A 57,671-nucleotide genomic window follows, 5' to 3' on the forward strand; every position below is an offset into this window, starting at 1 on the left:
GCCCGCCCCGTGCGGGCTTTTTGCGTTCCAAAGTGAGTCAAGGCAGGCATCCAGGATGCGGTAATCCGGATCTTTCACTCGCTGCCTCCCTGAAGTAAGGCAAGGTTTCCCAGCGGCTGCGATCGCCGACGATATAGAGGGGAGGGAGGTTCAGTCGAAGAAGCCCGCATCCTCTTCGCTAAGATATCTCCTGGCCGCTTCGGCGTCGATATCAAGGCCAAGCCCCGGCGCTTCCAGTAGGTCCACCATGCTGTCCTTAACGATCTGCGGCGGCAAGCCGATTACCAGATCCTGCCACCAGGGATCGGAGGCGGTCGGATATTCGAAGGCGATGTAATTTGCCGGCAAGGTGGCGCAGACATTGATCAACGCGCCGAGGCCAAGCAGGCCGTTAGCGATGCCGTGCGGTGCCATCAGGATCGAGTGCATGTAGGCGTGCTCGGCGACCCATTTGAGCTCGGCAATGCCGCCAACATCGGCTGGATCGGGGCCGATGACGCGTACCGCCTGCGTCTCAATCAGTTCCTTGAAATTGTGCCGCAGGTAGATCTGCTCACCAGTGTGGATTGGCGTCGAGGTGGAGGTTGTCAGTTCCCGATAGGCCTGCGGATTGACCCACGGCACGTAGTCGCCAGTGAGCATGTCCTCGAGCCACATCAAATTGTACTTCTCGACCGCGCGAGCGAACTTGATCGCATCGGGCAGCATCCAGCCGGGGCCGCAGTCGAGCGCCAGGCTGACTTTGTCGCCCAGCACTTCCTTCATCGCGATCACGCAGTCGAGCATGTGATTGAAACCGCGCTCGCTGATCACGCCCTGATCCATGGCACCGTGATAGCCGCCCTTCTTCTGCGTCACGCCGTAGTGGAAGCCCTCGACAGTGTCCTTCATGTTGGAGTGGAACGAGATTCCTTGCTTGACCATGAAGAAGTTCTGCGGCTGCTCCATCATCCATTTGACGTCGGCGGCGTAATCTTCCGGCCGATCGCCCATGCGTTCCTGGCGAATCGAACCATTGTAGACGCGCACCTTGTCCCGCACCTTGCCGCCGAGGAGTTTATAGACGGGCACGCCCGCGGCCTTGCCAGCAATATCCCACAGCGCATGCTCAATAGCGCTCACCGCCGCGCCGTACGGCTTGAAAGAGCCGCGTTGACGGATCTTCAACATTACTCTCTCGACGTCGGTCGGGTCCTCGCCGATCAGCGCCTCGCGGAAATGCAGTACCCAGGGCTTGAGGTGGGACTTGGTGAATTCGACTTCGCCCAAGCCATAGAGGCCCTCGTCCGTAACGATGCGGACGATCGGGTGTTTGCCGATAACGGCACAGCGGAGATCGGTGATCTTCATCTTCGTTCCTCTTCGCCTCAGCTCCAGGTGCGATCCCAGGAATACTCATCGTCCCAGTGATCCGTCGGCAACCAGATGCCGGTGACACCCGGCTGCAGATGCTGCGAGATCACCTCGTCGACGACGTCGTCAATCCCCAGGCCCGGCTTGTCTGGAACAGTGACAAAACCGTCCTTCACCAGTGGCCTGGGAAGGCCGGTGACGATATCGTCCCACCAGTCGACATCGACAGAGTGGTATTCGAGCGCCATGAAGTTTTCAGTCGCGATCGCGACATGTGCCGCGGCCATTGCTGCGATTGGACTTTCTGCCATGTGGATCGCCATGGCGACACCGTGGTCCTGCGCCATGTCGCCGATCTTCTTGGTCTCGAGGATGCCCCCGCTGGTGAGCAGGTCCGGGTGGATAACGGAGACGCCGCCGCTCTTGAGCAGAGGCTCGAAGCCTTCCTTGAGGTATATGTCCTCGCCAGTGCAGATCGGCACTGTGGTGGCGTCCTGCAGTTGTCGGTATTGATCGGTATACTGCCACGGGATCACATCCTCGAGCCAGGCTGGCACGTATTTTTCAATTCGCCTGGCAAGGCGGATGCCGTTCTGCATCGAGATATGGCCGATATGGTCGATTGCGAGCGGCACATCCATTCCGATGACCTCACGAACCTCGGCAATGTATTGCTCAAGGAAGTCGAGGCCCTTGTCGGAAAAGTGGAGGCCGGTAAATGGGTGTGGGACGTTATGCAAATCGTATGCAGCGTTGCGCACGCGCCGCTCTTCATTGGTCTTCAGCGGACCGCGGCCGGGGTGGTCGCGGTAGCCTTCAAGTGAGCCGGCAGGAGACACTACCGCCCCGGGCACATCCGCGATCTGCATCAGCCCCAGATCCATCTTGAGGAAGGTGAAGCCGAGCTCCATGCGCTGCTTGAGGCGCTTGCCGGTCTCGGTACCGCTCGGCACGGTAGCGTCGGTGTCGCAATAGACGCGCACTTTTTCCCGAAAACGGCCGCCAAGCATCTGGTAGACGGGGACGCCATAGGCCTTGCCGGCAAGATCCCACAACGCGATTTCCACCGCCGATACGCCGCCGCCTTGCCGGCCGTGCCCGCCGAATTGCTTGGTCCGGCGAAACAGTCGATCGATATTGCAAGGGTTCTCGCCAAGCAGCCGGCTCTTCAGCATCAGCGCGTAGGTGGCGCTGGCACCGTCGCGCACCTCGCCAAGCCCGACGATGCCCTGATTGGTGTAAATCTTAAGCAGCACTGAGGCGAACGGAGCGCCGGTGATTTCGGCTACCCGCAAGTCGGTGATGCGAAGGTCGGACGGCTTGGAATGCGTGTTCACACGATTGAGCGCCTCGTCGGCTCCATCTGCCTCTAGCATGGTTTATCCTCGTTTTAGTCCGCGGGGCTGCCGCCGCCCACGCTGGGGCGGTGTAGGGGTTGCTAGTCCAGCTCTATCTCGTGGCTTTGAAGGTAGTCGCGGTTCATTTCAACGCCGAGACCAGGCTTGGGCGTAAGCTTGAGGCTGCCGTTCGAGACATCGAGTGGCCTGTCGATGAGGTGATCGTATTTGCCCAGGTTCCACTCCGACGTTTCGAGTTTGTAGAAATTGGGAACGGTCATCATCACCTGCGCTCCCGCAACCACGTTGATCGGCCCTGCCGCGTCATGCGGCGAGACGGGAATGTAGTAGGCTTCGCATAGGGCAGAAATCTTCTTGAGTTCGGTAATGCCGCCGGTCCATGTGACATCAGGCATAATGTAATCAGCCAGTCTGTTTTCGAGCACCGCCACGAAATCCCATTTCGTATGGCCGCGCTCGCCCCACGAGATAGCGGCGCTGACCTTCTCACGGACCTGTCTAAGCGCATTGAGGCTCTCCGGTGGGCAGGGCTCCTCGAACCAGTCGATCTGACCGGCTTCCTCAAGGCTCCGACAAAGGCGAATGGCGGTGGGAACGTCGAAGCGGCCATGCGCATCGATGAGGATGTCGACATCAGAGCCCGCCGTTTCGCGGATCAGAGCCGTGAGTTCGGCGGCTTCGCGCTCATCCTTGCGGGTCATGCTGCCATCGAGGTAGCCGTCCCGCTGTTCGCGAGGCTGTCCGTCGGCGGTGCGGCCTTGTTGGGGGAAAGGATCGAACTTGAGCGCAGTGTGGCCGGACTCGACGATGTCTCGAATTTCGCGGACAACAGCCTCATTGCTGGTAAATTTAGCCTGGTTGGGGTGGGTGTAGAGAGCAATTTCATCGCGTACCGGCCCGCCCAACAGCTCGTAAATCGGCTTACCCAAGACTTTGCCTTGGATATCCCAGAGAGCTATGTCAATGGCGCTCACGCATTCGACCGCGGCGCCGCGACTGCCCATGTAGGTGAAGCTGCGGAATATCTTGTGCCACAGATATTCGATACGCGCCGGGTCCTCGCCTGTCACAGCGGCACCGATCTGCCTCAGGATCGTGCAGAGGGCGCGATTGGCGAGCCTCGTCGTGGTGGTGATCTCTCCCCAGCCGCTCACCCCCTCATCGGTCGTTACTTCGACGAACAGAAACTCTCCCCAATAAGAAGCATCGGACTTGATGAGCCACGGCCGAACGCTGGTGATTTTCATCTCAACTGCCTTTACTGAAATGTTCGGGATAGCGATAATCCAGGCTATGTATTCTATCCTGCCCGAGCGGCGTTACGCGCGCGCATGTGTTCGAGGATGTGCCGGCCGGAGCCCTCGACATGGCGTGCAATGAGTTCGCCTGCCTCGTTCGCATTTCCCGCTTTTACATGCGCGATGAGCTCGCGATGCTCGCTAAGGATCGCGGCACGCCGGGCGAGCGTGAAGTTGAAACGCCGGCTCACGGCTCGAAGCACTTCGCGATGCTTCCACCAAAGCTCGGCGGCATGGCGGTTGTAGTGCTTTTGGTACATTACGGTGTGAAAGGCGGTGTCCAGCTCGCTGTGCCTTAACGTGTCGGCGAAGTTGTTCTCTTCAATGAGGCCTTGGATGCGTTCGAGTTCAGCAATGTCCTCGACGGTGGCCATGTTCACGAACCATCGCGTTAGTGCCGGCTCGATCAAGACTCCTATCTCGTAGATGTCCCGAACAAAATCCTGATCTATGGGCCGGACGCGCGCTCCGCGGTTGGGAATGAGGGTGACAAAGCCCTCCCCGCGCAACAGTTGCAAAGCCTCGCGCACGGGGTTGGTCGAGGTGCCGTGGCGCCGGGCGAGATCGGTGACTACAAGCCGCTCGTTGGCAGCGAGCCGCCCTTCGATGATGTCGTCCCTGATCAGTTGATAAAGCGAGGCGCCCTCGCTGGAAGCCCCGATAGCGTCGATGCCTTCGGGTGGCTTTGCTTTAAAATCGCTTGTTTCGGCCAAGGCTGTCCCCAAATCAATACACACATTGCTCGGATATCACGCCAGCCTTCTGTAAACAATGTACGATTTATTCAATTGACAGGCAATCTACAATCTGAAAACGTATGATTAGGCCAAAGGGATACATTGGGTGGAAAGTCCCGCGGCCGGGGAACAAAGACCGCTCGCTTCGACGCAGAGCGGCATAGGAGAACCTGGAGGATACCCTATGACGAGGATTTCACTCGGCGGCGCCGTCCTGCGCGGCACTGTCTCGACTGCTTTGATGGTATCACTGATGTCGGCGTCGGCGCTCGGCGCGCCGGTCGACTTGAGCAAATGGTCGCCGCAATATGTGCGCTCCATTGCCGGCACACAGAATTTTGACACGGCAGCTGATTGCGGCAAGGTCACCCCTCTCGACTACAAGGGGCGGCTGACTTTCTGGTATCAGGGCGTGTTCGAGGGCGACCCCGACCTCCTGCGCCAGTATTACAAGGAGTTCTTCGAGACCTTCCGCAAAACCTATCCAAACATCCAGCTTGAGGAACAAGCCCTCACCTATAACGACCTCTTGGACAAGTTCCGGACCGCGCTCTTGGGCAATGCAGCGCCCATGGCGGTCCGCCTGCAAATCCTGGGCGGCACCGAGTTCGCCTCAAAGGGATATTTGGAGCCTCTCAAACCTGAGGATGTAGGGTATTCGACCGAGGATTTCTGGCCCGGCGCAATGAAGGCTGTAACCTGGGAAGATGTGACTTACGGCATTCCAACCAACAACGAGACGATGGCGTTCATCTGGAACGCCGACATCTTCAAGCGTGCAGGCCTCGATCCGGACAAGGCTCCGGCAACCTGGGACGACGTCGTCAAGTATTCCAAGCAGATCCACGACAAGCTCGGCATTGCCGGTTACGGCCTCGTGGCTCGCAAGAATGCCGGTAATACGCCGTACCGCTTCATGCCGCAGCTGTGGGCCTATGGCGGCGGCGTCTTCGACGAGGCTACCGCCGACCCGACGTATAAGAAGGTCGAGCTCGATAGCCCGCAGAGCAAAGCGGCATTGCAGGCCTCCTACGATATGTATGTTCGCGACAAGTCGGTTCCGGTTTCGGCGCTCACCAACCAGCAGGCCGACAACCAGCCCCTCTTCCTCGCTGGCCAACTCGGCATGATGATCTCGCACCCGTCCGACTACAACGTCATGCTCGACCTGCAGAAAAAGGCGACGGCCACCGACAAGGACAAGGCGCAGACCGTGATCGACAACATGCGCTATGGCTTGATTCCGACTGGCCCCGACGGCAAACGTGCCGTCGTGTTTGGCGGCTCCAACATTCACATCCTGAAGCCCGAATATGTCGAAGGCGGCAAGGTAGACGAGCCGGCGGCAAAAGCTATCATCTGCATGTGGACAAGCCCCGAATGGTCACTGAAGATGGCTTATGCCGGCTCGAACCCGGGAAACCTCAACGGCTTCAAGACAAAATGGATGAAGGAACGCCTGGACAGCATCAAGTTTCTTGATGTCACGACCTCGATGCTGCCTTACGGCATCCCGTTCCCGGCACTGCCACAGTCCCCCGAGATCATGAACATCATCGTCCCGGACATGCTCCAGAATGCTCTGACTGGGGCCATGACCGTCGACCAGGCAGCAGACGATGCGGCCAAGAAGGTCAAAGACTTGATGGACGGTGGGCTCTAGTCCAAGTCCGACGATCTGACCGGCTGCACATCGGTCGCAGCCGGTTTTGTTCCCAAGGATGAGGGCTCTGCACGGTGACGATCTTGACTGGGAAGGCCGAGGTTTCCCGACGACTACGACCTCATAGGTCCAGAGTGCTGCGAAAGGTCTGGGAGCATCGCGCTGACTACGCGTACGTGCTTCCTGCGATCGCCGTGATGCTCATCGTCATAGCCTACCCCATCTATTACACGATCGAGCTGTCGTTCTTCAATACACCGCCTGGTCTGCAGCTTCGGGACAAGATTTTCGTCGGTCTCGACAACTACACCGCCATCCTCAAAAGTCCGGTGTTCTGGACGGTTACTTCGAACACTCTTATCTGGACAGCGGGATCGACTTTCATCGCATTTGTCCTGGGGTTCGCTTGCGCCCTCGCACTTCATCGTGACTTCGCCGGCCGCGCCATCCTGCGCGCCATCTTGATCATTCCCTGGGTCATCAGCGCGGTTGCAGCGTCATATATCTGGAAATGGATCTACCATTCGGACTTTGGGATCATTGGCTCAGTGCTGGTTGGCCTGGGATTGAGCGACCGGCCGCCGAATTTCATCGACAGCGTCAGTACGGTGTTGCCCTCGCTGATCGTCGTGAATATCTGGCGAGAATTTCCGTTCGCCATGATCATGATGATGGCTGGCCTGCAGACGGTTCCCGACCAATTGCTGCGCGCCGCAAAAGTCGACGGAGCCAATGCATGGCAGCGGTTCTGGCACGTCACCTTTCCGCACTTGAGAAACGTCTCGACGGTGACGATCCTTCTGCTGGCAGTGGCCAACTTCAATTCTTTCATCATCCCCTGGATCATGACCGGCGGCGGGCCGTCGAATGCATCGCATATCTGGATCACTCACATTTACGAACTCGCCTTCGGCCGCCAGCGCTGGGGGGTGGCATCGGCCTATTCGGTGCTGCTGTTCCTGATCCTGATGTCGCTCGGCTACTTCTACGTTCGTGCGCTGAGCGGCAACGACCAGAAAGACGGGAGCGAATGAGCACGATTGTCGAGACTGCTCAGGGCCAGGCGCGTCGCCGTATGCGCATCGATGGATGGCGGTGGGGCGGACGCATCTTCCTTGTGTTCATGCTGCTTTACACCGCATTACCGATGATCTGGATGCTGATCACCTCGATCAAGTCCGGCTTCGCGGCCATGCAATTCCCGCCGCAATGGTGGCCGGACCAACCCACTCTTGCCAGCTACCAGAAGCTGCTCGATCCGCAAAACAGCGTCGGTCAGGACTTCCTTCGTTTCTTCTGGAACAGCCTTTTCGTCTCCACTGCCACGACCATCCTTTCGGTGATCGTGGCGGTTCCTGCGGCCTACGCGTTTTCGCGCTTCACTTTCCCAGGCCGGAACTTTCTGTTCTTCGCCGTATTGCTTCGCAACATGTTCCCGGCGGTGATCTTTCTCGTGCCGCTCTTCATCCTGATGCGCGCGATCGGGCTGGTGAACACGCATAGCTCGCTCATCCTCACTTACCTCACATTCGGCCTGCCGCTGGCAATCTGGCTCCTCAAGGGCTTCTACGACAACATCCCGGTGCAACTCGAGCAGGCCGCGCGCATCGATGGGGCAACGCGGTTCCAGGCCTTTGTCCTGATCGTGATGCCGCTCTCGGCGCCAGGAATCATCGCGACGGCGATCTATTCCTTCATCGGCGCGTGGAACGAGTACATCTATGCCTATACGTTCCTCTCCAAGAACGACCAGCTGACACTGCCGGTCGGCATCCAACGCTTCTTCTCCGAAAATACGACGGACTTTCCCGGCCTTATGGCGGCCAGCTTTATGATGAGTGTGCCCGTCGTGGTCTTGTTCCTCGTCCTGCAACGATACTTCGTACGCGCCCTCACAGAAGGCGCAGTCAAGCACTAGGGAGTTGCCGGTGGCCCACGTGGTCCTCAAAGATCTTGTCAAGACCTATGGCAGCTTCAAAGCTGTCAACGATGTTTCGCTGACGGTCAACGACGGCGAATTTGTAGCGCTCGTCGGCCCTTCAGGCTGCGGCAAGACAACTACACTCAATCTTGTGGCGGGGCTCATCCCCATCACATCTGGCGACATCGTCATCGGCGACCGGGTGGTCAACGACCTCGACCCCAAGGACCGCGACATCGCAATGGTGTTCCAGAACTACGCGCTCTATCCGCAGAAATCGGTCTACAAAAACCTGGCGTTCCCGCTGCAGATGCGCAAACTGCCAAGGGACGAGATCGACAAGAAGGTCAAGGAAGCAGCGCGAGTGCTCGACATGACACAGCTGCTCGAGCGCAAGCCACGCGAACTTTCGGGCGGGCAACAGCAGCGCGTGGCGCTCGGCCGTGCACTCGTTCGCGATCCGGCGGTATTCCTGATGGATGAACCACTCTCCAACCTCGACGCAAAGCTGCGCGTGCAGATGCGGTCGGAGATCAAGCGTTTCCACCAGGACCTCAAGGCGACGATCATCTACGTGACGCACGACCAGCTCGAAGCGGTAACCATGGCCGACAGGATGGCGGTGATGAACGGCGGCTACCTGCAGCAATACGATTCACCGGCGCAGGTCTTTGCCCATCCGGTGAACATGTTCGTCGCCAGCTTCGTCGGCAGCCCGGCGATGAGCCTTGTTCCGCTGGAGACGTCAACGGCAAGCGGCAACACTGTGTTGACGAGTGCGGAGGGCTGGCGCCTCGAGCTCTCGCCAGAAAACGCTCAGAAGGTCTCAAGGGCGACAACCAAGAAAGTCGTGCTCGGCGCACGTCACTCGACGATCAAGCTGCACAAGAGTGCGGTGCCAGGCAGCATTCCTGCCAAGGCCTACACGGTGGAGCCGACCGGAGACGTCACCTTCGTGCAGGCGTTTCTTTCGGGCGCCATCGTCAATGTCAGCGTGCCGCCGACCATTGCCGTCGCGCCCGACGAACAGATTTGGCTCGAGTTCGATCAGGAGCGGATGCATCTGTTCGACGGCGAAACAGAAATGGCCCTCAAGGCCCACTGAGACAGAGCCGATGCGTGCGAATCGAGGCGTGAATGACTACGAAGCTTAAAATCACGGCCATCAAGCCCTATCCAGTATGGGTTGGAACGCGCAACCAGATGCTGGTCAAAGTCGAGACCGACAACGGCATTTTCGGCTGGGGCGAGAGCGGCTTGAGCGGTCGCGAAAAGGCCGTGGCCGGCGCGATCGAGCACTATCGCGAGTTTCTCATCGGCCGCGATCCAATGCAGATTGGTCGGATCTGGCAAGAAGTTTATCGCAGCCAGTACTTTGAAGGCGGGCGCGTTCTGCAGGCGGCAATTTCCGCCATCGACATTGCCCTTCACGACATCAAGGGCAAGGCGCTGGGCGTGCCGGCCTACGAACTGTTGGGCGGCATGCAGCGCGACCGTATTCCTACCTTCGCCTCGACGGGTGACGAGGCCGAGGGCGATGTCGCCATCGAACGAGCCCGCGAACTACGCGAACAAGGGTGGCAGGCGATCCGCTTCTTTCCTATCGGGCAAAACAGCAAGGACATCTTTGAACCGCGCCAGTCGATCGGCGCGACCGCAACTATGCTGAACAAGGCGCGCGAGGCGCTGGGCGACGAGGTCGTCCTCGGCATCGACTATCATCATCGGCTGTCGGTGGCAGAGGCGGCGAGCTTCTGTAACAAGCTCAGCCGCGGCGTGCTTGATTTCCTCGAGGAGCCGATACGAGACGAGACACCCGAGGCCTACGAATCCCTGCGCACGATGACTGACATCCCCTTCGCCATCGGCGAGGAATTTGCCAGCAAGTGGCAATTCCTGCCCTACATCGAGCGTGGCATCCATCAGTTCAACCGGCTCGATGTTTGCAATGTTGGCGGGCTCACCGAAGCGATCAAGGTCGCCGGTTGGAGCGAGGCGCACTATGTGGACCTGATGCCCCACAATCCCCTCGGCCCAGTCTGCACGGCCGCGACCATCCATCTCGCCGCCGCGGTAGCGAATTTCGCCTGGCTCGAGACCAGGGTGCCCGAGGCAAAGCTGGGCTTCGATAATTCCGACTTCTTCCCCGTGCAACCACGGCTCGACGGCCCAGACTATCCGGTCAGCGATCTGCCGGGGCTTGGCGTAGAGGTCAACGAAGAGGCGATCAAGGCGGAGAGCTTCCGGTTCTGGGAAGCGCCTCACCTGAAGCGCCGCGATGGTTCTGTTACGAACTGGTAGTTTCATCCACCGGAGCCTAGAATGACCCATACGCCCGACATTACGCGACCGCCCAAAGAACTGATCGACGCATTGAAGGAAATCGGTGCCGCGACGATTTCCGGCACGCTTGGCCACATGGGCTTCCGCAATCCGCATATGGTCGGTCCCGTGCCGCAGAATCGCGGGAAGTCGATCGTGGGGCCGGCCCTGACGCTTCAATTCATGCCGCAGCGGCCGGACCTCTTCAGCGAGGGAGAATATGCAGATCCGGAGACGCAGTTGCACCGCCATGTGCTTTATCACGTGCAGGAGGGCGATGTGGTCGTGGTCGACGCGCGCGGCGACATGAGCTCGGGCGTCTTCGGCGATATGATGTCGACCTATTTCAAAGGCAGAGGCGGCGCCGGCATCGTGATCGATGGGTGCATGCGCGATCGGCCCAATGTCGAGAAGCTGGATCTCCCTCTATGGCTACGTGGCTGGACTCCCAACTACCATGTGCAGACCAGCATCTATCCGAATGCGGTCAACGTTCCGATTGCCTGCGGCGGTGTCACGGTAATCCCCGGCGACATCATGGTCGCCGACGATGACGGGGTGGTGGTACTTCCAGTCGCGATGGCCGCGAAGGTAATCGAAGAGTCGCAAAAGCATCACGATTGGGAGGAGTTCTCGCGAGTGAAGCTTATGGAGGGCGGGTCGTTGCAGCGCTACTATCCGCTGCATGACGATGCCCGCGGAGAATACGAAGAGTGGCGCAAAGCAAGCCGCTTGGAGAACCGAAGTTAGCCTATCGCCCGGACGTGATCTTCGAGCTTGGTTCACTGCGGTTCACTATCGAAACAAGCGTGGAGCAATTGCATCCCTTCGTCGATGCGGGTCGTGGGAATAGCGCCGTATCCCAGCATAATACCGACTCGTGGGATCGCACTCACGGCGAAATGCGACAGGATCTGGATGGCGACGCCGCGATCGGCAGCGCGGCGGGCGATCACGGCGATCTGGTCTACCGACATTTTCCGGGCCGGAGCGGTGAGATGAAGCCCCGTTGTCGACGGGACGAGCTCGATATGCTCTGCAAACTCACGGGGTGATCGCGTCCCCGAGGAGCTCGTGCCGTTCCCGGTGGATTGCGTTCACCCGACGCGAGCGACCAAGGACCGGTCATGAAAGCAGCGGCAAAACTGGCGTGGGGTCAGTCCGGTTACCTCTCGGAAGCGGGCGGAAAAATGACTTTGGCTGCCGAAGCCGCAGGCCTGTGCCACGTCGGACAATGGAACCTTGCCTGCTGCAATAAGCCGCTTGGCACGCTCGATACGTCTGCGCAACACGTTGCGATAGGGGCCAAAACCAGTCGAGCGTTTGAAGGCACGGGCGAAGTGATAAGGGCTCAGACCGGCCACGGCAGCCAGGTCCTCAATCGTCAGGTCCTGCTCCAGATGGGCTTCGACATACTCCTGCACCCGCCGCAGAACGACTGGCGCCAGACCTCCGCGGATGAAGAGCGCTTTCGGCGGGCGTTCGCTGCAGCGGGCCGCGAGGTAGGCGGTCAGCATTTCGCCAGCCTGAGTTATGGCGATGCGGTCGGCCGGCTCCTCCCACGACAGCGGCAGCACCATGGCGCGGATGATGTTTTCGAGTGACGGGTCGCGTTGGAGGCCCTCTTCGCGCAGGCTTATCAGGCTGGGGTCGGCATCGAGCGTCTCCACCACCCGGGATTCAAACACCGGCGTCGGGATGTAGAAGTGGAGAAGCCGACCTTTCCCGGCAGCTTCCCAAGCCGTCGGCGCGCCGGCCGGCACAACCCAGAGGCTGCTTTCGCCATGGATGGGATCGTAGCCGCGTCCGCGCAGCCGGCGAAAGCCCGCACCCTCGGCGACCCAAAAACTGAGTGTATGGTGATTGGCCGGGTTGTAGTGGTAATGCCCGCGTCCCTCCCGCTCCCAGAGCGCGGCCGCCAAGCCTTCCCCGAAGCGTGCCGAGGCTCGCAAAGGAACACCCGACTGCTGCAAATGGTTGAAGATGGCGTAGTCCTGCAATCGTAACATGGCAACGTCAGTTAACCAAAATCTCTGCCGGCTAGCAACACCGTTGCCCATTCCGCAGCAAGATCAGAACAAAACCCGGAGCTTTTGGACTGACAGCGCCGCGGTGCCTGCGCTATGTGTCGACCTGTGGGAGGGCTTAGTTAGAGCGCCATGCGTCCAATCGGACGCACAAAGGACGCCCTAACTCTTTCAATCCTCGCATCGAGCTTTCCGAAAATCGATTCCGATTTTCGGGCCGATGCTGTAGCAGAGCGAGGAAAGAACATGCGGTTACTTGACGCAATTGCTGTTGGTGGCGGCGAAGCTGAACGTCGCCGACGAACTGGCCGGTGGGCCGCACCCTCCCGAGGCACTCGCGCGGGTGGCTGGAAATGGAAGGCTGAAAGGCCTCGAGCGGAAGCTCGCGTCGATCACTCGTCGAGAGTGCGACGACTTGGATTTGTGAAGGCCACGGTCGCAGCCTTCAAGACTTGGCAATTGACCGCTCAAGACATCGGGCAATCGCGGATTTAAGCCCCGATCAGTTGAGAGACATCGGTCATGCCGAGGCGCCAGCGGCAGTGCTTGAAGTCAAGCCAGGTCTGATCACGTACCTGATGTCGATGAGGTAAGCCGACCACCGGGCCGTTTCAGCCGTAACTGGCCTGCCGAGATTCAGCGGGCTTGGAACCCGCGCGGTCCGTCTGTCATGAAAGGAGTAAAATGATGCGCACGCAGGAACTTCCTTCCGCCGTCCCGCTGATGGCGCTTTCGACCGGTTTCTGGACCTTCAAGACTCTGGCCGCCGCGCACGAGCTGGACCTCTTCAGCCGCCTTGCGGGCGGCCCGGGCACGACAGCTGGCGAGCTGGCGCAAGCGCTCGGTCTGCATCCACGCCCGGCCGAGATGCTGTTGACCGGCTGCGCTGCACTCGGGCTTCTGGAGAAAACGGAGAGCCGTTATCGCAATACGCCGTTAAGCGAAGCCTATCTCGTGAAGGGCAAGCCGTATTACTTTGGTGGCTTCGTGCGGATGGCCGACAAGCGGCTCTACGCGGGCTGGGGCAAACTTACCGAAGCGCTGCGCACGAACCGGCCAACCACGTGGGACCCTGCGGTGCAATCCTCGATCTTCGACGGCGAGGATCCGACGATGCTGGCACTCTTCTGGGAGGCGATGCATTCGCTCTCCACGATGACCGCGCGCAAGCTCGGCGAAGCCGTGGATCTCAGTCATTTCCGCCGCCTTCTGGACATCGGCGGCGGATCGGGCGCTTATGACATCGAGCTTTGCAAACAGTATGAGGCGCTGCGCGCGACCGTGTTTGATCTGCCGCATGTGGCCGCGATCGCCGCGGGAAAGATTGTCGAGGCCGGCTTGACCGACCGCATCGGGACCGCCGGCGGCAACTTCTTCGAACAGCTTCCCGGGGATCACGACGTGCATCTCCTGTCGATGATCCCGCACGATTGGGACGAGGCCAAGAACCGCGCCCTGCTGCGCCGGTCCTTCGAGGCTTTGCCGAGCGGCGGCGCAGTGATCATCAGCGAGCTTCTCGTCAATGACGAAAAGACCGGGCCGGCGCCGGCCGCGCTGATGAGCCTCAACATGCTGATCGAGACGGAAGGGCGAAACTACACGCCGGCCGAATATTCGGCGTGGCTCGAGGAAGCCGGCTTCCGGCACATCGAGACGGTCTGGTTCGACGCACCCGCCGCGAACGGCGCGGTGATCGGCCGCAAGCCCTAGATCAGGATGATTTGGGCCCAATCGGCCTAAAATATGAAACCTGATCTAAATCAGAGCATGATGTCGTCTGAAAACCGCGCACACTTTTCGGCATCATGCTCCAGAGCAACGGGACGGAGGGAAGCATGAGCATTCACGATTTCGGAACTGCTGTCACGCGCGTGGCGTCGCGGGCGGCCAGGCGGGTGTTGCCCGCAGCATTCGCAGCGCTGGCGGCGGCGATTGGATCGTCGCCTGCCGGCGCGGCCGACAGCGAGCTGGTCGAACGGGGGAAATACCTGGTGACCATCACGAGCTGCACCGATTGCCACACGCCGGGACATTTCCTCGGCAAGCCGGACATGACGCGTCACCTCGGCGGCTCCGAGGTCGGTTTCGAGATCCCTGATGTCGGGGTGTTCTACGGCCCCAACCTCACGCCCGATGAGGAGACGGGTCTCGGGCGTTGGAGCGAGCGTGATATCGTCACTGCGATCCGGACAGGCAGGCGCCCCGACGGACGCATGCTCGCTCCGGTCATGCCGTGGCCCGCATTGGCGAAGCTCACCGACTCTGACGCCGCGGCGATTGCGGCCTATCTCAAGAGCCTGCCGCCGGTGAGCAACAAGGTGCCCGGACCGTTCGGGCCGGGCGAGGCGCCAACTTCGTTCGTGATGAAGATCGTGGCGCCGGCGGAGAAATAGGGGCGGCGCATTGCAGGGCGGCGCCCATCCCATTTCCGGCTCACGACTCGCGCGGAGTCGCCCCGGATGATCGCGCCGGAGTTCAGTTCGGGAAGAGAACATCGCCCTTCCCGAGCCCGTATTTTCGCCGCCTGCCGCGCTTTTTGAGATCAGCGCGACCAACAGTTGCCCCTCCGTCCTGAGTATTTTGCCCACGCGAAACTCTGTTTCCAGTCTGCGTATCGCCTCCACATTGCGCTTTACAACTATATAACATAGTTGCTACGTTACTAGCAATGGTGAGGCGAGCCTGCTGACTGGTGTTGGGCTGCCCTTGATGAAGGACGCTGCGACGATGTCTGGGACCTATGCTACCTTTTCCGACGATAGTTTTGCGGGCCGAAGCGTCCTTATCACGGGCGCAGCGAGCGGAATGGGTCTTGAAACGGCAAGGGCCTTCGCCAGCAAGGGCGCGGAAGTCGTCATGGCGGATCGTGACGAGGCGGGGCTGAAGCGCTACGGTGCGGAACTGCGCAATGGCGGCGCGGCTATTCACACCGTGACGGTGGATGTCAGCGATCAGGAAAGCATCGACAAGGCCTTCGATTTTTGTGACGCAAATCTGGCGCGTCTCGATAACGTCGTGACATGTGCAGCGATCATCACAGCCAAGCGTATATTCGAGCAGGATCGGGCGCATTGGCATCGCGTGCTCGATGTCAATCTGCTCGGCAGCTTCTTCGTCGTGCAGGCGGCGGTCAAACGCATGCTCGACAACGCCGATGGCGGCAACATCCTCTGTATCGCCTCGGATGCCGGCGTGCATGGCGGCGGCGGGCTGATCGCCGATACCGCTTATGCGGCATCGAAAGCCGGGATCTTGTCGATGGTCAAATCGGTGGCGCGGGAACTTGCGGGCAAGAAGATCCGCATCAACGCGCTGAACCCCGGGCCGACGGATTCCCCGATGCACTCCCATATCGACCAGTCGCTGAAGGACCGCATCGCCGGCAATCTGCCGATGCGGCGCATGGGACGGCCCGAGGACATGGCGGCGGCAATCATGTTCCTGTGCTCGGATGCAGCCAGCTTTACCTACGGCGCCGCGCTCGATGTCGATGGCGGATCGATGTTCCGCTAGATGGGGAGGGGATAGAAGTATGCAGCAGACAGCCCGCCGTTACGCCTATTCGGCCGATATTCCCGAACTCGATGGTGTCGATGTGCTCGTCATCGGGGGCGGACCATCGGGATTATCGGCCGCGGTCGCGGCGGCACGTCTTGGCGTGCGGGTACGCCTTGTGGAGCGCTACGGCTTCCTCGGCGGCAACCTTACGGCGGGCCTCGTCGGCCCCTGCATGACCTCCTATTCGCTCGACGGCAGCCAGCAACTGATCCGGGGCATCTACGAAGAATTCGTTCAGCGGATGATGGCGCTCGGCGGCGCGCTGCATCCGAGTACGATCCCGGCAGGTTCGGCCTATTGCGGCTTCATCGTCTACGGCCACGACAAGGTGACACCTTTCCAGCCTGAGGCGGCGAAGGTCGCGGCGCAGCGCATGTGCGTCGAGGCGGGAGTGGAATTGTTGCTGCACACCATGGTCGTCGATGCCATTGTCGATGACCATGACGCGGACAATCCCCGGGTGCTCGGGGTCGTTTGCGCCGGCAAAGGCGGGTTGAGGAGCGTTCGTGCCAAGGTCGTCGTCGATTGCTCGGCCGACGGCGATGTCGCCCATTATGCCGGTGTCCATACCCGTCAGGGGCGGGAAAGCGACGGCCTTTCCCAGCCGCAAACATTGTTCTTCCGCGTGCAGAACGTCGATGACCAAGCTGTGGAGGATTACATCCGCGCGCATCCGCAGGATTTTCGGCCTTTCGCCTCGATCGTCGCCAAGGCGACGGCCGAGGGCCGCTTTCCCGCGCCTCGCCGCGGCATCGGCCTTTACAAAACCATGGAACCGGGCGTCTGGCGCATCAATACCGGCCGCGTGTTGCGCCGCAATGGGGCTGATGCCCTTGAGCTCTCGCTTGCCGAGGTCGAAGGCCGGGAGCAGACCGTGGCGCTGCTCGATTTCTTCCGCAACAATCTGCCCGGCTTCGAACAGGTGGAACTGCGGGACACGGCAACCCAGATCGGCGTACGGGAAACCCGACGGATCGATGGAGCCTACGAACTGACGCTGCAAGATTTGCATTCCGGCCGCGCCTTCGACGATGTCGTGGCGTTGTGCGGCTATCCGCTCGATATTCACGACCCCACAGGCTCGGGCGGTGGGACCGGTGGCGAGGGGCTTGATGCGGCGAATATCTACCAGATACCTTACCGGGTCATGCTGCCGCGCGTTCATGAGGGCCTGCTGGTGTCCGGCCGCGCGGTCTCGGCGACGCATGAGGCGCTCAGCGCCATTCGCGTCATGCCGCCCTGTTTTGCGCTCGGCCAGGCGGCCGGTGTTGCCGCGGCACTTTCGGTCGGCAACAGGGCCAGTCCCCGGCATGTCGACTACGCGGACTTGCGCAGGGAACTTCTGGCCCAGGGCGCCTATCTTGGCTGACGGAAGGAGAAAGCGGGGAGCGATACCCGCGGTTTCTCAAGTCAGGCCTTCAGATGAAGGGTCACCAGCACGGTGCATTCAGCGCCATCGGCAAATCGGGTTGCAACGCGCAGCCAATTGCCGAAGGCGTTGAGCCGGGCCACGGCAACGCCGTCCTGTTCGGCCGGCATGGCGAATTCCGTTCCTTCCCGGACCCAGTGCATGCCGTCAGGCGAGATTTCCACCCAGCCCTTGGGTGCAGTGCCGACGGGAGGCTTCAATGCCCGAATGAAGAATACGGCTTCATGCGCCCAACCGGCCTCATAGGGTTCGCTCGCGGCGTCACCGCTCCAGCGCTCATTGCGGGTTATCACCGCCGTGATGTTTTCGGGAAGCATCAAAAATCCCCTGAAATGCAAATGGAATCGACATAGAGAAAGGCACGCTTGGCGACATCCGTCTCGGCGAACAGGCAGAAGTTCAGCATGCACCAGAGGTTTTTCATCGCCGGAATCCGGATCGACTCGAAGCCGGATACATCGAAATTCCGGTCGTTGCATTGCAAGCCGGTCGCCTTCATGGAGGCGAGGTCGAAATCGAAGCGCATATAGCTCCAGTTCACCTTCGTCGGGATCTCGTTGTAGCAGAGCCGTTGTTCACCATCCGGCAAGTCCAGCCAGCCTTCGGGCGCCAGGTGATAGTGGCTTACGGTCTTGTCTTCCCGGCCGATGGCGGTGAAGGGCGTGGTCTCGCGTTTGTACTGCCATTTCTGCAAGTGCTTGCCGTCAAGTGCATTGAGAAAGCGCAGATGCGGCATAACCCGCTCGCCGTCTCCGTCCCGATCGCCGCATTGCAGATCGAACAGGAAGCCGATCGATCGCACGTCGGTTTCCGATAGTTTCAGTTCCGTCGCCTCCGGCTTGAACGTGAAGAAAATCTCGAAGCGGATCGGGCCGCGCTTGCGGAAGGTATGGCGCTTGATTGCAACGTTCTGGGCGCCCGGTTTTGCCTTTGTGGCGATCTTTAGCGCATAGGACGAATCCATGCCGCCGTGGGATCCTGCATCCCAATGCCCGAGAGTTGAGAGCATGGCGCTCGAGTGCTGGGCAAAGCCCGGCAGCATGACGTCGAGGCTGTCCTCGTAATTGCCGACCAACTGCGACCAGCCGCAATGCCCGCGCGAAAAATCGTCAAACGACAGGATGCGCGGCAGAGGATCGAAACGACTGAGCGCCGGATCTGCGCGAAGCATTGCGAGCCTCATGGCTTCCATCATGTCGGCTGTAGAAGAGGGCGCTGATGTCGTCATTATGGTGTTGACCTCACTGTACGCGGAGCCGTTTGACGGCGTCCCAATCGATTTCGATGCCGAGACCCGGCCGTGTCGGCACGTCGAGCCGGCCATTCTTCTGGCGCAGGCAGCCGGGCGCCAGATCGGCCAGGTCGCGCTTGAAGGGGCTAAGATCGCATTCGCATTCCATCACCCGGAAATTCGGAAGGGCGGCTGCCAGATGCGTGCTGGCCGTCTCGCAGATAATGCCGGACATGCCGATATGCGGGGCGTAGCCCACATCGTGCAGGGCGGCATAGTCTGCCATGCGCCGTGTTTCGGATATGCCGCCGGCACGGGCGACATCCGGCTGCAGGATTGAAAGGGTGCGGTTGGCGACGAGACGCTGCGCCTGATCGGCGGTAAAGTTGCTCTCTCCGGCTGCGAGCGGCACGTCGCAGCGCTTGCGCAGTTCCTCGTAGCCTTGCTCGTTTTCCGGCGCCAGCGGCTCCTCGAACCAGAAGTAGCCATTGGTCGAAAGTGCCCTGCCGACCTCGATCGCCTGGTCCAGATCATAGGCCCAGTTGGCGTCGACACAGAGTTCGATATCGTCGCCGGCGCGCTTGCGCAGCCGTTCGATGCGCCGGCAGGCTTCTCTGACCGGATTGGCCATCTTGACTTTGATGCGCGGGAATCGCTCGCCGATATAGCGCTCCAGTTCCCGATCCGCCTCAGCATCGTCGACCCAGTTTACGGCGGCGGCATAGACCTCGATCGTTTCCCGGCCGATGCCGCCAAGCAGCTTGGCGATCGGCATGCCCGCGGCCTTGCCCATGATGTCCCACAGCGCAATGTCGACGCCTGCGATCGCCTCGATCAGCATGCCGCCGGCGCGGCCTGACAGCGAGCGCCGCATGGATTGCCAGAGCGCGCCGATGTTACGCGCGTCCTGTCCGATCAGCCGTGGCTTTAACGAGGTTTCGATCAGTTCCGCATAGGCCTTAGGCGAAAACCGGGCCAGAACCTCACCGACGCCGACGATGCCGGCATCTGTGCGCAACTCGACAAGAACCATCGAGACTTTGTGATAGGTACCCCAGGACGTGACGGTCGGTTTGGGCAGCGTCTGGCTGAGCGGATGGGCGATGACATCTGAAATAATGATCGCCGGTCCGGTCGAAGGTTGCACAGAATCCATCGGCTCTTTCGTTCCCAATGTTTTGCTCGTTGCTCTTGGTTTTGCTCGCTGCTTTGGGGCGTGTCTGTTATTCCTAGCTAGATGTTGGTGACTTGGCAACTGATAAACCTAGTTGCTAAGTTGGAAACTGCGTGTTAGCTTTGTGAATATGAGGATCGAGATGAGTGAAATTCCCGAAAGGAAACCCGTTTTCACCGCCAAGCCGCCCAACCCTTCGCGGTTGGCGGATGGGGTTTCCGATGCGATTGCCGCCGCGCTCTTTGATGGGCGCATCTCGCCTGGCGAGCCGTTGCCGCCCGAAGGGGAGATCGCCAGGGAGTTCGGCGTCTCGAAGCCTATCGCCCGCGAGGCGCTTCGCCAGCTGACGGCAGCCGGGCTGATCTTCACCCAACAAGGCAAGGTTGCCCGGGCCAAGGCGCTGAGCGGCGAATCGATGGACAAAATCTACGGCTACGCGGTCCGCTCCAGTCTCAAGCGGCTGCGCGAAGCCAATGAAATGCGCCGCGTCGTCGAGACGGGAATTGCCCGACTCGCCGCCGAACGTCGCGATCCGGAAGGTCTGGATATTATGCGGCAGGGCTTGGCGGGCATGCTGGCTTCCGTCCAGGAGCCCTCCGGCTTTACCGCCGCCGACATCCTGTTTCACCTCGGCCTCGCCGTGACGACGGGTAATTACATGATCCGCGTGCACATGGAGAGCATGCGTTCCGTGCAGCGCGAGGTGTCGGAATTGTTTTCACGTCGCGCCAATCGCAGCGACGCTGACTGGCGGGCAACGATTGGCCGGCATCAGGCAATCTACGACGCAATTGCAGTTGGTGATGCCGACCTCGCCGAGCAAAAAATCCGGGAGCATTTCGAAGCTGCCGACATTGCCTCGCTCGAGGTGGCCGACAAGTTGAAAGATGCCGAGCGATGAGCGCCGCGCGCTTTTCACTGAAAGGCCGACGCGTGCTGGTAACCGGTGCCAGTTCCGGCATCGGCCGGGCTGTTGCGCTTGGCCTTGCGGAGCATGGAGCGGAACTGATCCTGCATCATTTCGGTAATGAAACGGGCGCGCGTGAGGTGGCCCGGGCGACCGGAGGGACGGCGCCGGTACTGGAAGCAGACTTCACCGACGGGCGTGCGACGCAGGCTTTTGCCGATGAAGTGCTCAAAACACACGGCCCGATCGATATCCTCATTGCCAATGCCGCCATCGAACGTCGGCGGCCCTGGCAGGAATTGGATGAGGCGCATGTCAACGCCCATGTGGCATCGAATTTCTCGGCGCTGCTGACGCTGACGGCAAAGCTGGTTCCACCGATGGCCGAGCGGGGCTGGGGCAGGGTCGTCGCCACAGGCAGTATCATGGCGGTGCGACCGCGGGCGGAAACGGTTGTTTATGCGTCGCTCAAGGCGGCGCAGTTGACTGCGATCAGGTCGATTGCGCGCGAAATCGGCCATCGCGGCGTCACGCTGAATGTGGTTTCGCCGGGTGCGATCGAGATCGAGGCCAATGCCGCGCGCTACGGCGACCCGGCGTTCCGCAAAGCGGTAGCCGCCAAGATCCCTGTGGGCAGGCCGGGCCAGCCGCAGGACCTGGTTGGGGCGTTTGTTTTTTTGTGCAGCGATGCTGCCAGCTACATTACGGGTGCAAATATTCCGGTCGACGGAGGATGGTCGATCGGAGACGCGCCCGGGAGCCTTCCGCACGCTGCCGGGTGAACGGCCTGCGGCAAGGTTTTCGAGATCATGCGGCGGAACCATCCGCCGCAGCTTGCAGCCAAATTCCAGGCGAATGCCGTTTGCATTCAATCGGTGAAGGCTGATTGCCGACGACCAAAAAGGGAGGAAACCATGAAGGCCGCATTAGCAGGTATCGCAGCATCCGCGTTGACATTGTGCATATCGACGTCTGCCGTCTTCGCGACGGATCTCCGCATGACGGTCTGGACCGGGAGCGAGGCTCATCTGAAGATGCTGAATGGCATTGCGGAGAGCTTCAAAGCCACACATCCCGACGTCAACGTGAAGTTCGAGACCGTGCCGGTCAACGACTACACGCAGAAACTGACCTTCCAGATCGCCGGCGGCAATGCTCCCGATGTAGCCTGGATGATGGAGGATGCCGCTCCGGCTTTCGAAAACGCCAATCTTCTGATGGATCTCGGCCCGACGCTCAAGGCGGCGGAAGGCTATGATTTCGATGATTTCTCAAAGCCGGCCATGGGCCTCTGGCAGAAGGATGAAACGGTCTACGGCATTCCGTTCTCCACCTCGCCTTTCATGATCTACTACAACAAGGACATGTTCGATAAAGCCGGGCTCGAAGATCCGCTGACGCTCGCCGCCAAGGGCGAATGGAACATGGACATGTTCCAGGAAGTCTCCAAGAAGCTCGCGGCAGCCAATCCCGGCAAATGGGGCTTCGAGTTCAAGGATGGCGAAGGCTATGCCTCTCGCATGACCCACGCCCTTCTGCCGCCAATCCGCGCCTATGGCGGCGACATCTGGTCGAACAAGGAATGCGGCTTCGACAAGCCAGAAGCCGTCAAGGCGGTCAAGCAGCTGCATGACATGGTCTTCAAGGACAAGTCCATCGTTCCGCCGGGCGAACAGGGTGATTACTTCTCCGGCAATTCGGCGATGACGGTCAACCAGATTTCCCGTGCTTCGAAGATGGCGGAAGCCGGCTTCAAGTGGGGCATCGCACCGTTGCCCACCGGCCCAGGTGGTGAGTCACCCGTTATTGGCCAGGCCGGTCTTGTTGTGTTCGCCCAAGGCAAGAATACCGAAATCGCCGCAGAATTCGTGGCGCATATGACCAATAAGGAGAACGTCGCCACCATGGCGCAGTTCTTCCCGCCGGCCCGCAAGAGCGTTCTGCAGGCCGATGCATTCATCAACGGCAACAAGCTCGTGCCGCCCGAGATGATGAAGAATGTGGCTGCCGCGATAGAAAAGGGCCGGGTGGTCTCGGCTAACGAAAAAGCGCCCCAGATCCTTGCCGCCATGGCGCCTCGCGTCGATGCCCTGTGGAAGCCGGATGCCGATGTCGATGCCGCCATCAAGGGCATCTGCGCGGCAATCCAGCCGCTGCTTTGATCAGAACGAAGATGGCCGATACCGTTCATAACTCCATTCGAACCGGCCAAAAGACCTGGCTGACGTTGAAGATGAGAGAGATGATGGAGGCGTGGCTGTTTGTCAGCCCCACCTTCATCGGCTTCCTCATCTTCTTCCTCGGTCCGCTCTGCGCAGTGGTCTATTATTCAATGACCGAATGGAACCTGCTCAGCCAGCAGGCCACCTTCGTAGGCCTTGCCAATTTTCAGAATGCGCTCCTCGAAAACCCTGACTTTTGGCTTGTGGTACGCAATTCGGTTATTTTCGCGATCGGTCTCGTGCCGCTCAACATGGCGCTCGCGCTCGCCTTGGCGCTCGCCCTTTCCCGGCCGTTCTTCGGGGTCGTGTTCTTTCGCACGGTGTTTTTCGCTCCCGTCATCACCTCGGCCATCGCCTGGGCGATCGTCTGGAAATTTCTGCTGCAGGGAGAAGGTGGTTTCATCAACCAGGTACTGGCGCTGGTCGGGATCACTGGTCCAAACTGGCTGCGTGAACCGAACTGGGCCATGGCGGCGGTCATCGTCACCCGCGTCATCAAGATGGTCGGCCTCAACATGATCCTCTACATTGCGGCGCTGCAGGCGATCCCGCGGGACTATGAAGAGGCAGCGCGCCTGGAAGGCGCCTCGCGCCGGCAGATCTTCAGCATGATCACCTGGCCGTTGCTGGCGCCGACCACGCTCGTCATCATGGTCATCACGACGATCGGTTCTTTCAAGGTCTTCGATCATATATATCAGATGACCGGTGGCGGCCCGGAAAACGGCACGCTGGTGCTTGCCTTCTACATCTACCAGCAGGGCTTCAAGTTCTTCAATGTCGGCTATGCCTCGGCGCTCGCGATGATCATGTTCGTGATGATCATGGCGCTGACCCTGGTACAGGTGATGCTGCGGAGAAAGGGATCGGAATGACCCAGCGCCAAATCCAGATCCTCTACCGCACCTGCTGGACGATCGCGCTCCTGATCGCCGCCATACCTTTTGTTTTCCCATTCGTTTGGATGGTGTCTGCCGGCTTCAAGAGCGTGACCGAGATATTCGGTGCGCCGACGCTTATTCCCCGCGTCTGGCGCTGGCAGAATTTCGTCGAAGTGTTCACCTACCAGCCGTTCGCGCGGCAGTATTTCAACTCGCTTTACATCGCGATCGTGGTGACGGCGCTCACCCTCGCCATCTCGTCCCTGGCCGGCTATGCGCTGGCGCGCATGCGGTTTGCCGGTGCCGGGCTGCTGATGCTTTTTCTGATCTCGGCGCTCATGGTGCCGGAAGAAGTGACGATCATTCCGAACTTCTTCCTGATGCGTTGGCTGGGCCTGGTGGATACTCACTGGCCGCTGATCCTGCTGCCCACCTTCGGCCCTCATGGGGTGATGGCAACGTTCCTGATGCGCCAATATTTCTTGGCCCTGCCCAAGGAACTGGAAGAAGCCGGCAAGATGGACGGCCTCTCACGCTTCGGCGTTTGGTGGAAGATAGCGCTGCCGATGGCGCGTCCGGCCCTGGCTGCGGTTTCCATCATCACCTTTCTGTTCTCGTGGAACCTGTTCCTGGAGCCGCTGATCTTTCTGAGCTCGCTCGACATGTTCACGCTGCCTTTGGCCTTGTCGAACTTCAACGACAGCTACGGCTTGCCGTTGTGGAACCTCCAGCTTGCCGCTACCAGCCTTGCCGTGGTGCCGATCCTGATCGTCTATCTGATCGCCCAGCGGCAGATCATCGAAAGTTTTGCGCTATCAGGCGTGAAGGGATGAGGATTTTTCGTTCATGAGCAGTGTATCGCTTAAAGGCATCGAAAAACGCTTCGGCGCCGTCGAGGTCATCCGCGGCGTCGATCTCAGGATCGATCCGGGCGAGTTCGTCGTATTCGTCGGTCCGTCGGGCTGCGGCAAGTCCACCTTGCTGCGGCTGATTTCGGGACTGGAATATCTCAGCGGCGGTGAACTTGCGATTGGCGGCCGGGTGGTCAACGAAGTGCCGGCTTCGAAACGCGGTGTTGCCATGGTCTTCCAATCCTATGCCCTCTATCCACATCTGACCGTCCGGGACAATATGGGTTTCGGGCTGAAGGTTCGCAAAGTTCCGGCACAGGAGCGTCAGAAGCGTGTCGATGAAGCAAGCGCCACGCTGAAGCTCGAAGCATTGCTCGATCGCTACCCCCGTGAGCTTTCCGGCGGTCAGCGGCAGCGCGTCGCGATCGGCCGGGCCATCGTCGGAAATCCTGATGTCTTCCTGTTCGACGAACCGCTGTCGAACCTCGATGCAGAGTTGCGCGTGCACATGCGCTCTGAAATCGCCGCACTACACAAGCGGCTCTCCACGACGATGATCTATGTAACGCACGACCAAATCGAAGCGATGACGCTCGCCGACAAGATCGTCGTTCTGCGCGACGGCCGTGTCGAGCAGGTCGGTTCCCCCCGGGAATTATATGAGCGGCCGGCAAATATCTTCGTGGCGCAATTCATCGGAAGCCCAAAAATGAACCTGCTCCCGGCAGATATCGCGCCTTTGCTGACAGGTGCAAGGGCAGCGGATACCACGGCCGAGACCATCGGGATAAGGCCGGAACATCTGACGGTCGTGGAACCTCGAGACGGGACGCTGCGCGGAACCGTCGGGCTTTGTGAATATACCGGGGCGGTAACACTGCTTCACGTCAAGCTGCCGGACGGGCATGATTGCCTCGTCCTGCACGACGGTGGTGATATGAAGGCGGGAAACCAACTAGGGCTCACCGCCGATGTCTCGAAGGTGCACTTTTTCAATGGCAACGGGCAGACAATAAAGCGGACTGAACAAGGCTGGACTGCTTGAACGTATGGCAGCTCCTGGCGCGGGCGCGAGCCGCAGAAATCTCTGAAGAGCGGGGTTCGTCTACTCGCCCTGTCGCAAGTTGCGAAGTCGGTCGAAAAGGACGGCGAGCACGATTGCGCCACCGATAAAGCAACCCTGCCAGAACGCGTTGATACCGAGCAAACCAAGACTGTTGCGGATGATCTCGATGAGTGCGGCGCCGACCAAGGCTCCAAAGGCGGTGCCGACGCCGCCCGCCAGATTGGCGCCGCCGATAACCGCGGCGGCAATGACCTGAAGTTCCATCCCGGCGCCGATGTTTGTGGTGACGGCGCCGAGCCAGCCGGTCTGAATGATGCCGGCAACCCCCGCCGACAGGGCAGAAATCATATAGACGATGACCTTGATCCTCGGCACCGGAACGCCTGTCAGTGTCGCGGCGTGCTCATTGCCGCCGATGGCAAATACATAGCGGCCGAACTTGGTCCAGCGCAGCACGAAACCGGTAATGAGTGCCAGCACGACCATGTAAAGCACTGGATTGGCGATGCCGAAAAACCAGGCGCCGCCACCGAGAGCCAATAGTTTGTCGTGATCAGGTCCGAATTCAAAAACCACAGTGTTGTTGGATGCAACCATCGCAAGGCTGCGCGCAATCGACAGCATGCCGAGCGTGACGACGAAAGGCGGGAAGCCGAGATAGGCAATCAAGACGCCGTTGAAAGCTCCGACCAGAAGAGCCGTACCGATCGAGGCGGCGATGCCGACTTCAATACTATAGCCCGCGTGCATAACCACAGCCAGCACCATGCTGCACAGACAAAGTACGGAGCCAACGGACAAATCGATGCCGCCGGTGATGATGACCAGCGTCATGCCCAGCGCGATAATGGCGACGAAGGTGACGTTGCGGGTGATGTTGTAGATGTTCTTCGCCGTCGCAAAGGAGTCCGTTGCCATCGACAGAAAAATGCAGGCTAGAATGACTGCAATCAGCACCCAGAATGTCTGGCCGCTCATGATCGTTGCAAGCCAGCTCCGTTGCTTCTGTCCGATCGTTTGGTCAAGTGTAATCGCCATCGTCGACCTTCTTCCTTCTTGTTGCAACGGATAGCATCGATCACACCTGTTCGATGGCGCCGGTAATCAGTCCCGTCACTTCCTCCGGCGAACTTGCCGCAATCTGCTTGTCGGCTACCTTTCTGCCTCGCCGCATCACGATCACACGGTCGGCGACCGAGAAGACGTCGGGCATGCGGTGGCTGATCAGGACAACGACAATGCCCTGATCCCGCAATTGGCGGATCAGATTCAGAACCTCAGCCACCTGGCGCACGGAAATGGCTGCGGTCGGCTCGTCCATCAATACGATTTTCGCTTCCGACAGCATCGTGCGGCCGATCGCGACCGCTTGGCGCTGGCCACCTGACATTTGCTTGACGAGATCGCGCGCCCGCGTCTCGGATTTGAGCTCGCGAAATATCTCGCCGGCGCGCTTGTACATGGCCTTGTGGTCGAGGATGCGAAGAGGCCATACGCCGCGGCGCAATTCCCGACCGAGGAACACGTTCGCTGCCGCCGTCAGATTGTTGCAGAGCGCCAAATCCTGGTGAACGATCTCGATGCCATGCTGGCGTGCTTCCTTCGGCCGATGAAGCACGAGATCGGCGCCGTCGAGCCGCATGGTTCCATGGCTCGGCCGAAAGTTGCCGGCGATCATCTTCACCAATGTGGACTTGCCAGCGCCGTTATCGCCCATCAGGCCGACAACCTGCCCGGCTTCGAGCGAAAACGAAACATCGTTGACTGCCTGGATGGCACCGAAATGTTTGGAAATATTGCTGAGCTCAAGAACCGCCACCAGCCTCCTCGCCTCCCAAAACCTGCGGGCTATCCATCGCACCGAACCCTGCATGTCTTCGATGCAAGGCTCCGGCGAATTCGCTTTTCCAATACCCTCCCAGGAAAAGCGATTGGGAGCATTTACGCAAAACCCTGCGACAGCGTCAACTCATTGTCCCGGCCATTGACCTTATTGTCGCAAAAATCTGTTTTGTCAGACAAATATCATTTGACGAAAGTGGCGCCCGGATATTAGCTATCAATGGGGGAGAAAAAGCATGCTGATCCTTGTGACCGGTGCGACGGGCAAGGTCGGGCGGCGCTTCATTGCTGGGCTGCTTGACGATCCGAGATTTTCCAAAGCCCGTATTCGTGCGCTTTGTCATAATCGTTTGTACGAGGCGACCGACCGTGTCGATGTCTTCCAAGGCTCGATCGCCGATCGCGATGTCGTGGCAAAGGCGCTGGATGATGTTACCCATGTCGTGCATCTCGCCACATGCAAGGAAACGCCTGAAGACATCATGGATGTCACGGTCAAAGGTCTCTTTTGGCTGCTCGAGGAGTTCCGTACGAGCGTCACCGCACGCCAGTTCATCCTGATCGGTGGTGATGCGGGTGTGGGACATTTCCACTATCGCCACGACGGCCCGATCACCGAGAACGCCCGCCATTGTGCCTATCCGGGAAGCTATGCGCTCTCCAAAGTCCTGGAAGAGGTCATGCTGGAGCAGTTTGGCATTCAGTATGGCCTCAATGGCTGTTGTCTGCGCGCGCCCTGGATCATGGAAAAGGACGATTTCAAGTATTCGCTGTCTTTTGGAGACGACGTCTTTGGCGGTCCGGACTGGAAGACGCTCGTTCCGGAAGACGCGGCGCGGCGTTATGCGGCGATGGGTACGGTGCCGCTGCTGCTCGATGCTGACGGTCGTCCGCTGAAACGCAACTTCGTTCATGTCGACGACCTTGTTTCGGCAATACTGGCAGCGATCGACAACCCGCGGGCGGAGCGGCAGCTCTTCAATATCTGCATGGATCGCCCCGTCGACTATGCTGAAGTCGCCGCCTATCTCTTGCGCACGCGCAATCTCGGCTCTGTCGACATACCGAGCCGCTTCCATTCCAATTGGATGGACAACAGCAAGGCCAAATACCTGCTGGATTGGCAGCCAAACTACGATCTCGAAATGCTTATCAACTCGGCCTGGCAATACGAGCGTTCAAAGGAGGAGCCTCGCATCGTCTGGTATCCGGGTTGATTTGGTGTGGCGGGCACGCGGTGTCCGTCTGTTTCAAGGGAGGAAACTATGAGGAAGGCATTACTACTTACAGCCGCAGTTTTAGCACTGACCGCCGGGCAGGCCTTGGCCAAGAAGCAACTCGTCATCGTCGTCAAGGGCCTCGACAATCCGTTCTTCGAAGCAATCAATCAAGGTTGCCAGAAATGGAACAAGGAGAACCCCACCTCGGAATACGAATGCTTCTACACCGGTCCGGCATCGACATCCGATGAAGCCGGCGAAGCGCAGATCGTTCAGGATATGTTGGGCAAGGCAGACACGGCGGCAATCGCAATCTCGCCGTCAAATGCAAAGCTCATTGCCCAGACCCTGAAGACCGCCAATCCGACGGTTCCGGTGATGACGCTTGATGCCGATCTTGCCGCCGAGGACGCAGCCTTGCGCAAGACCTATCTCGGCACCGACAACTATCTGATGGGCGCACGCATCGGCGAATACATCAAGAAGGGCAAGCCGAAGGGCGGCAAGATCTGCACGATCGAAGGCAATCCGGGAGCAGACAATATTCTACGCCGCGCACAAGGGATGCGCGACACACTTACTGGCCAGAAAGGCTTGACCGAGCTGAAAGGCGAGGGTGGCTGGACCGAGGTCGCCGGTTGCCCGGTGTTCACCAATGACGACGGTGCCAAGGGCGTTCAGGCAATGACCGATATCCTCGCGGCCAATCCCGACTTGGACGCATTCGGCATTATGGGTGGCTGGCCATTGTTCGGCGCACCGCAACCCTATCGCGACCTGTTCAAGCCGCTGGCCGACAAGATCGCCAGCAACGATTTCGTCATTGGTGCCGCCGACACGATCGGCGACGAGGTCGCCATTGCGAAGGAAGGGCTGGTGACAGCGCTCGTCGGCCAACGGCCGTTCGAGATGGGCTACAAGGCACCGTCGGTGATGATGGATCTGATTGCCGGCAAGCCGGTTGAAGATCCGGTCTTCACCGGGCTCGATGAGTGCACGAAGGATACAGTCGACACCTGCATTCAAAAGTAGGTTCACGGTTGGCGCACCCGGTTCAAAGGGTGCGCCATCTGTCGTTACGAGACGGATCGAGAGATCCGCTGGGCTTGACGCGCCCTGAATTCCACGCTTTGTGCTGGCGTCAATCGCAGGCGACTTCCTCGTTATTACGATTGTTTTGATCACACGTGCAGACAGTCGAAGAATGCTGAGGCAGTAGAAATAAATGCCTGACAAAAAATCGGGAAAGCCAACGGCTGCGCTCGAGGTGGTGATGGTTGACCGCTCGGCCACCACAAGGCGCCCAAATTCTCCCCGCATGACTGGGGCGAGTGTTCATGTGTCCTTGGCAGGCGAGATCGGTCTGCGAATCGTGCGCGGCGACTATCCGCCGGGCACGATCCTGCCAAATGAAGCAAAATGGTCGGAAGTCTTTGAAGTCAGCCGATCGGCGGTGCGCGAAGCGATCAAGATGTTGATGGCCAAGGGCCTGCTTTCTTCCCGCCCGAAAATCGGCAGCTGGGTCGAACCCAAGGAACGTTGGAACCTGCTGGATCGAGATGTCTTGGGCTGGTATGCGGCATCTCCTGATCGCGAATCCTTTCTGAGGGCCGTGCAAGAACTCAGGCATATGATCGAGCCGGAAGCGACTGCGCTTGCTGCGGAGCGCCGAACTGACGAGCAAATGACCGCGATCAGCCAGGCCTTGCATGACATGGATCAGGCGACATCGCTCCAGCAGCGAACAGAATCCGATACGCGATTTCACATCGCGATCTTGCGCGCCTCCGGAAATGATCTGCTGGTGCCGCTCGGCGTCTTGATCGAATCGGCGCTAAACCACCTCTTCGCCCATGTGACGCGGGAGGAAGACAATTTGCGATATGCGCTGAAACTTCATGAAAATATTGAGAAAAACATTCGACTGCAGCGGCCGAACATGGCGCGCAACGCAGTCCGCAAGGCGTTGGCAAATACCGACGACATCATCGCACGGTGGTCACGATAGATTTTTTGCATCGTGTCCGACCGGCGCGTTGCCGATAGCTTGATGCAGGGGAATTCAACCTCCTACAGTCCTCGATGCCTACCCAAAACCCGCGGCTTGTGCTACTTTCCTTGGCAACCTTCGGGGGCTGAGCCATGCGTGGGCTGCTTGCATCGGTGGCGTTGATTTTCACAGCGACGGTGGCCGCTGCGGAGAGCCCTTTGTTCGATGCCGTTGCCACTGGGAACACCGCCGTCGTCGAGCAGGTTCTGGCTACCGGTGCCGATGTCGACAGCCGGGCACGCGATCAGGCAACACCTCTTATCAACGCTGCGCTCGGAGCCCAGCTTGCCATAGCCGAATTGCTGATCGGCAAAGGGGCCGACGTCATGGCTCGGAACTCGGGCGGCTTTACGCCGCTTCATGCCGCGGCCTTTTCCGGCAGCGTGCCGATCAGCAAACTGCTTCTCCACCATGGCGCGACGCTCGACGATGCGGCCAATAAAGCAGGTGTGACACCGCTGATGGTCGCCGGTGAGGAAAACCACGTCGCTCTCGCCACGTTTCTTCTCGCTGAGGGGGCTGACGTCGGTCATGCGGAGGTTCACGGCTACACGCCAATTACGCGAGCAATCTGGAAGGGCAACTCGGACATCGTGCGGCTTTTCAAGCGGCATGGTGCGCCTTGCCCTCCGGCCAGCCGCATCGGCGAAAAAGAATACGCGAAGTGCATGGAAATCCATGATTGAATAGGAGGCACAGATGTATGCGGGGACCAGAAGCGGTGTGCGAGGAATTGCTATGGCGGTGTTCCTTCTGGCTTTGGCAGCTGTCGGTGGATCGCGGGCTTTTGCCGACGACGCGGTAAACACGGGCTACTTCGGCGGCGTGGCGATCATGGGATACGACCCCGTAGCCTATTTCACCGAAGGCAAAGCGGTGAAAGGCTCCGAGGAATTCTCCCACGAATGGCTGGGGACGCCGTGGCTTTTTGCCAATGCCAAACACCGTGAAATGTTCATCAGCGAGCCGATCAAATATGCGCCTCAATATGGCGGCTACTGCGCGGGCGAGGTGGCTCTCGGATCGGTGACGATCAACGTCGATCCGGAAGCATTCAAGATCATCGAGGGCAAGCTTTACCTGATCTACGACAAGGGATCGGCAGAAGGGTTTGCCGCTCATGTGGCCGAAGCAGCGCCGAAAGCCGATAGAAACTGGCCGAAGGTCGCAGCCGATCTCGAACGGGATCAGTATCACTGACCGGTGGAGCGCGGCTATTTGACTGGCGAAAAATAGAAGACCTTCGTGGAGTTCACGTAAGCATAGCTGGTTTCAGCGGGCGAGTTTGCAGGTCTGTAGATCGGGCCGCAATCGGCTCGTCCAAATGCGTTTTCACTCTGCTCGCAAAGCATGTCGCCATTGACGAAAACCGTTCCGGTGACCATCTGCGTCGTCGAGCGGAAGGCCGCCTTGCCGTCGCGTTCGATTTGCATGAGTGCAGCGCTTCCTGAGGGCTCGGTCTTGCCCCGGAGGAGTTTGCCCATGACGATACTTGCGATTTCTTCACCGTGCAGGCGTTCGTGCTCGTTGCCCTTGAAACCGAACGGCCACTCCGGCAGGCCGGCCTCGCGCAGAGCATCGAGGATAAACGCCAAATCCTGCTCGTTGCGGAAATGGGCATTGCTGAGACGCCAGTCCGCCAGAGAATCGCGCCCAGCCAGTAAGCGGAGTCCTTCGGCGACAGTCGCACGGGCGTCGTCGAGGCGACCGGCACGGACATAGGCCATAGCGAGTGGGGTAACGAAATCGCCATTTCCCGGAGAACCATCGCGCGCGCGTTCGAAGCTGTCGATGGCCTTCGTGTAGTCGCGCTGCAAATAAAATACCAGGCCAGCAGTATATCGGTTGATGGCGGAGAGGTTCGGATCGTGCCTGAGCGCCGTGTCCACGGCCGCGCCGGCCTCGGCATGATTGCCGGAGAACAATTGAACGTATGCCAACGCCATATGAGCTTCGGCATCGGCAGACCCGAGCGAAACTGCCTGCTGCGCCGAGGTGACCGCCTGCTCGTAGCGGCGGTCCACGACTTGCATGACGGCAAGAACGGCGTATGGCGATGAAAGAGCCGAGTCGAGCGCCAGCGCGCGACTTGCCTTCTCGTAGGCCCTTTTCCGCGCCAGCGCGCTCTGGAGAACGTCGTCGTACGCGCTTCGCCAGACATAGGCGGTCGCGTGCGCGTCGGCCGCGAAGGCCTCTGCAAAACTGGGGTCGAGCGCCTCCGCCTTGTCAAAGAGCGCCAGTGCCTCGAGCAGCCGAGAACGGCGGCCGGTACGCGTCGCCTGCTCGGCACGAAGGTAGTAGTCGTATGCCTCGAGATTGGCGGTCGGCGGATGGGTAATCCGTTCCGTCTCAGATTGAGTGAGTTTCAGGCCGAGCGCTTCGGCGATCTGCCGACTGAGCTCATCCTGCACAGCCATGACATCCGCCGCGGCGCGGTTAAATCTGTTGGCCCACAGGTGGTCGCCGCTTGCGGCATCGCTCAATTGCGCATTGACGCGGATCTGATCGCCTATCCGTTGCACGCTGCCCGCAACGACAAAACGCACGCCGAGATCGCGTCCGATGTCGGCCAAAATGAGAGGCTTGCCTTTGTACGCAAACACCGAATTACGGCCGATGACGTCAAGGTCCGAAAGCATGGTCAGATCGGCAATCAGGCTGTCGGTAATGCCATCCGTGAAATAATCCTGGCCGGCGTCGCTGCTCAAATTGGCGAAGGGAAGCACCGCTACCGATGGACGTTGGGGCACAAACGGCCATTGCCATGCGAAGACAATCGCAGCGGCCGCAATCAACAGCGCTGCAAGTGTGGCCACGATGATCGCCCGGCGGCGCGGCCGACGGTAGGCGACGACCTTGCCTGCCTCGGAGGGGTCTAACAGAACACGATAGACGCGAACCGGATCGGCTATGTTCTTCAGTTGCTGCTCACCGAGAGAGGAAAAACCGACCTCAGCCCTGTGTACCGTGTGATCGAAAGCGGTGCCGGATATGCAAATCCCGCCGGGTTGGGCAAGGCTCTCCAGCCGCGCCGCTATGTTGACGCCGTCTCCATGAATGTCCTCTCCTTCGACGATGACATCGCCGAGATTGACGCCGATGCGGAAAAACATCCGCTGCTCGGGCCGCAGCGCCGCATTGCGTTCAGCCTTCTGTTGCTGGATTTTGACGGCGCATCGCAAGGCATCCACCACGCTATGGAACTCAACGAGGATCCCGTCACCCATCGTCTTGATCAGGCGGCCGTGATGCGTGGCGATCTTCGGTTCGAAGAGTTCGTGAAGGTCGGTGTGGAAGCGGATACGCGTTCCCTCTTCGTCGATCTCGCTCAGGCGGCTGTAACCGACCACATCCGCAATCAGGACTGCTGCAAGGCGGCGCTCCATACCAGCTCTTTCCGGGTGTCCGATCCCTTGCCGTTATCTTACAGCAGGTGCCGTGCCGTTGCTATCAGAGTCGCCCGAACTGGCATCACGTTCGCCGGCCAAATGCTCCGTGGAGAGGGCGCAATCTGGAAGGCTGCTCGCACGTCCGCCCATAGAACGAGCAGCCCGCGATATCGGGTCGACAGCAGTTTCCTTCAGCATTGACCAAGATTCGGACCTGTAAGTCCTGCCTTACGGAGTCCTTCTACACGGCGGTTAAAGTCCTCGGGGTTTCGAAATGGAAGGATCCGCCGGCGGCGCTCGACAGAAAAATCAGGATTGATCCGGAGTGCCTTCTCCCAGGCCTGACGGCTCTCCTCCGACCGACCGAGGTGGCCGTAACATGAGGCAAGCAGGGCGTAGGCGGTCTCCGATTGGGAGTTTTGTTGGAGCCGCTGCTCGATGGCTGCAATCGCTTGTTCATACTCGCCGAGAGAAAAGTACGCATCGGCGCGAAATTGGAAGAGAATTTCCGGATGGTGCGGGTCGAGCCGCATCGATGCATCGAGTGTTTCCAGGGAGCCGGCGGGATCGCCGGAGAATATCTGGATATGGGCCAGCAGTAGCAGAAGCTCGGCGGAGTTGGGCTGCAGCGCGAGGCCCTGCTGCACTTCTGCCCGCGCCCGGTCCAGTTCCCGGTTCCACATGCAAGCCATGCCCAGTGCAAAGTGGCCGTTGGGCTCTTCCTCGGCAATCTCCACGGCCTGCTGCGCGAGATCCATCCCGATCCGCAGCGAGCCTTCCGGATCGTTGCTCCAGGCGTTGACGTAGTCGAGTACGTGGGTGAAGGAGATGAGTGCTTGGGCGGCCGCATATTGCGGATCGATTGCGAGGGCGTCGGCCGCCAGGCTGCGGGCCGCTCTGTTTCCGGTTCGGGTATGAGCCGACGCCTGCTCGCGGCCACGCAATAACAACTCGTAAGCGTCGACGTCGAGTGCGCGTCCTTTGGCCAATCGATCCTGGTCGCCATGCGTGAGGTTCAGTCTGAGCGCGGCCACGATCTCCTGCGTGAGCTCATCCTGAACCGCGAAAATGTCGGTGAGGTCGCGATCAAACCGGCTGGCCCAGATATGTCCGCCATTGCTGGCGTCGATCAATTGGGCGGTGACACGCACGCGGTTGCCGGCCTTGCGCACGCTGCCCTCGAGGACATAGCGGACGCCGAGCGCCTTGGCCATCTCAGGCACTGAGGCTATTACATTCTTGTAGACGAAGGATGAGTTGCGGGCGATCACGTGCAACTCGGACAGCTTCGAGAGGTCGGTGATGATGTCCTCGCTGATACCGTCGGAGAAGTATTCCTGTTCGGCGTCGCCGCTCATGTTGTTGAACGCCAATACGGCGATGGACGGCTTGTCGGGAACGGCCGGAACTGACGGCATTTCGATTGCGGGCCGCACCTGTCGTGCCGCGGTCGGCTGCGGAGTTCCGATCTGAAGCGAATAGACCTGCATCGGTTCAGCAATATTCTTGAGCTCAATTTTGCCGAGATCGGTCACGGCAAGATCGAGCCGCGATTTCACCTGGCGGTAGGCGTCTTCGGAAAGACAGATGGCACCGGGCTTGGCAATTCCCTCCAACCGCGCAGCGATATTGACGCCGTCGCCCATCAAGTCGCCGTCGTTCTCCTCGACCACATCTCCCAGATGGATCCCGACCCGGAACTCGATGCGATGTTCAGGCGACACGCCGATATTGCGCTCAACCATGGCAGTCTGCACTTCGATCGCGCAGCGCACGGCGTCCACGACGCTGCGAAACTCGATGAGGCTTCCGTCACCGGTACGCTTGACGACCCGGCCATTGTGCACGGCAATGGTCGGATCGACCAGGTCGCTGCGCAACGTTCTCAGCCGCGCCAGGATGCGATCCTCGTCCGCACCGGCGAGGCGGCTGTAGCCGACCACATCCGCGACCAGGATCGCCGCCAGTTTTCGCGTCACGCTCGTAAGTCCCAATTCCTCGTCGGATCAAAATAACACAGTGTGATCGGCAACGCCGCCAAATCCGATTGCGTTCGCTAAGAAGCGGTCCGTGGCGGGTTGCTTGGACTTGAAGATGGTCGGTGAAGCCTAAGCGATATCCGCGGCTAAGCTCCGTCTTTCAGAGAGAAGGCAAGGACGTAGTCGCCGACATCCTTCGAATAGGGTGCGCCGCCAACCGATATCAGGACATATTGCTTGCCTGTTTTCGGCGAGACGTAGGTCATGGGCGTCGCGCTCGAGCCGACCGGCAGTGGGTATTTCCAGAGCTCGGTACCGTTCTCGGCGTCATAGGCACGGATATAATAGTCCTGGAAGCCGGCGAAGAAGACGACGCCGCCGGCGGTCGCCGAGGTGCCGGCATAGCTCGGCAGGCCCATCGGCATAGGCAGCTTGGTTTTGATCTTGAACGGCCCAAGTTCTTCGGCTGTGCCGGCCGGAACCTGCCACGCGATCTTGCGCGTCTTCAGATCGACTGCAGTGACGGTGCCGAAGGGCGGTTGGGTGCAGGGAACGCGGAGCCTCGATGTCCACATCTCGGTGGCCATGGCGTAAGGCGTACCGCGCTGCGGGGCGGAGGGGCCGTGCGCGGTCGTGGTGAGGGCAAAGTCGACATACTCCTCGCGTGGGATGAGTGCGAAGAGACTGGGGACGCGGATATCGTTCATGAAGACCCTGTTGTTGGGCAGATCGACCGATACGCTTCCCCAGTTGAGACCACCCAGATTTCCCGGCTGCTGGATTGCATATTGCGTGTCGATCGGGGTGAAATCGCCGTCATAGCGCATTTTACGGAAGGCGATGCGGCATGCCAACTGATCGAACATCGTCAGGCCCCAGGCCGTCTGCTCCGTCACGCGCTCCGCACCGATTGTCGGCATGCCCACGGAGTAGGGCTGCGTCGGGGAGAGTTTCTCTTCGGGCACGCCGCCTTGCTGCGGCACCGGCTTCTCCTGAACTTCGGCAAGCGGTGTGCCGGTTCGGCGGTCGAGGAGAAAAAGCTGCCCGCGTTTGGTGGTCTGCAGCAGAGCAGGCACGGTGGCGCCATTGCCGTCAGGCAGATCGACCAGGACCGGTTGAGCCGGCAGATCATAGTCCCAGATATCGTGATGGACGGTCTGGAACTTCCATTTCTCTCGACCCGTCGTCACATCGAGTGCCACCAATGTCGCGTTGTATTGATCGGCGAAGGCAGGGCGATTGACGCCGTAATAATCCGGCGTGGTATTGCCGAGCGGTGCATAGATGAGGCCGAGCTTGTCGTCGAATGCGGCCGTCGTCCACATGTTGGGCGTGGCCCGCGTATAAGTCTGGCCCTCCGGCGGGAGTTTGGTGATCTCCGGGTTGCCGAGATCCCATGCCCATTCGAGCTCGCCGGTGACGACGTTGAACGCACGGATGACGCCAGAGGGTTCGCCGACCTCCTGATTGTCCGTGACCCAGCCTCCGACGACGATCAGGTTGCGGGCAATCAGTGGCGCCGATGTCTGGAAATAATAGCCCGTCTTGACTTCGCCCATGCCCTGGGAAAGCTGCACGGTGCCATTGTCTCCGAAGTCCTTGCAGGGCGCGCCGGTCTTGCTGTCGATCGCCAGGAGACGGGCATCGATCGTCGTCTGCACCAGGCGCTCATTGCAAAGACCATCGGCGGACTGGGTTTCCGTCGGCATCTTGTAGTAACCGAGGCCGCGGCAGCGCTGCCAGTAAGGCGCCGTCGCCTTGGGATCGAAGGTCCAGCGGGGTTTGCCGGTATCTGCATCGAGCGCTGCGATCACATCTGTCGGCGTGCAGGTGTAGACGGTATCGCCGATCTGCAGAGGCGTGTTCTGATCGGCGCCATCGCCTTTTCCGGTGCGATATGTCCAGGCGAGATCGAGCTTGGAAACATTTCCGCGGTTGATCTGATCGAATGGGGAATAACGATCTCCTGCCGTGGTGCGGCCATAGGATGTCCAGTCGGAGGGAGAGTTGTCGCCCTTGACGACCTTATAGGCGGTAATGTCGGCGGAGGGCTGGATGATCCCATGCGGCACGAAGCTGAGACCGAAACCCGCGACAAAGATGAGAGCGGTCACCAAGGCGCCGCCATAAAAGAGCTTCCGGTTGGCGGCCGGGCAAAGCGACGGTGCAAAGAGAAGGGCAAAGCCCGCCAGCGCGATGGGGGACATCAAGCGGGCAAACAGCGCCCAGAAATTGAGACCCGACTCCCATAGCGCCCAGGGAAGGGTGAAAACGGCGACGAGCAGGACGATGAGCCCGCCTGGCGTCTTCCGGCGCCACAGCAGAAGGGCGGCAACCAGATAGGCCAGCCCGACGATTGCGTAATAGGGCGAGCCGCCAAGGCGCAGCAGCCAGGCGCCGCCTCCGATCAGTGCCAGTCCGATAAGGGCAAGAACAATACAGAACAGGGTGGCCAGAAATTTCATAGTCTCCTCATCCAATCCGCCGCCCGATCACCTGGATTCCAACTCCGACCGTCGCATGGCCCTCGGGAAGCACAGGGCCATGGGTTGATGGTCAGAGACGCGTCTTCGGGAGAGGGCTGCTCTCTCGTTCAATTTTACCTGATGTACCTGTGGTCACTGACACGCGGCCCCGACCCGGCAATGATGCCGCTGCCGCTCTGCGGCAACGGCTTGCCATTCCAAATCGAGTCAATACTTCTGAAAGGGGCACAGATGGTTCTCGGCGAAAAGCTTGATCTAGCGAACGGGCGACCGACAGGATTCGACTATATGCGATTACTGTTAGCCTTTTCAGTGCTTTGGATACACACGGCCCGTGTCACCTATGGCGACGACCTGTTTCTCTGGGAGTCGCCCTTCCGCCCTGTCATCAAGTCAGTTCTGCCCATGTTCTTTGTCCTGAGCGGGTTTCTGGTGGCCGGCAGTCTCGAACGATCGAAGACATTGGTCTCTTTTCTCGGCAATCGATTTATCCGGATCTATCCCGCTCTCGCGGTAGAGGTGTTGCTGGCTGCCTTTATACTCGGAGCGATCTATACAGAGTATGACCTGCGTGACTATTTCACCGATCCTCAGTTCTTTACATATCTGATGAATGTCACAGGGCACATTCACTTCAATCTACCCGGGGTATTCCTTGATAATCCTGACGCCGCAATGGTGAACGGGCAGCTCTGGACGGTGCCCTTCGAGCTTGAGTGCTATGCCGTCATCGCCGTTCTCTTCCTGCTCGGCGTGGTCAGGCGGCGGGTGATTGCCCTTATCGCCACGCCGGCGTTGATCATAGCCTTCGGTATTGCAAGATATTGGAAACATGGAAGCGATTGGGCAGCCATGCCGACGACCGCGTCGGGCAATCTGCTCATTTGTGCTTTTCTTGTGGGGGTGACCTTCTATCTCTACAAGGACAAGGTTCTTTGGGATATCCGAATTTTCCTCGCCTCTGTGGCAATGATTTTGTGGGCCTACTGGTTCACTTCCTTTGGGGACTTCATTGCCATTCCGGCCATGGGATATGTCACGGTCTTCCTTGGTCTCACCTCGCCCCGCAAGCTCGGCGTCCTGCGTGGGGCCGACTATTCCTACGGCGTCTTCCTCTATGGCTATCCGATCCAACAGGCGTTCGTAGCGCTTGGCCCCTGGGCGCATAACTGGTGGTTGAACGGCATCGTCTGCAGCATTGTTGCCGCTTGCTTTGCCGCCTTCTCGTGGAGATTCATCGAAAAGCCGGCGTTGAAATTGAGGAAACAAGTCACCTGGCTGGAAAACCTCCGTCTCCAACGCGGCGTAAAACGGCAACTGGCGGGCGCGGTCTCGAAATAGGTTTGTCGATATCGGCCTCGATGCTGGCAATTCCATCCAGGTGCTCAACCGGCAAGGACATCAGCAGGGCTCGCCATAGCGGCGGCCCTGTTTCGCTGTTGCCTGACCGATCACCTCGGACAAGTATCCGGGTCCATCGATGGGCCGAGTTTCCCGTAGGCTGCTGCGCAACCTTGATGCGGTCGATGTCACGCTTGCCGGACGAGCATAAGGCTGTTCGTTGCCAGGCGAATATGCGCTCGAGCGTAAGCCTATGGCCAAATTCATCTTTTCAGGGATATCAAATGAGTGTTCAGTTCGGCGAGAGAACGCCGCAGCTGCATTATCGGCTCCTGTATAAGCCTCAGATACCTAAATCTATCTGACCGCAATATCCAAGGATTTCTTGGGTTTAATCGGTAGAGCGGCCCCGCTGGATGAATAGTCGAATATTCTCCGGCGTTGTTCCGTCGACTTGCTAGGCTGCTGTTAGCAATATTTTAACCACAATAGGTAAAATACTTTGATCGGACTTCGTTTCGACTTTGGGTTTTGTCATGTCATCGAGGGCTGACGGTGGCTTGAAGGAGGTGTGAAGAGAGGATCAGAATAATGCTGAAGAGCACGCTCGTCGTGGTTGCCGTCTCTATCGCCGCCGGAGCGACCATTCGGGCCTCGGCCTTTGCAATCTTTGCATTTCTGGTGGTCACGGCCTTGGGCGGCGTGATCCTGCTCAAAGGTTCCTCCTTGACGGAGGCGGTCGTTTCTTGCGTCGAAGTGCTTGTATTGATGGAGATATGCTATCTGGTGGGTCTATTCGCTTTCTCCTTGTGGCATATTCAAAAGCGCCGCAAAAAGAACTCCATTACTGAGCGCTCCCATGTTACCGGCAAGCGTCCTCATGGGTAATGACATGACCGAGGCGGCAGAATGCTCGGCTGCGCTATGTCAGGGTGCTAAAGCGCGGCGCGATCTTTTAGGTCCGCTTGGCCCGCGCTTTAGTCTCTGGTTTTGCGCATGTCTCTATCGCAAAACCGCAACACAGTTTTACGCGACATGCTTTAGGAATCGACTTTGGGCAGCAACGCGTGCCGGGAAAGCAGCGCCGACAGCGTTTTTGCCATGATCACGAAATCCAGCCTGAGCGTCCATTTGGACAAATATTCGACGTCGAGGGAAATTCCATTCCGATAGCTGACGTCGTTGTGCCCGCTGGCTTGCCAATGGCCAGTCAGGCCGGGACGGACGGCCATGTAGGCATAGGCATGTTCACCGTAATGCGGCAGCTCTTCTTTGGTAATGGCGCGAGGCCCGACGAGGCTCATTTGACCCAGCAACACGTTGATCAATTGCGGCAGCTTGTCGAGGCTCGATCGCCTCAAAATATCGCCGACGACCGTAACGTGCGCGTCGGTCGTTGCGTCGGATCCTGTCGTCCGAAACTTGAGGCAACCAAACTCTTTTCCCTTATAACCGATCCTGCGATGAGAATTGAAAGCAGGGCCCCAATCACTTAGCGTGACGATGACTGCCGCCGACAGAAGGAGCGGTGACAGAAAGAATAAGAAACTTGCCGCAATGATGATGTCCAATGCGCGCTTCAGAATTCTGCTGATCAGACGGGGTTGTGACGAATTGAATGGACGCCTTTCCTGTCGAGCCCTGGCGAAATCCCGCCAAGGTCCGGTTGGGTTGATGCCCTGATTTTTTCCCGCCACCCGCGTCTCCGTTAGACGAATTCCAGAAATCACAGCCAAAGCTTTGTTTTAATGCAAGTTTGATGTCTGTGACCGAGGTCATGATCATGAATAAATTCTTTACTCTCTTAAGAAATTCTTGCGAATATTAAAAGTATTACCTTTTCTTTTGACTATATAGCAGAAATCTATTTAGATTTATTTTAAAATTCGGCGTTGTTATTATATTTGCCAAATGTATTCTGCAGGCGGGCAATTGTCATAAATTGTATAAAAATCGTCATGCCGCCCCTAAGACTTATCTGCGATAGAATTCAATATGAATTTTATGATATATAAAGATGAGGATTATTCATAATAATGTATAGTTTGAGCACGAATTTTTTATTTTATCATTGTTTGACTTTCTAATTTAATCTATTACGAATGTCGCTCCAGATAATAAGTTATTTAGTCTGTGTGGAGTTGTGCGTATGGACGGGGTGATCAGTACCAGGGACAACAGAGCTAGAGGAAACGCGGTGCGAAGAAGCGAAGCGGTTACTTGCGGGTCTGCAGCTATTGTTTACGGCGGCCGGGCGGATTTGGATCACGAGTTCCCGTTTTGCCGCTCGAGTGTTCGAAAGTTTCGCCGCGGTGAGATTATTGCCGGCGCCGGCGTCGTCCTCGACGTGTTCGCCCGCGTACAGCGCGGAATGGTAAGCGCAAGCACCCCGCTTGCCGATGGACGAGAGTTCATCGTGGAAATCGTTCCGAAAGGCGGCTTGATCGGCGAATTGGAGGTGCTCCGCAAGCAGTCTCTCAGCCTGGAATATCGAGCCTCGTCGGATTGCGAACTGCATTACTTCGACGGTCGGTTGCTGCGGGACCTGTGTGTGAACGATCCGCAATTTCAGGTGAAGATCCTGTCGAAGGCGCTGGCGCGTGTTTCCGAACTGGAACTGCGGATCATTTCCAATGCCGGATCGAGTCTAAGACAGAGACTGGCCCGGACGCTGCTGCGTCTTTCTGCCCTGTACAGAATGGATGCGCAAAATAGCGGCGACGAGCTGATCATCTCCCAGCATGAGCTGGCCGCGACACTTCCGGCGTCGCGTGAAAAGGTCAACCAATGCCTGCGGCGCCTGCGCGAGAGCAAAGTGGTCGACGGGACACAGGGCAAAATCCGCATTCTCAATCGAAAAGCGCTGGAGGCTTATGCCGAGGGGGCGGGTCTCGCCTGAGGCGTTGCCGCAATAAAAAACGGAACGGCAGAAAGCCTCGACAGAACCCGCCGCCGGCGGGTTTTGTGATGACAGTGCGAGTTGATAGTCAGGCGAAGCAGGCGGACAGATCAGGTTGGCGTGTTACCGCTTGTCTTCATGCACGTCGTCCCAAAATCGCTGCGCATTTTGGGCCGACGTGCATACTTAGACTTCGCTCTCGGAAGTATTCCTCCAGTATTTCCAGCCTTCACCTTGGATGAGCCCGTGATCGGACAGGTCCTTCCAGCTTCTGTAGGTGCCCGTATCGTCGTAGACGAAGTCATCCATGTCCTTGCCTGAGGAGTATACGGTATATTCTTCCGTATGTTGGGACCGGTGTGCCGCATCGGCGACCTTGTGCACGAAGGTCGACAGGAACTTGAAATGCAGAAGGGCGCCGGATACGCCGAGCGCTCCGCGCATGTCGCCCAAATTCAGGGAGAGCGGCCAGACCTGGTGCGATGATTTGAGAAACAGACGTTCACCCGCCACATAGACGAGGGGTATCTTGTTGAGCGCGGGGCCGTCCCAGAGCCGGTCGTGGAAATAGACACGCCCGCGAACGCCGCCCTTGATCCATATCGTCCAGTTGCGTTTGTCGAAATGCGCCACATAGCCGGAGCGGTCGAAGAGATTGCAGACCTCGAGCGGGTTGCGACCGGGTTCGCATATGTTTTCGAGAACGGGATGCGGGCTGTACATGTCGATCATCACCGAGCGGAGGGAATGGCCGCCCATGGAAGCGATATAGGAAGTCAATTGATCGATCGGCCGTGTGTCGCAATGCGGATAGACCAGGAACTCGTCTGCATCGACATACAGGACCCACTTCTCCCGGCAGTGGCGGTTAATGACTTCGTTGATCCAGTCGTTTCCGAACCTCGCCGCCTTGTAGGAACCATGGGCCGAAAGAAGGGAGACATCGTCGAAGCCGGACAGCAACTCGGCCGTGCCGTCGGTCGAGCCGTTGTCGATACAGATGAAGTGCTCGAAGCCGAGATCGCGATAATACTGAAGGAAGAAGGCCAACCGGTGCCCCTCGTCACGGATGACGCAGATGACGACGTGGCGCGCCTGCTTGAGCCCGTTGCGCAGCAGGTCATAGCGAACCTGCCGAGCCTTGAGCGACCGGCGCAGACGGGCTTTCACGTAATGCGAGATACTGACGGCGGAAGCCCTATAACTCATATTCTGTCCTGAAGATTATCCATTCCTGGAATGAATGGATGAATACTTTGCGCTTCCGTCTGCAAATCCACGGCTCGACCGGCGACCCTGAGTTCAGTCACGCGGACATTCAAGTCGGACCAACAATACATCATCATACGGCGTAGTCGCCAACCAGCAGGCTCTGGACCCTGGGATTGGGTCCTTGTTTCTCAATTGCGTTCTCGATGCGCGCCCGTATAGACCGGTATTTATACAGCATCTTCCGATCGAAGGTTATCCCGCGATACAGCGAGTTGTAAATCGGATGTGCTTTGCGCAGGTCGACGTATACCTGGCTTTCCTTATCGGTCCACGGAAAGAAAGTTCCATGCCATGGCTTCGGATGCGCCATATAATGGACGATCGACAAGGAGGAGATGTTCACCAGATGAAGGAATTGTTTAGGAAAGTTCCAGCGGTTCGATACCAGCATCAGCGATGAACCGCAGACGTAATTCAATGCGCCCTGATCATGTTTGCCCTCGCAGGCCTCGGGATTTCTAGCGAAAAGCTCGAGCGCCTCCTGCCCGATCCAGCCGTTTCGATGGAATTTCAGGACGCCTGCGTTGAAATAGTGGCTGTCCCTTCCGGTGTCGAGGAAGTCATGGATCGCCGTGTAATCGCGCGCCGCGAAAAACCTGCCCTCGGGCACAGTGGCACTTTCGAACGCGCCGAGATCGCTGACGATCTGGGTATCCCCATCGAGGTAGATGATCTGGGTATAGTTGGAAGGCAGGATCTCGCAAAGGACCAGCTTGGCCATTGTGCTGACGCTGATGCGTCCTTGGAAATGCGAATTGTCGAGCTTGCCGAGCGAGTCCTGCAGCGCTTCGGTCGCATCGGTCAATATGACCCCACTCCTTGCGAGCAGGGCTTTCAGCTCTTCGAAATTGTCGAGATGTTCCGACATCAGAACGCAGACGTCGGTCGCAGGGCTTGCGAATTTGCGAGCTTGAAGCGCCGAGAGAATGGTCGGAAATGAATACTCGACATCCGTGACGTAGACGACGCACTGGTTGTTCATGTCATCACCTTTCCGATTGGGCGCAATACAAGTGAATGGGTATTGTCTTTGCGAGGCGAGGGACCATTTGTGAATTGAGCCGACGGGTCTGTCATATGAAGGCCCTGTTCGGTATATATAGGCCAGCGTCCAGTGCGCTGGTGCTGAATCGGTGTCTGGCTGTCGGCGGCTTTTGTATGTTTCATTGTTGAGATATTCACCATGAAGAGTGCCTTGCCTGTCATAAGGCTATGTTTCGACATGTTGTTTCGCGGTACGGTGATTGGTGCCGGGACCCTTGTCGGAATGCGGAGGGAAGGGGGATTGTCATGTTGATCACCACACTCGGGGCAGCCGTGATTTCGATCGCTGCCGGGGCTTCCATCCGCGCCTGGGCTTTCGCGATTTTTGCAATCCTGGTGGCAATCGGCTTCGGCGGCGTGGCTTTTGCCGGCGGGTCGTCCGTGATCGCGGCCATGCTTTCCGGTATCGCCATCCTCGTGCTCATGGAAATCGGCTATCTGGCAGGCGTGTTCCTGTCGGGGCTTTTGCGGCGCAGTGCCAAGCTGCGCGAAAACAATTCCGTTGCAGATAGCGTCGCGACCACCAGCGAACACCCGCAAGGCTGACGTCGACATAAAGCCTGCAGCATGGCCTTCCGCGACTGACCTCCGACGGCGTTTATTCGATGGACTGCTTTTACAGGCGATCCTTGAAAGATGCGGTGCGGCCGGCCGGCTTCGGCCCAATGCGGGCACGCCGATGGCTCGACGAGATTGCCATTCCGCGCCCTGGCGGAGTTCCAAAGCGGGCGTCATCGTGTTGAAAACATCGGCGCTCTCATCAGAGATGTCGATGCCTCCAGCGGGGTTCGATTAGCGAGCGATCGGGTCGCGCGCCGGGGAGAGGTATTGGTTGCCAGGCAGCCGGCCGCCAGACCTGCCGTGGTGCTGAACAGCAAGCCGAGATCCGTGCCGCTCCCCGAGATCGCCGCGGAGGCGACCTGCGCGATGGATGCCATAACCGCAGCGTTTCCGATCGCTTGCGTCTCCCGATCGCCTGACATGTGCCGGCCGGAGGCCCTTGCAAGGCTGTACAGGAAGGCGGCGAAGAGAAGAGTGCCGGTCAATCCGACATTGGAGAGCAACGCAGCGATAAAACTCGAGGCCCGAACCGTGCCGAGCCCGGCGCCGAAGGTGGCGGTATCGACGAATGCGATCAATGCCAGTGTATTCCAGGCGGTGCGCTCTTCACCGGATTGCGATTGGAGCTTGTCCGACAAGGTGGTGCTCATCAGGCCGGCGATGGAATTCCACGCATCGGGGACAAGGCTGAGTGCGACGATGGCGCAGGGAATCAAAAACAGCGTGATCACCAGGAAAGTCACATGCGGGGTCTTGGCGGGGCCGCTAATCAGTCGTTTCAGGCAAAACAGAACGAACATGCAGACAACGAAAATGCCGGCAATATAAGCGGTTGTCGATGTGCAGAGGACGATCGTCGGGCCGATGAAAAGCGTTGCAAGTCCTGCCATACGGATTTGGACGCGCTCCAGCCAGAGCAGAAGCGTGAAGGAAAAATAGGCTAATGCGACTGCGCCATAAGTGCTTGCTTCGGGGAACGGGCCGACGATGCGTTTGAAGCCGCTGATCGTCTCGGCCGTATGCATCGTATAGTTCGCGTTTCTGATGACATCGAGCAGGTAGGACTGGTCGGTCAGGAATGTTCCGATATCAATCAATGCCAGGGTAAAACATGCGATCGAGGCGACGATTAACTGCAGTGCGATGAAACGGGCATAGCCGAGCCTGGTAAGCCCCGAGACGACGGCAAAGCAGGCGAGGTCGCCGAGCAGATAGACAGACTGGCTGAGATTGGACGAACCCGGCGACAGGGGAGCGGCCACCGTCGACATCATGCCCGTGGTGTCGCGTGCAGAGGAGTAGACGAGGGTCGCGCCTGCAAAGATGCGCGGCAAAAAGAAAGATGATGCCACGGAAAACAGGATGTAGGCGGCAAACCAGAAACCGGGACCCGGATAGGCCATGCTGGCGAGCGTCGCCTGTGTTTGAGCCGGGCGCAGCAGGGCGGCTACCACGAGAAAAAGCACGAGAAGATGGCTTGGCTGGATGCTGCTGCCGCCGAGCGCGGGCAATTGCAGAGCCGCGGCCGCTCCGAGCAGCGTCGACAGGCAAAGGGTCGTGATCGCAAAACGCGCCCCGTTGACCATGCTGAGCAGGCCAAGCAGCAGAACGATGAAGCCGATCGGTTCTATCGACATGCTTCAGATCCCGATCCGGACGGAGCGGCGGAGGCATCGGGTTTGTCGATCCGCCTTCCGGCGCAATGCCCGAGGCGAAAGCCGCCAGCTGTCGTTCATGGTCACGACCGTCCCCTAATTCGATCCCGTCTGGGATATCCAGCCGGGAGCCGCGTGATTGTCGCCTGCTACATCAGACAGCGGGACTGCCGAGCTTTGCTGCTGTGGCGCGGACTGCAGCTGCAGCGGAGGCGACGGCGTCTGGAGATCCGTGTCGATGCCGATTTCGACGACATCATGCGGCCGCAAGCTGGTCGTCTCGTCCGCCTCGATGTTGCGATAGGTGCCATCGTCGTTGCGACGCACGATCCTGTAGTTCTTTTGCGCTCTGCCAAGACCCGGCACGTCCGTATTCATCTGGGCGAGTTGCGCGCTGTAGCCAGCCTGTTCGCCCAGAAGCTGGGCCACCTGGATGTCGATCGCAGCCCTGCCGATCGCGAGATTGACCTGGTTGAGCAGCTCCTGGTTTTCGCTGTTCTGCCGGTTGACGATATTAATCTTCGAGCGATCGGCTTCGCTGAGCCCCTGGCGAGCCGTGGTCAGGGCGACCTCGAGATCGATCAGGGTGCCTTGTGCGTCCGCAACGCCGCGGTCGACCGTGACCTGCCGGGAATTGCTGACCAGACCCTTGCTCACCAGGCTGTTGACGTTATCCAGTTCCTTTTGCGCAAGGTCGATCTGCCGCTTTTGCGAATTGATCTTGGCCTCGAGTGATTGGACCTGCTGGCCGTAGAGACGGGCAAGGTCGCTTGCCGCTTCGATCTGGCTTTCGATATCGACGCGTCGCAGCCGCATCAGGTTCAATTCCTGCGCCTTCAGCTTGTCCACATCGGGTGTTCCGGCGAGTTCTGCAGGGATCTCGAAACTCTGTTCGCCGGCGATCTCGGCGCGCAACCGCGCCTGGCGCATCAGAAGATCACGCCGGTTGAGAATGGCCGTTCGGTAGGCGCCGGCAGCCTCGATCCGGTCGCGCTCGAAGACGGTATTCTCTTCGCGCTCCCGAAGGAAGCCGCCGGCGATGCTGACGGCCTTCATGACCGTCATATCGGCCTCAAAAGCATAGCGCCCGGGGGTCTGCACGGTCCCGGTTACGAAGATCGGCGCATGCTGGGCAATTTCCACGGCGATGAACGGCTTTCCCGGCAGTTCCGCCTTTTCGGAGAGCGCGGTGGCGATCGCATCGGAAACCTGCTCCGTCGTCTTGCCGATCGCCTGCACCTGGCCGGCGATCGGAATCGCCAGATTACCGGCATCGTCGACTGTATATGTTCCGCCGAGGGCTTCCCAGCTGGCATACCGGGAATCCGACGATCGCCATTCGACGACACGCAGTCTCACCTGATCTTCCGGCACGAGGGTATAGTTTTCCGCATGGGCGACACTCCAGCCGGTCACGCCGGAAAATACCAGCAAGGCAAGGGCGATGGAGATGAGGCGACCGGACAAGGATGTGCGCTGCATTGTCTGCTATCTCCGTTTCGTTGCGATCGACGGCGAAGGCATTTCGCGCGGCGCGGGATTGCCGAATTCCAGGATGCGGGACGGAGAGAGGCGGCCGACAAGAAGGTCGGAAAGCGCCAGCAAATTGCCGTTCAAGCGTCCCCATCGGTCGATCAGGCGGTCATTGAATAATAGACCCCGCGTATTCGCCAGGATGTTGCGGCCGATCTGTGCGACAGCACGGCCCTTCGACATCGTGCCCTTCCGGATCAGGTAGACAGGATTGGCAACCTGCGAATAGCCGAGCCTTCGGCCGGGCTGGCGCCCGGATCTGACGCCGAGATGCACGCCGCGAGCGCCTTCGACACGCACGGACCTGCCGTAGCGGGCGATGGACCGGCTGAAATCGACATCTTCGAGCCAGCCGTAGAGCGGTAGCTGTTCATCGAAGGCCAGCGCGTGCTGGAGAACGGGTGAAAGGCGAACCGCCATGTTGCATCCGTAGGCGTTATAGACCTCCGTCACCTGCTCGGCCCCTTCGCCGGCTGTTTCAAGAACCTGCAGGGCCTTTGGCATGCTGAGGCCGCCATCGAGGATGCCGTCGGCCAGGACTTCGCCAGTGGCGATCGTCACGTCGGGGTTTGCTGCAAAGACAGCCGCCATCCGCGACAGGAAGGTCGCGGCGGGAATGAAGTCGTCATCCAGGAAGATCAGAATATCCGTGTCGGCGGCGGCGGCCTGGATGATCCTGTTGCGCTGGGAGGTCAGGCCACGGCTGCCGACGATGACTTCCACATCGAGGCGGTCGGCGAGGCCGGCGGCGTCGTCGATCACCGGCACGCAGACGATCAGCCGCTCGGCCTGGTCCGGCAGGGCGGTGAGATAATCGACGGTCTCTTTGAGTATCGAGGGGCGGCCTGCCGAAGCAATCCCTACAGCCAGTCGCAATGGGCGGCGCGCGCGGCCCGCCATGGCTTCAGCGCCGCAAGGAACAGGCGCCGGTCCGATCGGGCTGTTCTGCCTTGTTGCTTCTGCCGAAGGTGAAGTCATGACTCTATTCTTTTCGGTGCATGGTTGATGATCGCGCCGAGGATCTCCGCGCCGACATTCCGCAGGGTCTCGATGACGTGCATGGTGTCGTCGATCGAGGTGTGCCCGTGCGAGGTGACCACGAGGACACCGTCCAGTTCCGGCGCGATCGCATTGGCATCCGGCGAAGCAGAGAATGCGGAAATGTCGACGAATATGGCGTCGAACTCCTTTTTCAAGTCGGCGAAGCTCAACTGCGTGCGGCGGGAACTGAGGCGAATGGCCGGCGTCACCGCTTCGACTTTGCCGAGGGGTAGGAATTTCAGCGTCGGGGTGAGGGGCAATGCCGCCGTCTGGATCAGTTCGCCCTTGTCGAGAACGTCGACGAGGCCTGTGGAACTATGGGGCGCGATCGATTTGCTGAGCGACGATTTCTGCGCAGCCGCATCGATCAGCAGCGTCTGCGCTCCTGATATCGACGAGAGCACCGCAAGTTCGCATGCGATGGTCGATGCCCCGCTGCCGGGATTGACAGCGACGATTCCAATTACGACCCGGCGTTTGCGCCGAAGACCAACGACCGTCGCGCTCAGCTCCGCCATGCCTGGAATAACAGGATAGGCGGCTGCGGTGCCGCTGCTGCCGGTACCGGCGGCGAGGAATCGCGCAGAGTGACCATTGCGGGTTCTCGATGTCGCCAGCAAAGTGACAAAGGGCAGTCCGCCGGCTTCCGCGATCTGATGGGGCCGGACGATCCGGCGATCGCCGGCGTGTCTTATCATGGCGAGTGCGAAGCCGACGCCAAGACCAACCGCCGCCGCAAATGCAATGATGAGCGTGCTGCGTGGTCTGGCTTTCGAAAGAGGCAGGGTGGCCCGAGAGACGATCGTGGCATCCGACACCGGGTAGGTGATGCGCTGCCTGGCTTCGGTCAGCTGGTTCAAGGTATTTTCATAGAGGGTGCGGCGGGCGTCAGTCGCGCTCTGCAGCTCCGCAAGCTTGAACTGATCGCGCGGATTGCTCGTGAAGCTGGCCAGGGCACTGGCAGCTTCGGCCAGTCCGCGCTGCTGCTCGCTTACGAATCTGGTCAGCCATTCGCTGTATTGCCGGGACGCATTGGCCTTCATTGCGATATTCTTCTGGATATACTGCCTGGCCAGCGTGTCGGCGATGTCGACGGCCTGCTGCGGGGTCGATGCTGCAGCCGATATCTCGATGATCGTCGAACTCCCGATCCGGCGTACTCCCATCATGTTCAGCAGCGTGGCGACCGCCCGATCATGGATCCGCCCGTCCTCGATCTGCTGTTGCGGCTGTCTGTCACGCGGTCCTGCGCCTGCCGCTTCCTGCGATGCCGTATCCGGTTCGGAAGAAGCGCCCATCAACCAGTTCTTTGCCCGATCCTGCAGCGAAGGCGTCTGGTCGACAAAGTCAGGATCGGTATCGAGACCAAGTGCCGTTACCGTTCCACCGACGACATCGCTGGATTTGGCGATCTCCAACTGTCCCTCGATGAACGCGTCTTCCGCGAAAGCCCTCTGTGCTTCGGAGCCGCCGACCTGGGGGACGATCACAAGTTGCGTGTTGGCAACGAACGTCGGTTCGGCGGTCAGCACGTAGCTCCCTGCCAATACGAGGAAAGCGAAAGTCGTCGCCGCAATCCACAGCCAGCGCATTCTGATAAAGAAGAGCATATCCCGCAAGGTGAGCGGCGAATTCCCGCCAGTGGCTGCGGCAGGCAGAGATATCGGAGAAACACCGCTGAAGATCGTGCTTGAGGTCATGTCGTCCTAATCCAAAATGACGGGCTCACGGAGTAACCAGGTAATGGCAGCTTGGAGGGACGGGGAAGTAGCGTGTCTTCCGATTCCAGGCATGATCGGCGGCTCTCCCATGAATGCTCAATACGAGAATGCTCAATACGAGCCGCGCTGCGAAAACAGAGCGGGAATGGTCTTGGCAATGATGATGAAGTCCCGGCCGAGCGACCAGTTGTTGAGATAGTGAACGTCGAGGGAAACCCGGTACTCGTAACTGACATCATTGCGCCCGCTGGTCTGCCAGTGACCGGTCAGGCCCGGGCGGACGGCCATGTAGGCCCATATATGCTCGCCGTAGCGCGGCAATTCCTCGGCCGTGATCGGCCGGGGGCCGACAAGGCTCATGTCGCCACGCACGATATTGATCAGTTGGGGAAGCTCGTCGATGCTCGACCGCCTGAGGATATCACCGACGGCCGTGATCCTCGGATCGTCCTTCAGCTTGCGTGTCTCTTCCCATTCGCTTCGCGCAGCCGGGTTGTTTTGCAGCAATTCGGCAAGCTGAGCACTCGCATCGGTCTTCATCGTGCGAAACTTGAGGCATCCGAACGGCGCTCCGCCGACGCCGATGCGCGTATGGGAATAGAAGACCGGGCCGCGGTCGCTCATCTTCACGATCATTGCGACGATCAACAGAAGCGGGGAAAGCAGGATCAGCGCCGTGACTGCGATGACAAGGTCTAGCGCGCGCTTCGACGATCTGCCTGCCGCACGAGGCCGGGACGAATGGAGATCGCCGCCTTTCGCGGTCCGTCCGACGCGCGACCAAGCCTCGAAACTATGTGCTTCCCATGTCATCGGTGGTCTCCAAAACATTCCGATTAAGAACCGTTCAAAGTTTGCTGCGCCGCACTCTGGTTGTCTGTTACCAAGGTCATAATCCTTAACAAATTCTTTATGCTACTAACGGGCAATCGAGAATTCGGACTACACCTTGATGGCCTTCTTTTCATTTAAAACGATAATCTAATCTAATTCGTGGTGATTATCCGCTGACGCTTGTTTATCAGTTTTGATGTCATCACTTTGATTATTGCCGTTTTTTATTCAGTAAGCCCTTTTAATAGGCAGAGATCTTCGATCGCGTGGCGGCTTTTTGGCTTCTTTGGGATTTTTTGTCCTTTTTATGGTGTATATTTTGTTTTGAAGTTAAATATATACTTTATCTTTACGTCATATCTCCGTGATGTTATTTGACTCTCATATTAAGACAATATAAATGATGCAGTGCAGCATTGCCTATGGTTATCGAGTGGAGTTATGCGCATGGATGGGGCGACACACGCATCAGATCGCAGGGCCGGCATCGGCAAGGCGGCGATATCAGCTAACGGCGGCATTCATCTGAACAGCCGCATCGTCATCGACGACGAATTCCTTTCCTGCCGGTCGAGCGTCCGGCGTTTCCGGCGCGGCGAGATCATCGCCGGGGCCGGCGTCCTCGTCGATACGTTCGCGCGCGTTCATTCGGGGGTGGTCAGCGCAAGCACGATGCTGCCCGACGGCCGGGAATTCATCGTCGAGATCATTCCGAAATCCGGCCTCATCGGCGAGCTCGAGGTTCTGCGCAGGCAGACGTTGAGCCTCGAATACCGTGCCGGTTCCGCCTGCGAGCTGCATTTCTTCGAAGGCCGGCTGCTGCGTGACATGTACGCCAGCGATCCCTGCTTTCGCGAAAAAGTCTTCTCCAGGGCGCTGGCGCGCATTTCAGAGCTCGAACTCCGGATCATTGCGAATGCGGCGTCGAGCCTGCAATCGAGGCTGGCCAGCACGCTGCTGCGGCTCTCCACTGTTTATGGAAAAGATCCGGCAAACAGCGGCGACGAACTGATCATCTCGCAAAATGATCTGGCCGCGACGCTGCCGGCGTCCCGCGAGAAGGTCAATCAATGCCTGCGGCGCCTGCGGGAAGGCAAGATCATCGACGGGGGCCAGGGCAAGATCCGCATCCTCAACCGCAAGGCGCTGGAGGCCTGTGCCAACGGCGCAGTTTCGGTGAAGTGATGCGCCCGTCGCTTCCCGAGGTCCTTCGATCCGCCGCAAGCGTCGGCCGGTTTCCCAGCCCCGGCACGACAAAGATCGATCGCGTGGTCATCATCGACGATTATTCGGTGGCCAGAGGCGGTGCGACGGCGCTGGCGGTGCTGTCCGCCAAGCTTTTTCGGGGCCTCGACATCCCTGTGACCTATATTTGCGGGGATGACGCCGCCAATGCGGAGCTCGTCGCACTCGGGGTCTTAATGGTCGGGCTGAACAGCCGCGACCTGCTCAGTGCCGAGCGTGCGAAGGCTTTCGTGACCGGCATTCACAATGGCGCCGCCGTCCGCATGGTCGCGAACTGGATTGCCGCAAACGACACCGCCAACACCGTCTATCATGTGCATGGCTGGCACCAGATCCTGTCTCCGGCGATTTTCAGGGCGTTGATGCCGGTCGCCAGACGATGCGTGGTGCACGCGCATGATTTCTTCACCGCCTGCCCCAACGGCGCCTTCTTCGACTATCAGGCGCAGGAAGTCTGCCTTCGACGCCCGCTCGGCGGAGGCTGCATTGCGACGGCCTGCGACAAGAGAAGTTATTCGCACAAATTATGGCGGGTTGCCCGCGGCTCCAACATCCTCCGGCGGCTGAAGGATCAGGCCGATTTCGGCCGGATCATCCTGTTGCACGAGAAGATGGCAAGCTTCCTCGTCGGCGCCGGATATCGGCCCGAACGACTGACGACGATCCGCAATCCCGTCGCTCCGCTCTCCATCAAACGCATCGAGGCGGAGGCCAACGAGGAGTTCGTCTTCATCGGGCGGCTGGACGAAGAGAAGGGCATAGAGGACGCCGTGGCCGCCACACGCAAAGCCGGCGTCAGGCTCTGCGTGATCGGGGACGGGCCGCTGATGCCGCTGGTTGCGGCTTCGGGAGATCACGTTAGGGCCGTCGGCTGGCAGTCGCATGCGGAGATCGGCCCGACCATCCGCAAGGCGCGTGCACTGTTGATGCCGTCTCGCTATCCCGAGCCATTCGGCCTCGTCGCTATCGAAGCGGCCAGGAGCGGGCTACCGGTCATCATGTCGCACAGCGCCTTTCTTGCCGAGGAAATGCAAAGAGCCGGCATGGCGATCGCCTGCGATACGGCTGACGAAAGCGCCTTTGCCGATACTTTGAAGCGATTTAGCCAAATGCCGAGGCACGAGGTCCGCGCCATGAGCGAGCGGGCTTTCCTGAAGTCGCCGGATCTTGCGTCGACTCACGAGGAATGGCGCGACGCGCTTCTTTGCGAATACCACAGCCTGATTTCGACGAATGCGGTTCCCGACCTGACAGACGGTGTGGCGATACAAGGAGTATTGAGTTGACCCTTAAGGCAACAACCTCTCTTCCCGACGCGAGGCCATTTCTCGGCGATGCGCCAGTTATGGCGAAAAGACGTGTCACTGATGCCGGAAGCGCGAGCGATACCAAGCAGCTTCGTGTCGCCATCGTGCATTATTGGCTCGTTTCGATGCGCGGTGGCGAGAAGGTCGTCGAAGAGCTGTGCCGCATGTTTCCGCAGGCCGACATCTTCACCCTCGTCTGCAACCGGGATCGCATCAGCGATTTTCTGAAGACGCGGAACATCCGCACATCCTTCCTGCAGAAGATCCCCGGTGCAAAACGGCATTATACCAAGATGTTGCCGCTGATGCCTTTCGCGCTCGAGCAGTTCGATCTGCAGGATTACGATCTCGTGCTGTCGAGCGAATCCGGACCCGCCAAGGGCATCATCACGCGCGCCGACGCCCTGCATGTCTGCTACTGCCATTCGCCGATGCGCTACATCTGGGATCAGTTCCATGTCTACCGCCATGGTCTGCCCTGGGTGGGTCGCGCCTTGATGTCGATCACCGCACCCATGCTGCGCGCCTGGGACGTGACGACCTCCTCGCGGGTCGATGTGTTCGTTGCCAATTCCGATTATGTCGCAAGCCGTATCCGCCGCTTCTACGACCGGGAATCCATCGTCATCCATCCGCCGGTTGCGACCGACGATTTTGCGGTGGGGACGGGGAAAGGCGAATTCTATCTCTATGCGGGACAGCTGACCACGTACAAGCGGCCGGACATCGCCGTTCGCGCCTGTACCGAGGCCGGCCGAAAGCTGGTTGTGATCGGCGAGGGAGAACAACTGGCCTATCTGAAGTCGATTGCCGGACCGACCGTGCAGTTTCTCGGCCATCAGCCCTTCAACGTTCTGCGCGACCATCTGTCGCGATGCCGCGCCCTGTTGTTTCCGGGCACGGAGGATTTCGGCATCCTGCCGGTGGAAGCCATGGCATCCGGGCGGCCGGTCCTAGCTTTCGATGCCGGCGGCGCCAGGGAAACCGTTTGCTCGCCGCAGGTCGGCTTTCGCTTCGCTGAGCAGACCACGGAAGCTCTATTGGAAACAATGGCGGCGTTCGAAGAGGTGGAGGACGATATCGATCCGCATGCCATCCGCGCGCACTCGCTGAAATTTTCTTCCGCCGTGTTCCGCGACCGCCTCTCCCGCCTGATCGAGCAGCAACTGGCCGACCATGGCGACCGATCCGCCGAGGTCTTCAGAAGACGGGCGGGCTGAGGGCAAGGAACGGAGCTGCCTGTCTTGCCGCTGCGACCGAAACCGTCGACGAGGAATAGAAAATAGATCATGTCAAGCGTATCTCAGAGGACGGCGACGGCAAGCATCTGGACCATCAGCGGAAAGTTCCTGGCGCGACTGCTCGATTTCGTCAGCCTCCTGATCCTCGCTAGGCTTTTGAGCCCGGCGGATTTCGGCCTTGTCGCCATCGCGACATCGGTTCTGGTCATCGTCGAGACAATCCTGGATCTGCCGCTGACGCAGGCCCTGATGCGCCAGCCGTCGCCTTCGGACGATATGTTTGCTACCGCCCTTACCCTCAGCCTTCTTCGAGGCGTGGCCATCAGCGTGCTGATGATGACCATCTCCTGGCCGATGGCTCTGATCTATGACGATCCCCGGCTTTTCTCCCTTGTCGCCGTGCTCTCGATTGCGCCTGCCATGCGCAGCGTGATCAGCCCGCGCATGGTTCTGTTCATGCAGCAGTTCGATTTCAAACGCGAATTCGCACTCGATCTTATTGCCAAGGGGTCGACACTGCTGTTCGGTGTCGGGGTGGCGGTCGCGACCGGCAGCTATTGGGGACTGGCGATCGGCGCGGTTGCGGGCCCGACCGCCGCGGTGATCACCTCCTATATCTTCGCGCCGATGCGACCGAGATTCAGCCTTTCCGAGTGGAAGCACTTTCAGGACATGATCAGCTGGAACACCGTCTCGCAGGTGCTGAGTTCGATCAACTGGCAACTGGACCGGCTGCTTTTGCCGCGCTTCACGGGCCTGTCGACTTTCGGCGCCTTCAGCGTCGCCGACAATATCGCCGCTATTCCATACCAGACCTTCGTCGGGCCATTGTTGCGTCCGCTGATGGCGGCATTCTCGACCGTCGATGACCGTCGTAATCTGATCGCTGCCTATCTGAAGGCGACGAACGCGATCACCTTCGTGGCAGCGCCCATCCTCATCGCGCTCGCCTTGCTTGCCGAGCCGGCCGTGCGGATCATCGTCGGTGAGAAATGGGCATCCGCCGCGCCGAT

Annotated in this window: 52 protein-coding genes (1 of these 52 running past the window's edge); 30 read left to right on the forward strand and 22 right to left on the reverse strand. The window is 59.3% G+C overall.

Going from position 1 to position 57,671, the window contains the following annotated elements; genetic code table 11:
• Positions 1-150: 150 nt before the first annotated feature.
• The 4 genes from RWJ89_RS26385 to RWJ89_RS26400 form a co-directional block, all read right to left on the reverse strand.
• Positions 151-1,350, reverse strand: coding sequence for a mandelate racemase/muconate lactonizing enzyme family protein (locus RWJ89_RS26385; protein ID WP_131666208.1), 1,200 nt, complete (start codon positions 1,348-1,350; stop codon positions 151-153).
• Positions 1,351-1,367: 17 nt separating this feature from the next.
• Complete coding sequence (locus RWJ89_RS26390; RefSeq protein WP_316031690.1) at positions 1,368-2,729, reverse strand: mandelate racemase/muconate lactonizing enzyme family protein; 1,362 nt, start codon at positions 2,727-2,729, stop codon at positions 1,368-1,370.
• Between the two features lie 62 nt (positions 2,730-2,791).
• The gene (locus tag RWJ89_RS26395; protein ID WP_342588088.1) at positions 2,792-3,979 is read right to left on the reverse strand and encodes a mandelate racemase/muconate lactonizing enzyme family protein; all 1,188 of its coding nucleotides are present in this window, start codon (positions 3,977-3,979) and stop codon (positions 2,792-2,794) included.
• Positions 3,980-4,011: 32 nt separating this feature from the next.
• Positions 4,012-4,722 (reverse strand): GntR family transcriptional regulator, encoded by a 711-nt coding sequence (locus tag RWJ89_RS26400; protein WP_077979278.1) that lies wholly within the window; start codon positions 4,720-4,722, stop codon positions 4,012-4,014.
• A 208-nt stretch (positions 4,723-4,930) separates the two neighbouring features.
• Between RWJ89_RS26400 and RWJ89_RS26405 the strand changes: the two genes are divergently transcribed.
• The 6 genes from RWJ89_RS26405 (at position 4,931) to RWJ89_RS26430 (ending at position 11,402) form a co-directional block, all read left to right on the forward strand.
• Positions 4,931-6,409, forward strand: coding sequence for an ABC transporter substrate-binding protein (locus tag RWJ89_RS26405; protein WP_017961866.1), 1,479 nt, complete (start codon positions 4,931-4,933; stop codon positions 6,407-6,409).
• 74 nt (positions 6,410-6,483) lie between these two features.
• Positions 6,484-7,443 (forward strand): carbohydrate ABC transporter permease, encoded by a 960-nt coding sequence (locus RWJ89_RS26410; protein ID WP_131666205.1) that lies wholly within the window; start codon positions 6,484-6,486, stop codon positions 7,441-7,443.
• Positions 7,440-8,327: a carbohydrate ABC transporter permease gene (locus tag RWJ89_RS26415; protein WP_131666204.1), complete on the forward strand. Its 888-nt coding sequence runs from the start codon at positions 7,440-7,442 to the stop codon at positions 8,325-8,327. The genes RWJ89_RS26410 and RWJ89_RS26415 overlap by 4 nt, the downstream gene beginning before the upstream one ends.
• A gap of 10 nt (positions 8,328-8,337) precedes the next feature.
• Positions 8,338-9,435, forward strand: a complete 1,098-nt coding sequence (locus tag RWJ89_RS26420) for an ABC transporter ATP-binding protein (protein ID WP_131666203.1) — start codon at positions 8,338-8,340, stop codon at positions 9,433-9,435.
• A 32-nt stretch (positions 9,436-9,467) separates the two neighbouring features.
• Entirely contained in the window at positions 9,468-10,631 is a 1,164-nt protein-coding gene (locus RWJ89_RS26425; protein ID WP_316031691.1) for a mandelate racemase/muconate lactonizing enzyme family protein, read from the forward strand.
• Positions 10,632-10,652: 21 nt separating this feature from the next.
• Positions 10,653-11,402 (forward strand): ribonuclease activity regulator RraA, encoded by a 750-nt coding sequence (locus tag RWJ89_RS26430; RefSeq protein WP_316031692.1) that lies wholly within the window; start codon positions 10,653-10,655, stop codon positions 11,400-11,402.
• A gap of 32 nt (positions 11,403-11,434) precedes the next feature.
• Here RWJ89_RS26430 and RWJ89_RS26435 read toward each other — a convergent pair whose 3' ends face one another.
• On the reverse strand, positions 11,435-11,629 hold the full coding sequence (locus RWJ89_RS26435) for a hypothetical protein (protein ID WP_026265419.1): 195 nt from the start codon (positions 11,627-11,629) through the stop codon (positions 11,435-11,437).
• Positions 11,630-11,749: 120 nt separating this feature from the next.
• Positions 11,750-12,661 (reverse strand): AraC family transcriptional regulator, encoded by a 912-nt coding sequence (locus tag RWJ89_RS26440; protein WP_165504468.1) that lies wholly within the window; start codon positions 12,659-12,661, stop codon positions 11,750-11,752.
• A 274-nt stretch (positions 12,662-12,935) separates the two neighbouring features.
• Here RWJ89_RS26440 and RWJ89_RS26445 point away from each other — a divergent pair, with 274 nt between their 5' ends.
• The 5 genes from RWJ89_RS26445 to RWJ89_RS26465 all read left to right on the forward strand — a co-directional run bounded on the left by RWJ89_RS26445 (position 12,936) and on the right by RWJ89_RS26465 (position 17,606).
• Positions 12,936-13,106, forward strand: coding sequence for a hypothetical protein (locus RWJ89_RS26445; protein ID WP_316031693.1), 171 nt, complete (start codon positions 12,936-12,938; stop codon positions 13,104-13,106).
• 260 nt (positions 13,107-13,366) lie between these two features.
• Positions 13,367-14,389, forward strand: a complete 1,023-nt coding sequence (locus tag RWJ89_RS26450) for a methyltransferase (protein WP_316031694.1) — start codon at positions 13,367-13,369, stop codon at positions 14,387-14,389.
• A 125-nt stretch (positions 14,390-14,514) separates the two neighbouring features.
• Complete coding sequence (locus RWJ89_RS26455) at positions 14,515-15,072, forward strand: c-type cytochrome (protein WP_131662114.1); 558 nt, start codon at positions 14,515-14,517, stop codon at positions 15,070-15,072.
• 316 nt (positions 15,073-15,388) lie between these two features.
• On the forward strand, positions 15,389-16,192 hold the full coding sequence (locus tag RWJ89_RS26460) for an SDR family NAD(P)-dependent oxidoreductase (protein WP_316031695.1): 804 nt from the start codon (positions 15,389-15,391) through the stop codon (positions 16,190-16,192).
• A 19-nt stretch (positions 16,193-16,211) separates the two neighbouring features.
• A complete protein-coding gene (locus tag RWJ89_RS26465; protein WP_132613930.1) occupies positions 16,212-17,606 on the forward strand; it encodes an FAD-dependent oxidoreductase in 1,395 nt (464 codons plus the stop codon).
• Between the two features lie 41 nt (positions 17,607-17,647).
• Here the strand turns inward: RWJ89_RS26465 and RWJ89_RS26470 are convergent, their stop codons facing one another.
• From RWJ89_RS26470 to RWJ89_RS26480, 3 genes are read right to left on the reverse strand one after another with little or no spacing between them, the layout of a single operon-like run.
• Positions 17,648-17,983 carry a hypothetical protein gene (locus tag RWJ89_RS26470; RefSeq protein ID WP_077979179.1) on the reverse strand — a complete coding sequence of 112 codons (336 nt, stop codon included), beginning with the start codon at positions 17,981-17,983 and terminating at the stop codon, positions 17,648-17,650.
• Positions 17,983-18,849: a DUF6772 family protein gene (locus RWJ89_RS26475; RefSeq protein WP_026265415.1), complete on the reverse strand. Its 867-nt coding sequence runs from the start codon at positions 18,847-18,849 to the stop codon at positions 17,983-17,985. The genes RWJ89_RS26470 and RWJ89_RS26475 overlap by 1 nt, the downstream gene beginning before the upstream one ends.
• A 58-nt stretch (positions 18,850-18,907) precedes the next feature.
• A complete protein-coding gene (locus tag RWJ89_RS26480; protein WP_132613926.1) occupies positions 18,908-20,053 on the reverse strand; it encodes a mandelate racemase/muconate lactonizing enzyme family protein in 1,146 nt (381 codons plus the stop codon).
• Positions 20,054-20,213: 160 nt separating this feature from the next.
• On the opposite strand from RWJ89_RS26480, the gene RWJ89_RS26485 reads away from it, so the two are divergent.
• The 6 genes from RWJ89_RS26485 (at position 20,214) to RWJ89_RS26510 (ending at position 25,977) form a co-directional block, all read left to right on the forward strand.
• Positions 20,214-20,972 (forward strand): FadR/GntR family transcriptional regulator, encoded by a 759-nt coding sequence (locus RWJ89_RS26485; protein ID WP_077979277.1) that lies wholly within the window; start codon positions 20,214-20,216, stop codon positions 20,970-20,972.
• On the forward strand, positions 20,969-21,760 hold the full coding sequence (locus RWJ89_RS26490) for an SDR family NAD(P)-dependent oxidoreductase (RefSeq protein WP_131642820.1): 792 nt from the start codon (positions 20,969-20,971) through the stop codon (positions 21,758-21,760). Before RWJ89_RS26485 ends, RWJ89_RS26490 begins: the two co-directional genes overlap by 4 nt.
• A gap of 132 nt (positions 21,761-21,892) precedes the next feature.
• The gene (locus RWJ89_RS26495) at positions 21,893-23,140 is read left to right on the forward strand and encodes an ABC transporter substrate-binding protein (protein WP_131642819.1); all 1,248 of its coding nucleotides are present in this window, start codon (positions 21,893-21,895) and stop codon (positions 23,138-23,140) included.
• An 11-nt stretch (positions 23,141-23,151) separates the two neighbouring features.
• The gene (locus RWJ89_RS26500; protein WP_132613922.1) at positions 23,152-24,075 is read left to right on the forward strand and encodes a carbohydrate ABC transporter permease; all 924 of its coding nucleotides are present in this window, start codon (positions 23,152-23,154) and stop codon (positions 24,073-24,075) included.
• Entirely contained in the window at positions 24,072-24,914 is an 843-nt protein-coding gene (locus RWJ89_RS26505) for a carbohydrate ABC transporter permease (protein ID WP_132613920.1), read from the forward strand. The genes RWJ89_RS26500 and RWJ89_RS26505 overlap by 4 nt, the downstream gene beginning before the upstream one ends.
• 13 nt (positions 24,915-24,927) lie before the next feature.
• The gene (locus RWJ89_RS26510; protein WP_077979174.1) at positions 24,928-25,977 is read left to right on the forward strand and encodes an ABC transporter ATP-binding protein; all 1,050 of its coding nucleotides are present in this window, start codon (positions 24,928-24,930) and stop codon (positions 25,975-25,977) included.
• A gap of 60 nt (positions 25,978-26,037) precedes the next feature.
• Here the strand turns inward: RWJ89_RS26510 and RWJ89_RS26515 are convergent, their stop codons facing one another.
• The gene (locus tag RWJ89_RS26515) at positions 26,038-27,036 is read right to left on the reverse strand and encodes an ABC transporter permease (protein WP_025395778.1); all 999 of its coding nucleotides are present in this window, start codon (positions 27,034-27,036) and stop codon (positions 26,038-26,040) included.
• 40 nt (positions 27,037-27,076) lie between these two features.
• Positions 27,077-27,817, reverse strand: coding sequence for an ATP-binding cassette domain-containing protein (locus RWJ89_RS26520; RefSeq protein WP_025395777.1), 741 nt, complete (start codon positions 27,815-27,817; stop codon positions 27,077-27,079).
• 259 nt (positions 27,818-28,076) lie between these two features.
• Between RWJ89_RS26520 and RWJ89_RS26525 the strand changes: the two genes are divergently transcribed.
• The 5 genes from RWJ89_RS26525 (at position 28,077) to RWJ89_RS26545 (ending at position 32,310) form a co-directional block, all read left to right on the forward strand.
• Positions 28,077-29,057, forward strand: coding sequence for an NAD-dependent epimerase/dehydratase family protein (locus RWJ89_RS26525; RefSeq protein ID WP_077979173.1), 981 nt, complete (start codon positions 28,077-28,079; stop codon positions 29,055-29,057).
• 48 nt (positions 29,058-29,105) lie between these two features.
• On the forward strand, positions 29,106-30,092 hold the full coding sequence (locus tag RWJ89_RS26530) for a substrate-binding domain-containing protein (RefSeq protein ID WP_077979172.1): 987 nt from the start codon (positions 29,106-29,108) through the stop codon (positions 30,090-30,092).
• A gap of 193 nt (positions 30,093-30,285) precedes the next feature.
• On the forward strand, positions 30,286-31,068 hold the full coding sequence (locus tag RWJ89_RS26535; protein ID WP_077979171.1) for a FadR/GntR family transcriptional regulator: 783 nt from the start codon (positions 30,286-30,288) through the stop codon (positions 31,066-31,068).
• 134 nt (positions 31,069-31,202) lie between these two features.
• A complete protein-coding gene (locus tag RWJ89_RS26540; protein ID WP_131642816.1) occupies positions 31,203-31,796 on the forward strand; it encodes an ankyrin repeat domain-containing protein in 594 nt (197 codons plus the stop codon).
• Between the two features lie 13 nt (positions 31,797-31,809).
• Positions 31,810-32,310, forward strand: coding sequence for a YHS domain-containing (seleno)protein (locus tag RWJ89_RS26545; protein ID WP_131642815.1), 501 nt, complete (start codon positions 31,810-31,812; stop codon positions 32,308-32,310).
• 14 nt (positions 32,311-32,324) lie between these two features.
• On the opposite strand, the gene RWJ89_RS26550 is transcribed toward RWJ89_RS26545, so the two are convergent.
• From RWJ89_RS26550 to RWJ89_RS26560, 3 genes are all read right to left on the reverse strand, one after another.
• Positions 32,325-34,496 (reverse strand): adenylate/guanylate cyclase domain-containing protein, encoded by a 2,172-nt coding sequence (locus RWJ89_RS26550; protein WP_077979168.1) that lies wholly within the window; start codon positions 34,494-34,496, stop codon positions 32,325-32,327.
• A 194-nt stretch (positions 34,497-34,690) separates the two neighbouring features.
• A complete protein-coding gene (locus RWJ89_RS26555) occupies positions 34,691-36,478 on the reverse strand; it encodes an adenylate/guanylate cyclase domain-containing protein (RefSeq protein ID WP_316031696.1) in 1,788 nt (595 codons plus the stop codon).
• 146 nt (positions 36,479-36,624) lie between these two features.
• Complete coding sequence (locus RWJ89_RS26560; protein ID WP_316031697.1) at positions 36,625-38,943, reverse strand: membrane-bound PQQ-dependent dehydrogenase, glucose/quinate/shikimate family; 2,319 nt, start codon at positions 38,941-38,943, stop codon at positions 36,625-36,627.
• Between the two features lie 252 nt (positions 38,944-39,195).
• Here RWJ89_RS26560 and RWJ89_RS26565 point away from each other — a divergent pair, with 252 nt between their 5' ends.
• Positions 39,196-40,305 (forward strand): acyltransferase family protein, encoded by a 1,110-nt coding sequence (locus RWJ89_RS26565; protein WP_032999523.1) that lies wholly within the window; start codon positions 39,196-39,198, stop codon positions 40,303-40,305.
• Between the two features lie 591 nt (positions 40,306-40,896).
• Positions 40,897-41,193 carry a hypothetical protein gene (locus tag RWJ89_RS26570; protein WP_131666186.1) on the forward strand — a complete coding sequence of 99 codons (297 nt, stop codon included), beginning with the start codon at positions 40,897-40,899 and terminating at the stop codon, positions 41,191-41,193.
• A gap of 152 nt (positions 41,194-41,345) precedes the next feature.
• Here RWJ89_RS26570 and RWJ89_RS26575 read toward each other — a convergent pair whose 3' ends face one another.
• Complete coding sequence (locus tag RWJ89_RS26575) at positions 41,346-42,002, reverse strand: sugar transferase (protein WP_131666185.1); 657 nt, start codon at positions 42,000-42,002, stop codon at positions 41,346-41,348.
• A gap of 452 nt (positions 42,003-42,454) precedes the next feature.
• Between RWJ89_RS26575 and RWJ89_RS26580 the strand changes: the two genes are divergently transcribed.
• Positions 42,455-43,204 (forward strand): Crp/Fnr family transcriptional regulator, encoded by a 750-nt coding sequence (locus tag RWJ89_RS26580; RefSeq protein ID WP_316031698.1) that lies wholly within the window; start codon positions 42,455-42,457, stop codon positions 43,202-43,204.
• A 186-nt stretch (positions 43,205-43,390) separates the two neighbouring features.
• On the opposite strand, the gene RWJ89_RS26585 is transcribed toward RWJ89_RS26580, so the two are convergent.
• Positions 43,391-44,413: a glycosyltransferase family 2 protein gene (locus RWJ89_RS26585; RefSeq protein ID WP_131666183.1), complete on the reverse strand. Its 1,023-nt coding sequence runs from the start codon at positions 44,411-44,413 to the stop codon at positions 43,391-43,393.
• Between the two features lie 133 nt (positions 44,414-44,546).
• Complete coding sequence (locus tag RWJ89_RS26590; RefSeq protein WP_131666182.1) at positions 44,547-45,458, reverse strand: glycosyltransferase family 8 protein; 912 nt, start codon at positions 45,456-45,458, stop codon at positions 44,547-44,549.
• A gap of 308 nt (positions 45,459-45,766) precedes the next feature.
• Between RWJ89_RS26590 and RWJ89_RS26595 the strand changes: the two genes are divergently transcribed.
• Positions 45,767-46,066: a hypothetical protein gene (locus tag RWJ89_RS26595; protein ID WP_077979160.1), complete on the forward strand. Its 300-nt coding sequence runs from the start codon at positions 45,767-45,769 to the stop codon at positions 46,064-46,066.
• Positions 46,067-46,251: 185 nt separating this feature from the next.
• Here RWJ89_RS26595 and RWJ89_RS26600 read toward each other — a convergent pair whose 3' ends face one another.
• From RWJ89_RS26600 to RWJ89_RS26620, 5 genes are all read right to left on the reverse strand, one after another.
• Positions 46,252-47,718, reverse strand: a complete 1,467-nt coding sequence (locus RWJ89_RS26600) for a hypothetical protein (RefSeq protein ID WP_316031699.1) — start codon at positions 47,716-47,718, stop codon at positions 46,252-46,254.
• Between the two features lie 114 nt (positions 47,719-47,832).
• On the reverse strand, positions 47,833-49,218 hold the full coding sequence (locus RWJ89_RS26605; protein WP_316031700.1) for a polysaccharide biosynthesis/export family protein: 1,386 nt from the start codon (positions 49,216-49,218) through the stop codon (positions 47,833-47,835).
• A gap of 6 nt (positions 49,219-49,224) precedes the next feature.
• Positions 49,225-50,247, reverse strand: a complete 1,023-nt coding sequence (locus RWJ89_RS26610; protein ID WP_316031701.1) for a glycosyltransferase family 2 protein — start codon at positions 50,245-50,247, stop codon at positions 49,225-49,227.
• Entirely contained in the window at positions 50,244-52,010 is a 1,767-nt protein-coding gene (locus RWJ89_RS26615) for a tyrosine-protein kinase domain-containing protein (protein ID WP_316031702.1), read from the reverse strand. The genes RWJ89_RS26610 and RWJ89_RS26615 overlap by 4 nt, the downstream gene beginning before the upstream one ends.
• Positions 52,011-52,142: 132 nt before the next feature.
• Positions 52,143-52,844: a sugar transferase gene (locus RWJ89_RS26620; protein WP_132613905.1), complete on the reverse strand. Its 702-nt coding sequence runs from the start codon at positions 52,842-52,844 to the stop codon at positions 52,143-52,145.
• 468 nt (positions 52,845-53,312) lie between these two features.
• On the opposite strand from RWJ89_RS26620, the gene RWJ89_RS26625 reads away from it, so the two are divergent.
• The 4 genes from RWJ89_RS26625 to RWJ89_RS26640 form a co-directional block, all read left to right on the forward strand.
• On the forward strand, positions 53,313-54,050 hold the full coding sequence (locus RWJ89_RS26625; protein ID WP_026265410.1) for a Crp/Fnr family transcriptional regulator: 738 nt from the start codon (positions 53,313-53,315) through the stop codon (positions 54,048-54,050).
• Entirely contained in the window at positions 54,047-55,396 is a 1,350-nt protein-coding gene (locus tag RWJ89_RS26630; protein ID WP_206105931.1) for a glycosyltransferase family 4 protein, read from the forward strand. Before RWJ89_RS26625 ends, RWJ89_RS26630 begins: the two co-directional genes overlap by 4 nt.
• Positions 55,393-56,637 carry a glycosyltransferase family 4 protein gene (locus RWJ89_RS26635; protein WP_131666176.1) on the forward strand — a complete coding sequence of 415 codons (1,245 nt, stop codon included), beginning with the start codon at positions 55,393-55,395 and terminating at the stop codon, positions 56,635-56,637. The genes RWJ89_RS26630 and RWJ89_RS26635 overlap by 4 nt, the downstream gene beginning before the upstream one ends.
• A gap of 69 nt (positions 56,638-56,706) precedes the next feature.
• Positions 56,707-57,671, forward strand: the 5' portion of a protein-coding gene (locus RWJ89_RS26640; protein ID WP_168284554.1) for a lipopolysaccharide biosynthesis protein. It continues 517 nt past the right edge of the window; the window shows 965 of its 1,482 coding nt (coding positions 1-965); its start codon is at positions 56,707-56,709; its stop codon lies beyond the right edge, outside the window.

Source organism: Rhizobium sp. 10PS4, from assembly GCF_032464805.1.
GTDB lineage: Bacteria > Pseudomonadota > Alphaproteobacteria > Rhizobiales > Rhizobiaceae > Rhizobium > Rhizobium laguerreae.

Excerpts from the sequence above, each read along its gene's own strand:
- RWJ89_RS26385 (WP_131666208.1), bottom strand. The coding sequence starts at position 1,350 with ATGAAGATCACCGATCTCCGCTGTGCCGTTATCGGCAAACACCCGATC.
- RWJ89_RS26390 (WP_316031690.1), bottom strand. The coding sequence starts at position 2,729 with ATGCTAGAGGCAGATGGAGCCGACGAGGCGCTCAATCGTGTGAACACG.
- RWJ89_RS26405 (WP_017961866.1), top strand. The coding sequence starts at position 4,931 with ATGACGAGGATTTCACTCGGCGGCGCCGTCCTGCGCGGCACTGTCTCG.
- RWJ89_RS26415 (WP_131666204.1), top strand. The coding sequence starts at position 7,440 with ATGAGCACGATTGTCGAGACTGCTCAGGGCCAGGCGCGTCGCCGTATG.
- RWJ89_RS26425 (WP_316031691.1), top strand. The coding sequence starts at position 9,468 with ATGACTACGAAGCTTAAAATCACGGCCATCAAGCCCTATCCAGTATGG.
- RWJ89_RS26430 (WP_316031692.1), top strand. The coding sequence starts at position 10,653 with ATGACCCATACGCCCGACATTACGCGACCGCCCAAAGAACTGATCGAC.
- RWJ89_RS26435 (WP_026265419.1), bottom strand. The coding sequence starts at position 11,629 with ATGTCGGTAGACCAGATCGCCGTGATCGCCCGCCGCGCTGCCGATCGC.
- RWJ89_RS26440 (WP_165504468.1), bottom strand. The coding sequence starts at position 12,661 with ATGTTACGATTGCAGGACTACGCCATCTTCAACCATTTGCAGCAGTCG.
- RWJ89_RS26450 (WP_316031694.1), top strand. The coding sequence starts at position 13,367 with ATGCGCACGCAGGAACTTCCTTCCGCCGTCCCGCTGATGGCGCTTTCG.
- RWJ89_RS26455 (WP_131662114.1), top strand. The coding sequence starts at position 14,515 with ATGAGCATTCACGATTTCGGAACTGCTGTCACGCGCGTGGCGTCGCGG.
- RWJ89_RS26460 (WP_316031695.1), top strand. The coding sequence starts at position 15,389 with ATGAAGGACGCTGCGACGATGTCTGGGACCTATGCTACCTTTTCCGAC.
- RWJ89_RS26465 (WP_132613930.1), top strand. The coding sequence starts at position 16,212 with ATGCAGCAGACAGCCCGCCGTTACGCCTATTCGGCCGATATTCCCGAA.
- RWJ89_RS26470 (WP_077979179.1), bottom strand. The coding sequence starts at position 17,983 with ATGCTTCCCGAAAACATCACGGCGGTGATAACCCGCAATGAGCGCTGG.
- RWJ89_RS26475 (WP_026265415.1), bottom strand. The coding sequence starts at position 18,849 with ATGAGGCTCGCAATGCTTCGCGCAGATCCGGCGCTCAGTCGTTTCGAT.
- RWJ89_RS26480 (WP_132613926.1), bottom strand. The coding sequence starts at position 20,053 with ATGGATTCTGTGCAACCTTCGACCGGACCGGCGATCATTATTTCAGAT.
- RWJ89_RS26485 (WP_077979277.1), top strand. The coding sequence starts at position 20,214 with ATGAGTGAAATTCCCGAAAGGAAACCCGTTTTCACCGCCAAGCCGCCC.
- RWJ89_RS26490 (WP_131642820.1), top strand. The coding sequence starts at position 20,969 with ATGAGCGCCGCGCGCTTTTCACTGAAAGGCCGACGCGTGCTGGTAACC.
- RWJ89_RS26495 (WP_131642819.1), top strand. The coding sequence starts at position 21,893 with ATGAAGGCCGCATTAGCAGGTATCGCAGCATCCGCGTTGACATTGTGC.
- RWJ89_RS26500 (WP_132613922.1), top strand. The coding sequence starts at position 23,152 with ATGGCCGATACCGTTCATAACTCCATTCGAACCGGCCAAAAGACCTGG.
- RWJ89_RS26505 (WP_132613920.1), top strand. The coding sequence starts at position 24,072 with ATGACCCAGCGCCAAATCCAGATCCTCTACCGCACCTGCTGGACGATC.
- RWJ89_RS26510 (WP_077979174.1), top strand. The coding sequence starts at position 24,928 with ATGAGCAGTGTATCGCTTAAAGGCATCGAAAAACGCTTCGGCGCCGTC.
- RWJ89_RS26515 (WP_025395778.1), bottom strand. The coding sequence starts at position 27,036 with ATGGCGATTACACTTGACCAAACGATCGGACAGAAGCAACGGAGCTGG.
- RWJ89_RS26525 (WP_077979173.1), top strand. The coding sequence starts at position 28,077 with ATGCTGATCCTTGTGACCGGTGCGACGGGCAAGGTCGGGCGGCGCTTC.
- RWJ89_RS26530 (WP_077979172.1), top strand. The coding sequence starts at position 29,106 with ATGAGGAAGGCATTACTACTTACAGCCGCAGTTTTAGCACTGACCGCC.
- RWJ89_RS26535 (WP_077979171.1), top strand. The coding sequence starts at position 30,286 with ATGCCTGACAAAAAATCGGGAAAGCCAACGGCTGCGCTCGAGGTGGTG.
- RWJ89_RS26540 (WP_131642816.1), top strand. The coding sequence starts at position 31,203 with ATGCGTGGGCTGCTTGCATCGGTGGCGTTGATTTTCACAGCGACGGTG.
- RWJ89_RS26545 (WP_131642815.1), top strand. The coding sequence starts at position 31,810 with ATGTATGCGGGGACCAGAAGCGGTGTGCGAGGAATTGCTATGGCGGTG.
- RWJ89_RS26550 (WP_077979168.1), bottom strand. The coding sequence starts at position 34,496 with ATGGAGCGCCGCCTTGCAGCAGTCCTGATTGCGGATGTGGTCGGTTAC.
- RWJ89_RS26560 (WP_316031697.1), bottom strand. The coding sequence starts at position 38,943 with ATGAAATTTCTGGCCACCCTGTTCTGTATTGTTCTTGCCCTTATCGGA.
- RWJ89_RS26565 (WP_032999523.1), top strand. The coding sequence starts at position 39,196 with ATGGTTCTCGGCGAAAAGCTTGATCTAGCGAACGGGCGACCGACAGGA.
- RWJ89_RS26570 (WP_131666186.1), top strand. The coding sequence starts at position 40,897 with ATGCTGAAGAGCACGCTCGTCGTGGTTGCCGTCTCTATCGCCGCCGGA.
- RWJ89_RS26580 (WP_316031698.1), top strand. The coding sequence starts at position 42,455 with ATGGACGGGGTGATCAGTACCAGGGACAACAGAGCTAGAGGAAACGCG.
- RWJ89_RS26585 (WP_131666183.1), bottom strand. The coding sequence starts at position 44,413 with ATGAGTTATAGGGCTTCCGCCGTCAGTATCTCGCATTACGTGAAAGCC.
- RWJ89_RS26590 (WP_131666182.1), bottom strand. The coding sequence starts at position 45,458 with ATGAACAACCAGTGCGTCGTCTACGTCACGGATGTCGAGTATTCATTT.
- RWJ89_RS26595 (WP_077979160.1), top strand. The coding sequence starts at position 45,767 with ATGTTGATCACCACACTCGGGGCAGCCGTGATTTCGATCGCTGCCGGG.
- RWJ89_RS26600 (WP_316031699.1), bottom strand. The coding sequence starts at position 47,718 with ATGTCGATAGAACCGATCGGCTTCATCGTTCTGCTGCTTGGCCTGCTC.
- RWJ89_RS26605 (WP_316031700.1), bottom strand. The coding sequence starts at position 49,218 with ATGCAGCGCACATCCTTGTCCGGTCGCCTCATCTCCATCGCCCTTGCC.
- RWJ89_RS26610 (WP_316031701.1), bottom strand. The coding sequence starts at position 50,247 with ATGACTTCACCTTCGGCAGAAGCAACAAGGCAGAACAGCCCGATCGGA.
- RWJ89_RS26615 (WP_316031702.1), bottom strand. The coding sequence starts at position 52,010 with ATGACCTCAAGCACGATCTTCAGCGGTGTTTCTCCGATATCTCTGCCT.
- RWJ89_RS26620 (WP_132613905.1), bottom strand. The coding sequence starts at position 52,844 with ATGACATGGGAAGCACATAGTTTCGAGGCTTGGTCGCGCGTCGGACGG.
- RWJ89_RS26625 (WP_026265410.1), top strand. The coding sequence starts at position 53,313 with ATGGATGGGGCGACACACGCATCAGATCGCAGGGCCGGCATCGGCAAG.